The following is a 51,718-nucleotide window of genomic DNA, read 5'->3' on the forward strand; positions in this document are numbered from 1 at the left end:
ATAAGGGGAAGGGCGTGACATGGCTCGATCCTCCACAAGAGGTCGGGCCGCTACCAAACCCGGGGCGGTTCACCGCGACCGCTTCCACGACCCACGGAACCCCGGGGAAGAGACGCCCCAAAGACAAAAAAACCGATCTTCTTCCTCGCGCCGGTCATTGACAGGCGACTCCGGCGACGAAGGACCTCCCGGCGAAGGGCCGGACGCGACATCGCACATCCGGCCCCACGGGGGCCGAGGTCTACGGCCGCGCGATCAGCGGCTGCACGGCGGAGGAAGCGCGTAGGCGGTCTCCCAGGGAAAGCGGCCGCGCCGGTCAGGCCAGACAACCTGCTGCAGGCCGACGCGGTCGCGGCCGTAGCGGCCGATCGCGCCGCCCGGGTGCAGCTGCTCGGTCGAGTCGCCGTCGATGATGACCGCGTCGTATCCGGCGACGAGGTCGCCGATGCGCTGACCGTGACGGAAAAGCTCGCCCTTGTCGTAGACCCTGCTCGCGAGGTCGTTGAGCAGCGCTTGCGAGGTAGCCGGATCCAGTCCGGCGATGATCAGCACCGGGTAGTCGTGTGCGGTGAGCCCTACGGTGTAGGCGAAGGGCGCGGTGTCGTCGGGCTCGTCGTCGCTGGGGACGACGAGAGTTAGCACCCAGCCCACCCTGTCGATGATCTCGCGTTGGCGGTACAGGAAGTCGTCTATGCCGGTCACGAGGAACGCTTCTTCGGTTGGGATGCGGGCGGCGGTGGCCAGCCACGCGGCTCGTACCGCACCCGCTCCGGGCATTCGTTGGTGTTGTCGGCGTACGGGTTCCGGTGCAGAGTCGGGTACGCCAGACGTGCAGAGGTCGGGGCGCGAAGCATCGGGACGCTGCGGCGGCGGCCGGCCGGACGACCCGCGTCCGCTACCCGCGATGAGTAATCGGTGGACGTGAGTTGGCGCCCGGAGCGCGGCAGATCAGTGCAGGTGATCTTACTGACAACGATAGTGATGTAGCGGCTGCTGCCACTCGTTGAGGTCCAGACTGGAGCTGGTCAACGCCGCGGTGCTGCCGCACGTTGCCCAACGCCCACGAAGTGTGACCGGTGCTGACCACGTTGCCACCTCTCGTGACTCGGGATACGGACAGGTGTTGCCGCGCGCAGATCTGCGTGCCGGAGCTGATCTCATGGAGCGACTTCAGGTTCTCGATCTGGTCGCGTTCGTCCGCCGCCGTCAACCGGTGGGGAGGGTAGGTCCCAAGCCGCTCGACGCCTGGTCATACTTGAGCAGTCTGTTCAGGTGTTGGATGGAGGGCTTGGCAGGATGGGCCACCACTCATACATTTCGGTCGGTCGGCGCACGTTCCTGTATTCGCGCGACGGATACAACTCGGAATTGGCGGCGCTGTTCCAAGAGGACGAGAAGGTGTACCTGCAGGCGATTGCCGAGGATGACGTCGACCGCTACGGGTACTACGCCCTGGCTTGGCAGTTGCGTCAGCGACTGCACGTGCAGGGTTTCACCGATGCGCGGGCGTTGGCTGACCTCAAGAACGGCATCGAGCAGTGGCGCGTTGACGAAGCGGAACGGCAACAGCGAGAACGTTTTGCGAGTTCAGAACATAAGTCGCTACCTGATGCGGACGAACTCATTGCCGCCTTGCGCGACGTCATCGCAAATCAACCGGTGTTCGAGGATTTCGAGCTCGAATGGGAGGACCATTCTCGCGCAGGCAAAGTGGTCGAGGTCATCGACGGGCTCCGGTTCCACGTGGACGCACGGAGTCTCCTGCGCCTACTCCTCGAACCGGCTCCCGACGAAACCGAGGTGGGACTCGATCTGCACGAGTTGATGGGGTGCTGCGTTGAGATGGACGCCGACCAGCCCGTTGCCGAGTCGGCGCGGGTGACTCAGTTGGCTGCCGTCTCTACGAACGCACCGCTCATCGTGCTTACGGAAGGACGCACGGACTCTCGCCTTCTCCAGATGGCAATGGCCGTCACGCACCCGCATCTGATTGGATTCGTAAAGTTCATTGACTTTGACGGCGTTAGCGGAGCCGAGGGCAATGTGGGCGCGTTGGCCAAGACGGTGTACTCGTTCATTGCCGCCGGAGTGGCCAACCGCTTCGTTGCCATCGCAGACAACGACACGGAAGGCCATGCCGGGCTCGCCAAACTTAAACGCGAAAGCCTTCCGGATAATTGCCGGGTGACCCATTACCCTGACCTGGCCCTGCTGTCGAGCTACCCCACCGTTGGACCATACTCGGACGAGCCGGTCCTCGCCGACGTCAACGGCCATGCGGGCTCCCTGGAGATGTATCTCGGACATGACATTCTGACCATCGACGGCAGTCTGGTTCCGGTACAGTGGCGAAGTTACAATCCGGCGCTGAAGCGATACCACGGCACACTGATGGACCCAGACAAGAAGGCCGTCCAAGACGCGTTCAAGCGGAAGGTGGAGGATGCGCAGAGGAACGGCATCACGCCGGAATCGGACTGGACCGGCATTCAGGCAATTATTGAGCACATAGTCCACGTCTTCGCGTGACCCGCACCGGCGCGGGACTCGGGTACACATACGCATTCGATACCGCTCAATGGCGCACTCTCATTGGCGTGACGGGATGCTGCGGCGGCCGTCGTCTACTGAGGCGCGTGTCGGGACATTGCAGCGTGACGGCTGGCTTGCCGGTATTCAGCAGCGGCGGCTTCATCAGGGCAGACCGGCGCCTGTCGATGCGACGGATCAGGACGGCTCTGTGAGCGAGACGCGGAAGCGGCTGGTCTCTGCGGCCGGCCGGTCCTCGCGCGGGCGAGCGGGCAGCGTCCGCTGGACGAGGAGGTGACGTCGCAGCGGCCCGAACGCCTGGCGTAGCTCAGCGAGACCGGTGTCGCTCAGGACAACTTGCCAGCCCTCGGCGCAGTAGGCATGGCTGTAAGGCTGGTGGCTGAGCTGTCCACGCGCACGCCGGATCGAGCGGGCCCGCCAGGTTCCGTCGTCGCCGTTCCAGCAGAAGAGCTCGGTCGGGTTGGGTGTCCAGCCGAGGTGGCGGCCGACCGCGGGATGGAGCGCGAGCCAGCGGTACCACGGCGGGTCGGTGTGCATCTCCCATCCCTCGACAACTAGTTGCTCGTCTGTCCAGGCCAGGTCCCGGACCTGGGAGTAGCCGTTCGCGGGTTTAAAGCTCTTCTCCCATAGTTCCCGCGAGGGCAGCAGGACGCCGCCGGCGTCGGCCAGGCCGTGAGCGGTCTGGATGGTCCGGTATTCCTCGGGCTTTCCCCACTCCAACCGGACCCACTCGGTGGACTCCGCCAGCACGTATGTCGATGCCACCTCCGCCGCGGTCGCGTACGTCCGTGCGGCGTCCTCTGTCTGCTTGCACCAGCCCCGCACGTCGTAGCTCGAGTCTGTGGGCGCGCGCCACGGCGCAGGTGTCGTGTCGTCCAGCGGCTTCGGAACGACGTGCACTAGCACTTCGTCGATGAGCCCGATCGCGTAGGAGGGGGCGGCGATACCGCGATCGAGAGCCCCGGCGTCTAACAGTTCGGCGAGAACGATCCCGAGCGCGCGGCGCCCAGCCATGAATGCCCAGGGGCGGTAAGTGTGGCGCTGTCCTCGGGTCTCCAGGCGGGTTGCATGCGCTTGGTGCCCGCCGCGCAGCCACGGCATGTCGAGCGCTATCGCGATCGTGGCTGCGCGGTGCAGGGTGGCTTCCTCGGGCAGTCCTGCAAGGCGTGCCGCAAGGCGGAGGGGCTCGTCGAACGGCGCGAGGATCTGCTGCGGATCGTGCATGTCGATCATAGGAACCCCGCGGCTGTCCGTTTCGGGCGCGGTGCGCGCTCGCAGCGGGGGCAGCGCCAGCTCGTAGGTGCGTGCCAGCGGACGCAACGGGGGCACGGGGGCGGCGAGCCCGTGCCGCTCGCACAGCTGACGGGCAAGGTCGCGGCAGATCGCGTCATCCGACGCCGCTGCCGTTGCGATTGACTCCGAGAGCGCGGACGATAGCGCGGCCCGCGGCGGCCCGTACACGGCCAGGGTGTGCAGCGCCGCTTCAGCCTGCCACCCGCCGAGGCTGTTCGACTCGGCGAGCACGGTCTCCGCCTCCGGGAGCGCCATGTCGAGTCCTGCGTGCAGGACGTGCCTGGCGCCGAAGTCGCGTGGCCGAACGGGGTGGCCTAAGTAGCCTGCAACCCATCGCAGCAGCGCCTCTACTGGCGTGCTGGCAGCGGCGACCGGTTCGCTCGGGCCGGGCACCTGGTGGGCCGCGGGTGCATACACGTCGAGGTGTTCCGCCACCTGTTGCCAGGCGGATGCGACGGCGTGTTTGCCGGCGATCGTCTCGAGGATCCGGCGCAGGTCGGTGGGCTGGATCTGCCCCGATAAGGCACCGGTCGACAAGGCCCCGGCGAGGTCGGAGGCTGCCAGTCGTGCGATGGTCGGATCACGGTGGCGCAGTGCAGCACGCAGCAGGTTGAGGCGGCTGCCACCGTCGTAGTGGGGGAGCCAGCCGTAGGCCGGGGTGCGGGCGAGGGCGTCGGCGAGCGCTCCTGCAGCGGTCTGGGCTAGTCCGGCTCGTGCGGCCATCGCGGCGATCCCACCAAGGGCCTCGCCGTCTAGGCGCAGCCGGCTCGCTTCGTTCAGCAGCGCCCCGGCAACGGCACGCGTCACATCATCGCCAGCCACTGCCTCGACGGCGCGACCCCAGTCGCGGGGTTCGGCGCCCGCGTGTGGGGTGCGGCGCATCTCGTTCAACAACGCCGTAACGCTCGTTGGGGACGCGGCCAGCGCCGGGACGTCGTCAGGTTCCGTCGACGCGGCGGTTGGACTAGCGCTGTCTGAGCCGTCGGAGCTGGGGCTGTCGGGGTCGTCCGGCACCGACCACACCGCGATGGCATCGTCGATGATGGCGACCGCATGCGGCGTTTGCGGATCCAGCCGCTGCTCGATCGTCCGGCGTAGCTCGTGGGAGGGCTGCCTGCGGAGCGGGATGAGTAGCTCCGCGGCCGCGACGGCGGCGAGTTCGACCGGCACTCGCGGGTCGCGCGCACCTCCCAGCAGCACCGCCTCAATCGCTTCGTCCTCTTCGATGATGCCGGTCTCGCACAGTGACTCTGCCAGCGCGGTGCTCAACGCGGACTCGACCGGCCATACCATTTGGATGAGCTGTCCGGCGGCCTCGGCAGCGTCCTTGTCGGCGTCGGCGTCGTTCGCTGCGACGAGCCGGCCCGCGTAGCAGCGAGCAGCCTCGAGGAACTCCTCGCGCTCCAGAACGCCGTCGGCGGCAGCAGCCCTCAGCCAGTCGAGCCAGGCGGTCAGCTGCCGGTCGTCGTGGTGGAAGCCGGGGCCCCACGACGCGCGCAATGCTGACCGGACCGCCTCCTCAGCCCGCTGCAAGTTCCGGGCTTTGCTCCACCCTTTCGCCTGCTCGAGCCACACCTCAGCCAGCTCGTGCGGTCCGGAGGCCAACCCCTCGATGGCGGTGTCGAGTCGTTCGAGATGGTCGCGCACACGATCGACCACGTCGGCCTTGGCGAAGGACAGAACGGCGCGCAGGACATGCAACTGCCGCTGGGGCGACCAGTACTTGGCGCGATGCGGGTCGTTCCAAGCTGCAGCGAACCGGTCGAGCAGCGCGTGGAGAGTATCCGGTCCGCCAGCCGCGGCAAGACGGGCGAGCCGCCGGAACAGCCCGGGCGCTGCGGCCTGGACGTAGTACCAACCCGTCCAGTCCCATGTCTGGCGATTCGGCACCTCGAGCAGGCGGATGATCGGATCAGCCTCGGCAGCGACGTTTGGTGCGCTGCCGCGGCCGATATCGGCTGCGGCCTGGCGTCCCTCCAGTTGCGCGAGGGTGTTCAGGGCGCGCCGGAACCGTTCGTTTCCGGCGCCGCGTGGGTTGGGCACGGCTGTTGACAGGACGCCCGTTGGTGCGGCGCTGGTCGCAGGATGGAGGACGCGTAGCTTGGCCAGGTCGATGATCGTCCGGAACGGCGTCAACCCGTCCTGTCCCGACGGGACGGACGGCCAGGCGGCGACGGTGTCCGGCGGCACGAGCAGATCGAGTTCGGGCGCATCGATTAGGCCGCTGGCGACGAGCATGTGCGCGGCCCTGAGGCGAAGGCTGAGCGGGACCCCACCGGTCCGGCTCGTTGGTGAGCCGTCTTCTTCATCGTGTTCGTCGTCTCGCTCGACCGTGTGGAGCTCGATGACCTCGCGGCTCCAACGCAGGACAGAGCTCGCGTCGCCGTCCTCGCAGGCGGCGATAGCGTGCACCACCCGGGCGCGGGCGCGCCAGCCCGAGGACGGCTCCCGGTCGATCCTGTCCCGCAGGGTCGTAAGGCCGGTCTCATCACGGATCTCGTTGAGCAGATCGAAACACCGGGCCAGTATCACGTTGCGTGCCGACGTCATCTGGGCGATGCGTTCCTCGTGGTCACGTCGGCGACGCTCGGCAGCCCATTTCGCCTCGTCGTCGAGGGCAGCCGGCGGGTCATCGGGCACAGGGCCGGCGGTCGGCACCGTCAGCTGGTCGTCGAGTTGCGCGAGAACCTCGTCAAGGCCGGAGATATGAAATGTCACCTCGGCCCAGTCGGCAGCGCTCGCGGGCTTGTCGCTGACGATCTCGGCCAAGCTTCCGGCAGCGCGCAGAATCTGCGCCGCGGCCTCGAAGGATCCGGCGCGGGCGAAGCGGACGGCGACATCAAGCGCCGCCTCGACCGGCACCCGCAACAGACCAGCCGCGACGACGTGCTCGAGAGCTCGCTCGGGCGGTCCGAGGTAGACCATCACGCTGGCGAGTTTCTCGGGGCTGATGACGAGCTCTCGCTGCCAAACCTCGTTGTGGAACAGCAGCATCCGGACGAAATTGGCGTGATCGTCCGTCTCGGCAGCTGCCCGCAGCGCGAGCCGTGCCTGGTCTAGCACGACGGCGATCGGGCGCAGCGCCAAGATCTTGTCCCGTAGCAGGTTCGGCCTCGCCAGCTCGATGACCCGTGCGTAGTCCCCTGCCAGGTACCGGTGCGCCAGCTCCTCATCCCGGTACAGTGTCCAGCGCTGATCGGAGCGTCCGCAGATGTCGGCCAGCGCGACGTGCAAGGCCCGGTCTCGCCCGGCGTCGAACGTCCCGGCGACTCGCGACGTCTCCTCGATGAGGAACCGGCGGAAGCTGTTGTGGATGAACCGCCACACCGTTCCCTCGCGGCGAAAGAACGTCGCCGTCCTCTGTACGAACGCCTCGAGTACCGGCGTCGCTACCCATGTCTTGAGCCACTCGAGATCCACTGGTGTGCGCAGACGGGCGATCGCGGCCACGACGTCGAGCAGTTCACGATCATCACCGAGGGCGAGCAGATAGCCGCGATATCGGACCTCGACCTCGCGGCCGTACGCTGAGGCATCGCTCAGCAGCGCATCCACGGCCAGGCTCCGTAGCTGCGGATCGGACTCCGCGGACTCCAGCGCCGCGAGGTCCTGCAGGAGGTACGTCAACGCAAGCGGGTGACCCTCGCTGGCCGCGACTAGGCGCTCGCGCTGGCCGGCATGCAGCCACTCGCCTGGTCCAGCGGCATCGGCCAGCCGAAGCACTTCGCCCGGCGCCAGCGGCGGCAGCTCGACCGTCCGGTCGTCGGTGGCCAGGGCGTCACGGATCGGCCGCGGCAGGATGCCGGTCGTCTGTGTGCCGAGCACGACGAACACCCCCTCCGGTATGCCTGCCGGTGCGGGCAACTCCTCCAGAAGCGAGCGCGACGGGTTCTGCTCGCGCGGGATGTGGTCGAGCCCATCGACCACGATGACAGTCGCCTCCTCGCTGTCCCGCCACCGCTCGCCGGCGTCGGCAAGCTGCTCCTGCAGCACGGCGCGCTGGGTCCGCAGGTCGTTGCCGTAGCCGCGACGGCGGAAGCCGACACCTTCCAGCGCGAGACTGACGTCGTGCAGGAAGCTGTCGGCCTCACCGCGCCCACTCAGCGGATCGGAGGCATCGGGAACGAACGCGTAATACCGGACAACCCGCCGCTGTGGCCAGGTCAAGCTGGCCAGCAACGTCGACTTGCCCGCACCGGCCGGACCGACCAGCGCGACGTAGCCACCCCTCAGCTCGTCGAGCCGTACCTGCAGTTGCCGCCGGGCAGCCTCGTTTGCGGTGTAGGAGGCGGGTATCGGGAAGGCATGGGGGTTCCGAAAGCGCAGCCTGTCTGTCCAGCCGAGCCGTTCGAGCAGCTCCTCGCGGCTCAGCTGTATCGGCCGGGCCGGGTCAGCGACCAGCGCCTGCAGGGTTGCGGCGAGGTGCTCCAGGTCGCTGTCTCGGGGTGCCTCGTCTGGACGTAGCAGTTGATCTTCCACGGCAGGGCCGAAGTGCAAATCCAGGTCGCCGACGAATGCCGCGAACGCGTCGACGTCCAGACCGGCCGCCATGCGCAGCGCCTCCCACGCCGACTGCCAGGCGGTCACCTCGGGCAGCGTCGCGACCTGCGACCAGGTGCCGCTGCCAGCGCGCAGGCGCTCCCGAGCCGGTATCCACGACCTGGCCAAGAACGCGGCAAAATGCCGTGGCGGCTGCGCTGAGCAGGACGCCAGGACAGAGCCCTCACGTGGTGCGGACACCGACGGGTTCTCGTTGCTCCACAGGCGGACCTCGAGCGGTCCGGACCAATTCTCACGGATGCGCTGCCACGCCTGCGCAAGCCGCCCGATAAGCGGTGTCGCATCCCTCGATGCGTTGACCAGTTCGGCCCAGCCGAAAGCCCCGGGGTACTGCGCCCACTTGACCTGCAGGGCGTACCGGGTTCCCCCGGCCTGGAACTGGAAATCGTCCGCGACTCCCGCGTCGGGATCCGCGACCCGAATCCACTCCAGAGTAGTAATCTTCGCGCGCACAGTCCGCGCAGCCAGGCCGTACTGACCGCTGAACCCGACAACGGCGGCGCGCTCACCTTCGGCTGGACGCGCGGCGACATCGCTCACGACACTGGGCTGCTCTGGAGGCACGCGGCCATTGTCGCCTGCCCCCACACACACTGCAGGTGTGACACCCGGAACCGGCCGGCTGAAGGCGCGGCAGTATGTGGGGGTGCATCCTCGGCATCCGGATCCCCGCCGTGTCGGCGAGTGCTTGAGTCGGCGGGCGGCGTACGTCCTGCAGCCAGCGCACGTACCGCTCGATGTCCACCCGCACCGCCGTCAGCGGGTCAAGGCCGTGCTAGCTGCACCAGCGGAGGAAAACGTGCAGGTCGGACTCGGTATGGACGCGCGTCTGGCCACGGTAGCGGCCCAGGAAGGCCGACACCGCGGCTCGTAGAACGAGTTGACCGGCAGGTACTACACGGAAAGCCGAAGCAGGAGAGGTAGTCGTACATCACCGTGCGTCACCAGCAATGAAGAACGCCAGCACGCCGGAAGCGGCAGATGAGCGCGCCGTCGAACAGTTCCGACTTCCGCCGAAACGAGACGTCGCGAGGGCTCGTCCACACGGCGCAGCATCGTTGGCCCTGCCACCCGAGATGAGCAGAATCAGCACTAGCGGGGGTCCGAACCGTGGGACGCTTGGAACTTCGCCCGCACAGACGTCGGCGGGGTTCCTGGTCATCCGCCTAGTGCAGCTCAGCAGCGAGGGTGAAGGCATGCCCCTCCAGCTCGTGCGTGCCTAGGGCGAGCTGCAGCACGCAACGGCCTGGTACAACGAAGCACACGAGTACCGGCTAGTGAATAGCCCAGCGCAGTCGCAAGGTGCGGGCCAAGACCAGGTTGTCGAGACCCGGGACGAGCTGGACCGCGATGGTCTGCTGGCGACTAACGTCCTAAGGTGCTCAGGTCAGGTATGCCGCCGCGGAAGGACTGGGATCTCGCGCAATGAGCAGGCTCTCTATCGCAGACAAAACCTTCCTGGAAGCGGTGCTCGCCATGAGCGGTGGGTATGTCCTGGACTTTACCGACGGCTCTTTCGCAGACCTCTTCGCCGATATCAACATCGACATCTACGACAGCGAGAAATACAGCGGCTTTGGCCGATCCAAGGCCAACAGGCTCAGAGCACTTTGGAAGAACGGGTCGGACGCAGAGGTCTCTGCGGCGCTTGGTGCGCTCGCCGACTACATCGAGGCGAAGAAGTCTGTAAGCGGCTTGCGCGAAGACATCACTGACGAGCAGATCGCCAAGCTCCGTACGATCGCTAGCAGGCTCGGTGGCGGTTCGTCTTCCCCGGCAGTGGGTGCACCGGTCGCCATTACGACCGAGGCGACTGTCACCAACAACAGGATCTCCATTGAGATCCACGAGGACATCTACAGCCACATCCGGCAGTACCTTGCGATCGGTGACTACTTCCACGCGGTTGACGAGTCCTACAAGGTCGTGCGCGAAAAACTTCGAGAGTTGACTGGCAAGGAAAAGGCATCGGACGTCTTCAATAACAGCGCCCAGAACGAGGCGCACTACCAAGCGCTGTTCGGCAGAGCCAAGGCTGCCGACGCAGCGCAAGCTGACTTCTTCCGAGGCGTCGGTTACCTGCACTTGGGTGTCCAGCACTTGCGCAACGAGAAGGCTCACACACTGGCGTCGTCGGTAGAGCCCAACCTCGCCGTCCACTACATCTCGCTTGCGAGTCTCGCCTACGACCTGATCACGAGGTATGTGAGCGACGAGTCCATCAAAGAGTTGGAAGAACTTGTCTACGCCAAGCGGCACAGTTACCGCACAGTCTCGGCGTTCTACCGAGATTTTGCTGGCGGCAGATGGATTGAGAGCTTCGAACTACCCCCCAATTTCGCCTCGGCATCGGTGCGCAAGGCGCTCAAAGACAAGTGGCTACGGGAGGCTGACTTCACGCGAAACTGGGACCACAGCAATGTGGTTCTCATGCGGCTCGAACTCGTAGCAGACGAGCTCACGCAGGCGGACGTAGATAACCTTCTGGAACTACCTACGCACGACAGTTACGGGCATAACCAACTTGCCGGCATGGAGCAGTTCCTTGAGTACGTGGGGAAGAAGGACCCGGGCAAGCTCTCGACGACGGCGCGGGCATGGCTCGCAAAGGAGAAGCCGAATCAGCCCTGATCGGCGTTGGAGGTCGACGTACTTAGCGTGGTGCTGCCGTTACGCCCGGACATACGCCTACCTGGTGCCGGCTTCGAGGCAGCCGCGCGGCACGAGCATCCAGCCGTTCAGCCAGTGTCGACGATCAGCACAGACCAAGATCGCGTGCACCCTCATCGGCAGATCCGGACACCACCGGGGCTCGGCAAGTGTCACTGTGGGTAGTCGATGATTTCTGTGTGCTGGCGGCGACTCGGCCGGTCAGCCCGCCGCTGAGCTTGCGGATGTCCGATGGCCGTTGTGTACTCGGTGGCGTACGCGGTTCTGCGCTGCAGCCCGTACGCCGACAAGTGTGGTCGTTCAGGTAGAGGCGCTGAACTCGGATGGACCATGCTCGGGCGGGTCGACCTCGACGAAGCCAAAGAGCCGTGCGATGAGTTGCAGCGCCTGGGTGTCGTAGCGGTCGGCGAAGCCGCGGCAGATCGCCGGCTTGACCTCGGGATGCATGTAGTGCGGAAGCGTCGAGTGGCAGATGATGAAGGACTGCCTGGTTCGGGCTTCGGCGACAAGGTCGTGTAGCCGGCCCGGGGTGAGACGCATCTTGTTGCCTGGCGCGAACACGCAGGTGTCACACTGCCGCGATAGCAGCCGTGACTTGCCCAGCTGAGGGTCGCCGACGCTGAGGTCGCCGCCATCGGCGTCGTCCGGGTCGGTCGCGGGTGCCATGGGGTTTCTCCTTTCCTTGTGATGCACTGGGGCGCTGTTCGAGCGGCTCGGTCTGTGGGGCGAGGTTTGCTGGCGGCCCGTACCTGCACTGCAGGTGCGCGGGGGCGCGACCAGCGCGTTAGGCGCGGGCGAGTCGGACGGGGTTCTGGCAGCCTGCAGCCGACGCCGTTGCCCGTGGTTGCGGCATACGCGTCCCAAGACCCCGGTAGCCCGCGGTGGTAGGGCGCAGGGCATGAGGCGCCGAAGCGCGGACAGCGACGCGACTTGGCGAGGCGTCAGTCGCCGGTGGACAGAAGGACCGACTGCGGCGCCGGGTGGGGAGTCAGCGCGAGTTGTTAGGCGGCGCGCGGCGCCGGCATCGGCCGCTGCGGCGGTGGGGCCGGCCGGGTGGGCCGGAACCAGCCGGCGAACCGCGCCGCCGCGCCGGGTGGAGCAGCGACCTTCGCTCGCCCTCGGGCGAGCACTTCGCCTCGGGTGGCCGCGTGGCAGGCGCGGCGGGCGTCGCGCGCGGGCGGGCACGGGTAGGCCTCGCCGGTGCAGCGCAGGTTGGCGCAGCGGTCCGGCCGGTGGGGATCAGGGAGGTGGGCGACGTCGGCGGCGAGCAGCCACAGCAGGACGTCGGTGACGTCGCGGGGAATGCAGCGGCGGTGCGGCTGCGTCATCGGCGTTGCCTCTCGCGGATTGTCGGCTCGGGTGGCCGCCACCCCGGCCAGCGGTGTGGGCCGCTGCCGGGTCCGCCGGGGTGGCGGCAGCCACGAGTGACGCTCGACTTTCCCGATAGATCAAGTCGTCGGCGAGGAGGTGAGCCTGGGCTTCAGCGAGGAGGGAGCGGCCGCAGGGGGCAGGAAGCATTCCAGCGCTCAGTGCGCCGACGGCTCGTCAACGCCCTGTCCCGGGAGGCTGGGCGGCCTGCGGCCGCCCGACGAGCAGATCCACCGCAACATGCGTGGCCCGCAGCAGTCTCCAGGCCTGGGAGTCGGCCAGTAGCGGCGGAATCGCCAGGGACCTGCTGTGTGAGTGGGACTTCTATGCGGGAGCCGCACGGTGGTCGCCTCACACCGACGGTGATGAGCAGGGGAGGCATCGGCGGGTCAGAGGAGACCGCTTTTCCTGGGTAGCCCGGGATGCGCTGGTTACCGCGGGCAGCCGGGCCACGGGTCGGTGGGGTCAAGGTCGCCCGGGTCGGCGTTGTCGCGTTCGTTGCCGTTCCACTCGATGCGTGCCTCGATTTCGGCGCCGGCGAGGGCGGTTTCGATTGCGGCTTCGGCGGCGTCGAAGGCGTCATCGCTCGTGCCGGCCGTGAGCTCGGCGAGGACGGTCAGGGTGAGGCGGACCTGCCAGCGGCGGGGCAGCAGCGGCAGGTCGACGACCTCCATGACCCGGTTGGCCGCATCTATGTCGATGTCGTGCTCGCTGACCGCCTCGCGCAGCGCCTGCCACACCTGTCTGCGGAGCTGCGTCAACGATTCGGGGATTGCGGGCGGCGGCTGCGGGTCGCTGTGGTGGTTACGCAGGTAGGCCTGGATCTGGGTGGTGGTGTGAGTGAGCCATCCCAGCGGGGCTGGCTGGCCGGGGTGGAAGGCGTCCCAAGCATGGCGCAGGACGGATTCGAGGCTCGGGGGTGCGGCAGGGGCCGCCGTCGGTTCGGTCATCAGGTCCTCCGTTGCGTTGCTTACCGGCGCACCCGCCGCCCGTTCGGGGCGACGGGTGCGGGTGTCTGGCTCAGGGCGTCGAGTCGGTGGCGGCGCGCGGCGACTCGGCGGGGTTGACGCACTCGGGAATCGAGAGCACGGCGGGGTCGGTGCGGATCAGGGCGCCGCAGGTGTGTCGTAGGGCGGCGGTGGCCCTGTCGTGCTGGGCGAAAGCGGCGGTGAGGGCGTCAGCGACCCGGTCGAGCCGCTGTCGTAGCGACAGAACGGTGTCGGCGTCGCTGCTGGCATGGGCGTCGCCGAGCAGGTTGGCGGCGTCGGTCAGGACCGTGATCTGGGCGCTGGTGGCGGCGATGGTGCCAGCCGCGGCAAGCAGCGCGCACAGCTGCTCTGGGTGGTGTGCGCAGGCCTCGGCGAGCTGATCCGGGTCGAGGGCGTAGCCGTGGTCGTGCAGCAGCCGCTGGACGTCGAGGTGCGGTGCGGACATGGATGTCTCCAGACGGGACGGGCGCGGGTCAGGCGATGGTGGTCTGGCCGGGGTGGGGCCAGCCGTCGAGCACGGACGGGGTGAGCCCGGCCCGCAGCGCCTGGTCGAGCAGCTGCGCGAGGGTGTAGGCGGGGTTGGCGGCTAGCGCGCGGTCGACGGCGATGGAGGCGAGCGCGCCGTCGCCGCGGCGCCACGCGGCGAAGGCGAGCAGACTCGCCGGTGGGGCCACGAGCGGCGGGTGCGCGCGGCGCGTGATGTCGGTCCACATGGCGACGTGCCAGGGCTGGGCGTCGGTGGCCTGCCAGGCGACGTCGCGGATCGCGGGGACGGGCAGCAGGACAGTGAGCCAGGCCAACTCGTCATCGGTGAGGGTCTGCTCGTCGGCGTAGCGGGCGAGCATGTCCCGCACCGCCTGTTCGCCGGCGCGGATCAGGCCGTCGCGTCCGGCCTCGCTGATGAGGGCGCGGCGTCGAGCTCGGGCGCGGGCGGTGGCGCGGGTGACGGCGACGCGGGCGTCCCCGGTGGTGGGGGCGATGCTGGCCACGAGCGCGGCCCGGTCGGGAAGGGCGTGACAGCCGGCGACGATGGCGTGCATGGCGATGTCGCTGCGCTGGGGGTCGAAGGGCACGCCGTCGGTGGGGCAGCAGGCGGGGTCCTGGCAGAGGTAGGAGAAGTAGCGGCCGTCGGTGACCCGCAGCGCGTCGAAGACGTCGATGTCGGTGGCGGCCAGCCGCGGGATCACGGTGTCGATGGCCGGGGTGACGGTGGCGGCGGGGCCGTAGCCGACGGCGATGGCGCGGGTGGCCGCCGCGTTCCGCAGCATGCGGATCTGCGACAGGATGTAGTCGTCGGCCCAGGCGGCGACCTGGCTGGGCTGGGGGAGGTCGGCGCGGCTGGCGACGGCGATCCGGGTGCCGGTGAGACCGACGATCACGAGGCTGTCGGTGGGGTGGAAGCCGAGCAGGTAGGGCACGGCGGTGAGCAGGTCCGCGGGCGAGGTGATCGGTAGGCGCGGGTTGTTCGGGCTGTTCACGGTTTCTCCTGTTCTGTCGTGATGGGTCCGGGCATGGCTGAGCGGCCGTGCTCGGCGTTGGAAGTGCGCGGGGTGGCCGAGCAACGGCCAGTGGGAGCGCGATGGGTGATCTCGACCGGTGGTTGTCGGCGTGACGCCGGAGTCCGGTGGGCCGCGAGCCGACACCTCGGCCAGGGGGAGAGCCCGGTCGAGAGACGGGGTCAGGCGTGCTCGAGGGCGGTGACCGCGGCGTCGGCGATGTGGCCGATGGCCTGCACCGGGTCGGCCACCAGGATCGTGGTGGTGTCGGTGAAGGTGTGCCCGTCCAGGTCGGCGGGACGCAACCACAGCACGGCGCAGCCCGCCTGGTGCAGGGTGCTGATGAGGCGTTGCGCGGGCTCTCGGTCGGGCAGGTCGCCGTCGGAGACGACAGTGAGCATCCGTAGCCGTCCGGGTTGGCGCAGCTGCAGTAGTTGGTCGGCGAGTTTCACCGCGTCGGTGAAGGCGGTGCTGCCGCCCACCGCGGACAGTTCCAGCACGTGGGTCGGGTGCTGGCGCGCTCCGACGAGCAGGGTGACGTCGCTGCCGAAGGCGATGGTGGCGGTGACGGCCTGGGTGTTGTGGGCGGCGTGGGCGAGGATCCACCCGGCCGAGGACATGGGCGCCGCCCAGGGGTGCATGGAGAAGGAGGCGTCGACGATGACGCCTAGCTGCAGGGTCGGTTTCGGCGGGGGCAGCTGCGTGCGCTGCTGCCAGGGGGTGGCGGTGGGCATGGAGCCGGAGGCGATCTGCGCTTGGGCGGTGATCGCGTGCCGGGTTCGCAGCCTGCCTGGCGGCACCAGGCTGGGCCGGATGTCTGGTTCCTGGTGGCTGGTACGGGCGCGGCGCAGCCGTGCGGCGAGGTGGCGGGCGGCGGCGCGTTCGGCGTCGGTCGGTTCCCGGCGGGTCCATGTCGCCGGTGCGGAGAAACGCGCGTGGATCTGCTGATCTCGATACTGGGCGGGGGTGAGGCCAGTGGTGTGGGCGAGGTAGTCGGTGAGCGCCTGGGCGAGCAGCCCGGCGAACACGCCCGCGTCCGCTGCGGGCGCCTGAGGCTGCCGGTGTGGGTCGATGTCGAGGAGCCGGCACCACCGCCACGCCAGGTCAATCATCGTGTCGGCGTCGCTGTCGTCGACGCTGTGGGCTTGACGCCACAGCTGGCGGAGCTGCAGCAACCGCTTGCGGCCGAGGACGGTGGTGACGGCGGCCCGGATCCCTCGGGTGTCCTTAGCGGTGAGGATGCGGGCATCGACCCGCGCCAGGAGCAGTCCAGCGAGGCGCGCGGCGTGCCACGGGTCGTCGACGGCGGCGTCGTCGGGGCTGATCAGGGTGGTGACCGTGTGGCGTAGCCACCGCCGGTCGCCGCGCCGACGGGTGCGCTGCCGGTACTCGATGCGGGACTCCTCCAGTAGCTCGGCGACGGCGGCGACGACGGCAGGGGTGCCGGGCGGGGTGCGCCACAGGCTGTGGGCGGCGTGCGCGGCCTCGTGGACGAGCAGCCCGTAGGCGGTCGGGACGAGCCGTTTGTGCCCGGCGCGGCGAGGGTTGGCGATGTCGGGGGAGCCGATGTAGGTGGCGTCGACCTCGATGCGGCCGGCGTCGGGGTAGCAGCAGGCAGGGGCGCCGCCGCCGCCGCCGGCGCCGGGGGCGACGGTGACGGTCAGGTCGCTGCGGCCGGCCAGGGTCGGGATGTGCCGGGTCCAGGCGTCGCTCCACACCTGCCAGTCCGGGTCACCCGCCGGGGACGTGGCCGGGCCGGTCTGCAGGTGACTGTGCGGATGAGGCATCAGGGGTTCTCCTTTCGGGGTCAGCGCTGTTTGCCGAGGGTCAGGGCGGTGATGTCGGTGCCGAACTGTTGGCGCAGCGCGGCGAGGACCTGCTCGCGGTCGTCGGCGGGGGCGCGACCGGCCAGGTTGGAGATGGCGGCCGGCAGGCCGAGGGTTTTGCGGACGCGGGCGAAGCCGAGCAGCTCCCGCAGCTGCGGCGCCCAGCCGACGCGCCCGGCGGCGAGGTCGGCGTTAAGGGCGATGGCGACTTGGACGGCGGGGTTGGGAACGCCGAGGTGGCGGGCGAGGTCCCAGTCGGTCGTGACCTCGATGTGCACGTCGAACCGCGACGCGAGCGCCTCGGTGAGGATCGCCCCGTGCACGCCGGGGTTGTGGCCCGCGATGACGTAGAACCCGTCGCTCGCTTCGACGCGTTCGTTGCGGTAGCCGGGGATGGTGATGACCCGCCGTCCGTCCATGGCCGGGTAGAGCACGGCGAGGACTTTCGGTGGGATGAGGGTCGCGTCGTCGACGAGTAGCGCCCGCCCGTCGCGCATAGCGGTGACGAGGGGCCCGTAGACGAACTCGAACCCGCCGTCGGGCAGCGGGATGAAGTTGCCGAGGAAGTCCTCCACCACCGTGTCCCCGGTGCCGGCGACGGTGAGCAGGTCCGGGAAGGCGGCCTCGACCAGGGCGGTCTTGCCGGTGCCGGGCGGACCGTAGAGCAGCACGGGGATACGCTTCTCCCGCAGCCTGCGCAGCACGTCCACGTCGGTGGCACCCGCGAGCTTGCGGGCGAAGTACAGGTCACCGTTGGGGCGCTCGACGGGCTGCCGCCGACCCGCCCCGTGACGTCCTTGGCGGGGTGTACGCGGGGCGGGCGGTGGCATAGTCCCGGCGGCGTCGATCCCGGCCTGGGTGATCTGGAACCGGTGCGGGCCCGTCTGATGGCTGGCGTACCCGGCGGCAGCCATTTTCTTCAGGGCTTCGAACACCGCGCCGGTGGAGGGGGCGGCGATCGCCGTGGTCAGCTCCCCGACCTTGAACACCCGGTCGGGGTGCGCGGCGAGGTGAGCGGCGACCTGCCGGTAGAGGTAGCCGGGCCGGCGGCCATCACCCGGGTTGGGTGTGGGGGAGGCATCACCGGTTTGCGGGGCTGTGGTTGGGGTTGCAGGGTCCATGCAGGCCTCCTGTGATCTGGGTGGGGCCCGCGCACCCCCGTCTCTGGGGTGCGCGGGCCAAGGTGCGGTGTCCGCGCGGTGGAGACGGGGCGGTGAACGGGCCGGACCCCGGTTGGCAGAGGACGGCCGGCAAGCTCCGTGAGGTGCCCAGCAGGCAGCCCAACGGGCTGCGGATCGGTGGTGCCGCCGCCATCGGGTGGTGGGCGACGACAAGGAACGCACCCGCGCCGGAATTGATCAAGTCGATCCGGCAACGGGTGCCCCGGTAGGGGTTATCTGCGGCGGAGGGCGACCTCGCTGCGGGGGCGGCGGGAGATCTGCACGGTCAGCCCGAACACGCTTCCGTCGGACAGCTCCAGCCACACCCCGCGGTCCAGAGTCAGGACCCCCGCGTCCCGGTACGTGCGCGCCGAGGTGATCGTCACCGGCAGCCCGTCGTCGTGGGTGAGCTGCGGCAGGTCGGCGTCGTCGCACAGCTCGTCCAGGTCGGCGCTGGTCAGCAGGCTCAGGACGAGGGCTTGCAGGAGTTCCTCGCGGGCGTACTCGCCGAACTCGTCAGTCAGGTCGTCAGGCATCAGCTGCTCCCTTGGTCGGCGTTCCTGGAGTGCCGGCGGCGGCGGAGGGAGGGTCGGGGATGTCGCCTGCGATGCGGTCGCAGTCGTACGGGTGCACCGGCAGCCACGTCCAGGCGCGGCCCATCACGACGTACCGGCCGTCCGAGTCGGGGCTGATCCGTTCGACCGCGTCCGGGTCGTCGTGCACGCGGGTTTCGTCGGCGACGATGACGTCGCCGTCGAACCACAGCCGCGCCATGGACTCGTCGACCATCCGCTCCTGCTGCTGCCCGCTGATGCCCTCGGCGGCGAGCTGGTGCCGGTAGCGGTCGCGGGCGGCCTGCTGGTCGGCGACGATCGCCTCGGCCACCTGCCGGGTGCAGGTGAACACCGCCCACCCGTTCCACGTGTCCACCAGGACGCCGACGAACCCGACCGGGATCCGCATCTGTCCGTCGCCGTTCGGCGTCCACGCCCAGTCCCCGGCGAAGACGCCCGGCCGGCCGAGGCGCACCCGGTCGGGAGCCAGGTGGCTCATGTCCCGGTCATCGCTGTGCGGGTGCAGCACGATCCGGCACTGCCGTGCCACCTCGGCTTCGGCGGCGTCGTCGAACCCGTCGCACCACGCCCACCGCGTCTGGTCGCGCTGGCGGTCGGTCAGGTCCTCCCACGCCGGCGAACCCTGCAGGGCGTGCTCGGCATACCGGTCGCGGTCCTCGGCGAGGACGTACCGGTCGGCGGTGGGCAGCCCGTCCATGACGGGCGGGTCCACGTCGTCGATGCCGGCCAGGACCTGCCGCGCGACCTCGCGGACGTCGCCGGTGGCCCTCCCGCCGATGCGGTTCTGCGCCCACCACGCGGCTGCGTCGCGGCCAGCCGCCGCGCCCGCGACCCGCATCGCGTCGAGCACCTGCTCCCAGCCGGCGCCGCCGGTGGGGGCGGGGAGTCGGCGGACGCGGTCCCCGGCGTCGAGGAGCATCGACAGGCAGGAACCGCTGTCCCAGTTCACCTCGAGGACCTGCTGGTCCGGGTGGTGGTGGCGCACCGTGCCCTTGTCACCCGGACGCAGCAGCGTGTGCGGGTCGCCGGTGTGCTCAAGCGCCACCCGCTCGCCAGGCTGGTAGGTCATCGGGTCCTCGGGCCGGGTTTCCGGCTGTTTCCTGCTGCTGGTGTGGTCCGTGTCGGTCACGGTGATGTCCTCTCCGATGGGATGGGGGATCCGCAGCCGTCGGCGCCTAAGAGGCTGCCCCGGCTGACGGGATCCGTGAGTGGTGTTGGGGGTGCGGTGGTTCAGCCGATGACGCGGCGCGCGGCGGCGAGCTGCGCGGCCCACGCGGACAGGGGGCTGATCTTGACGACGTCGCCGCTGTGCGGGGCCTGCACGATCAGCCCCTGGCCGAGGTAGAGGCCCACGTGCCCGGGCTTGGCGGTGGTGCCGCGACTGCCGGGAATGAACAGCAGGTCCCCCGGACGCAGGTCCCGGTAGTCGGTGACCGGCCGGCCCGCGTGGATCTGCTCGCTGGTGGTGCGGGGCAGGGTGATGCCGGCGGCCCGGTACGCCTGTTGCATCAGCGACGAGCAGTCGCATTGGCGGGCGGGGATACCGGAGTGGGGTGCGGTGCAGTCCCCGCCGAAGGTGTACGGGCTGCCGAGCTGCGCCAGAGCCCAGCCGACCGCCGTCACGACCGGCGCCGGCGTGCCCGCCGGCAGCGCGAACCCAGCCGGCAGCGGCACCTGCTCGCCGCCGGGCTGGCCGTCACCTGCGTCGAACAGGCACAGCGGGTTGCTCATCGCCTGCTCCAGATTCGCTCCGACGGGCCCGGCGGGGGTGCCGCCGGCCAGGACGCGGATCAGGGCGATCGCGTCGTCCTCCCACTTCGCGTAGGCGCCGGGGTAGGCGGAGCGCTGCACCGCCTGGGCGGCGTCGGTCAACGCCATGGCCTGCCAACCGTCGACGGCCAGCAACGCCCGGTAGAACCGGCCGGCCGCGTAGCGCGGGTCCTGGAGTTGGGCGGGTGTGCCCCAGCCTTGGGACGGGCGCTGCTGGAACAGCCCCACCGAGTCGCGGTCCCCGCCGGGCAGGTTGCGCAGGGTGGACTCCTGCATGGCGGTGGCCAGGGCGATGACCCAGCCTCGGGGCGGGACCGTGAGCTCGACGCCGACGGACACGATCACCGCCGCGTTGGTGACCTGCTCACCGGTCCAGCCCCCGACGCCGGCGGCGGGCGGGGACACGGGGACGGCGGGCAGCAACGGCTGCCGGCCTGGGCCGACAGTGCCGTTGCACGCGGCCGAGGCGGTGCCACCGCCCGTGAACAGCATCCCCACTCCGCCCGCGCACAGCATCAGTACGGCGAGCACCCCGGCGGCGATTGCGGTGAGACCGCGCCCGCTCACCGCAAGGCTCCCGCAGCCGGCCGTGGGGCGTAGCGCGCTGCGGGGGAGTGGCTCGCGGGGATCCGGGTGGCAGCCGGTGACGGGGGCAGGCAGCCGGCGAGCCGGTAGCGGCCCAGGTGCTGCCCGTCGTCGGTGTGCACGGCGACCGTGGCGGTGAGCGGGTCGATCAGGTAGATCCATTCCGCGTCGAGGTGCCGGGCGTGGGACAGCGGGAACACGGTGACCGGTTCCGGCGCGTCGACGGCACCGTCGGTGGTGCTGGCGAGGGTCATGCCGACGCCGGGCACCGGGCGCTGCCCGGCGAACCCGGATTCGGTGACGGCGGTGACAGCCGGGTCGAGGTACTCCCAGTCGGAGGCGAGGATCGCGGTGCTCAGCGCTCGGGCGTCGCGGCGGGCGTGGCCGACCCAGATCGCGGCGAGGGCGGGCACGACGACGGTCGGGTAGCCGTCGAGGAGCACGAACCGGGCGTGCACGAGGTGCGGGTTCGCAGGACCAGTGGTGCCGACGAAGCAGTGGGTGCTCACGGTGCAGGTCTCCTTCTCAGCAGATGCGGGAATGGGAGGGCATGAGGTGCGCGGACCGGTGGCCGAGACGCGGGACGGGACGGTCACGGCTCCTGCTGTTGCGGGGGTGCCGGCCAAGGGGCGGGCTTGGCGCGCCAGCCGAAGATCGGGTCGCTGGTTTCGACGGATCCGCAGCGGCTGCAGCGGATATAGGTGTCCTCGCCGTAGCCGGCCATGGACGGCATCTCGTCCTGGACGAACTCGTCGACGGCCCCGCACACCTGGCAGCGCAGTGACGTCCCGTCGGGCCCCCACGTAATGAAGATCGGCTCCTCGTCGGTGCCGTCAGGTCGCCGCAACGGCCCGGTCCTCCCATGCGCCGCGCGGCCGGTGCTGCTGGCCTTCTGGGTGGTGGCGGTGAGGAGGGCGGTCAGCCCGGGATAGGTGGCAGGGACGTCGCCCGGGTCGGGGGTCTCGTCGATGAGCAGCAGCGGTTGGTCATCGCCACGCGGGTGGCTGAGCTGGTAGAGGCGGCCGTCGGTGTCGACGGCGTCGATCCGGCGGGCCTGCTGTGGCGCGTCGCCAATGGTGAGGATGTCGTCGTAGCAGGTGGCCCAGGCCAGTAGCCGCGCATCGGGTTCCGTCGCCCGGATCAGGCGGACGATCGTGTCGAGGGTGGCCTGGTAGGGCGTTGCCGCGTGGGGCTGGCGCAAGCCTGCGGCGAGGCGGTGCAACAGGTCGGGCAAGCCAGCGGGGTCGGTGAGCAGGTCGTCGCGGCGCAGCGGGAACTCCACGCTGCGCAAAGCGTGCGCGGGCGAGGCCGTGTGGAGGGGGCGGGTGTGGACGAGCAGCAGCGTCGGGGGCTGGCCCCAGCCCAGATGCTCGGCGTCGACGTCGGTCGCCAGGAGGCAACCGGCCAAGGCGTGGACAGCGGTGAAGGACAGCACAGCGATCTCCCTTGCCAGGGCGGAAAAGGGGAGGGCCCCGCAACCGGGTGGTCGCGGGGCCCTCAAGGCGTCAGACCTGTCAGTGGTGGTGGCGGTCGCGGCTGCGTCCCACTGGGGCGGCCAAGGGATGATGGCCGTGCACACCGGCACCGGAACGCTTCGCCTGGTACATCGCCGCGTCCGCCTCGGCCAGCAGCTGACGCGGGTTGGCGGACAGGTAGGCGGGGCTGTGGGTGTAGCCGACAGAGCCGCTGACACTGACCTCGCCGCTGGTCAGGCGGAACGGGGCGACGCCGATGGCCTGCCATGCGGCGCGGGCGGCAGCGGCCACGTCCTCGTGCTCGCCCCGCACCAGAAGGGCGAACTCGTCGCCGGACAACCTTGCGGCGATCTCCACCGGCGCGTCGAGGGCGGCGAGGAGCCGGCCGACGTGGGCGAGCAGCAGGTTGCCGGTGTCGTGGCCGAGGCTGTCGTTGACGGCCTTGAACCCGTCGAGATCGAGCAGCACCACCCCGACCGCAGCCCGGTCGGCGAGGGCGGCGCGTAGTCGGGTGAGAAACAGCCGCCGGTTGGGCAGGCCGGTGATCTCGTCGTGGCTGGCCTGGTAGCGGGCCGCGTCGAGGGCTTGCTGTTGACGCCACAGGAGGGCGCCGGCGAGGGCGAGGCCGGCGAGGATCCCGCCGACGGTGGTGACGATTCCTTGCAGAATGGGAGACACTCGGAACGCTCCTTGTTCTGGAAGGAGCACCGGGGGCGGGCGTGAGGCGCCAACTTCGACGCCCGCCCTCGGGCTGCCTGACGAGTGGGCTACTGGCCGCCGCTGGCGGGGGCGAGTTGGAAGGTGGCCGGGCGTTCGACGGTCTGCACGAGCGTGCCGGCGGCGACCAGCTTGATCGCCGCGTTGAACACCGCGCCCTGGCTGGCTTTCCTCGCGCCGCTACCGGCATTCGCGGCGTCGATGAGCTTGCACAACTCACTGGTCTTGTACTGCCGATCGGGGTGGGCCTCAAGGATGTCCAGTACCGCACCCCGCAGGGAGCCCTTCACCCGGCGGCCGTTCCCCGTCGCGGTTGCCTGCCCCTGCGGGTCGGCGTTCGACCCGCCCTCGCCCTCGGCGTCGTCGGGCGCGGCGTCGTCGGGCGCCGGGTCGGACTGCTGGCGGTCGTGGCCCGCCTCCTCCGAGGGTGGCTGCTCGTCGCCGCCGCTCGAAGGCGTGGCCGTGTCCAGCGGAGCAGGTGCGCCGCCGGTGGAAGCCAGCGCCGAGGACGCCTCGTCCGTGTCCTGGTCTGCCGGTAAAGGGGGTTCGCCGTCCCGTTCCGGTGCGCCAGGGGCGTCGAGGGGATCGGTCGTGGTGGCGGTGTCCGAGGTGGCGACCGCGCTCCCGTCGGGTGGTGTGTCAGCCGCCTCCCGCGTGGAGGGTGACGTGGCGGTGGTGGTGCGGCCGGTGTCGGTCAACCGCCACATGGCGCGGTTGTCGTCGCTGCGGAACCGCTCGGCCTGCCCGGTCTTCTCCCAGGCGCGCAGCTTCGCCGTCGCCGTGGAATAGCCGAGCCCGGCGTGCTCGGCCACGGCCGTGGCAGTCGCCTCGCCGAGCTCGCTGAGCGCGGCGAGGACCGTGAACATCGTGTGCGCCGGCACGGGCTCCGTCGCATCCGTCATGGGCACGTCCTTCCTGGTGTAAAGGTCAGCAGTGATCCACGCTTCGACCGCGCCGCTGATCAAGTGCGACGACCGGATCTCGGGACATCCCGAGATCCGCGCTGCGGTCGGTCGCCAGCCGGGGAGTGGCGGGCGCGCGTGGGAAGGAATGAGCGATCGGCCGGCGGGCGCCGGCTGGGTGCGGTTACAACGAGGACTCGACGTCGGCGGGAGATGCAGCCAGGGTCGGCTCGCTGCGCTCACCCGCGGCGACTTGCGCCCCGGTGTGGCGGTGGGCCGGGCAGGCCATGGCGTGCTCCGCGAGGGGCAGCACGTCTTCGATGCGGACGCCGTGGAAGAACCTCCTGCCGATGAGCAGGGCCGGAAGAGGAATACGGCGGCCTGTGTCAGGCCAGGCGGGAGCGGGTGCCCCTGGCCCGGGGCGCCCGGCCTGTAGAGCACTGACCGCCGCTGTGTGAGGCGGCGTGGCAGCTGGCCGTTGAGGCAGCTGCGGTGCGCCGACGGCAGCGGAAAATAGGCCCCGCAGGGTGACACAGCCTGGACCGACCGCTGGGGCATCCCAGATGGGGCTCGGCCCGCAGCGGGTTTCCGGTGCCCTCGACTGGGGGCTGGGGGCTTGGGGTGGGTTTAGAGGGCGACGGCGAGTAGCCGCTGATCGGGGTCGAGGGTGTCCAGGTGGGCCAGGGCCTGCTCGAGGTAGGTGATGCGGTGGGCGAGGGCATCGCTGGCGGGGGCGAGCTTGCGGCCGTCGGCGGTGAGCATCGCATCGCCGGCGACGGCGCTGGCGGCGCGGTAGTGCTGGTAGGCCATCTGCCCCGCCTGGTACATCTCCAGCTCGCCGACACTGGGCTGGCCAGGGCCGGGAGCGGCGGCGGCGTGCAGGCGCATGGCGTGGACGCGGGGTTGGGCGTGGAATTCCGCGATCGCCGTGTCGAGGGGGTAGCGGTCGGGGTCGGTGAGGTGGCGGGTTTCGAACACCGGCCACGGGGTGGCGGCTCGGGTGCCGTGCACGACCTGCTGCCAGACCTGGTAGCGGATCCCGGCGCCGACAGCGGCGGCGTGGCGCATCCCGTGCAGGTCGAGCAGCCGGACCGGTCCGCCCGCGCACGGCGCGGGTCGACCCTTGCGCAGCCCGATCACCTGCTGGCGCTGCCACAAACGCAGCTGCGCGACCGCCCAAAACAGGGGCGCGAGAGCGCCGGTGACACCGAAGTGGGTGTCGAGCTGGTGGCTGGTGAGCGCCTGCGCGGGCAGCGCGTCGGGCAGGCAGATGATCATCGTGGCGATGGTCGGGGCCGGCGTGACGGTCGGCCGCGCGTTGCTGGCGGCCCGGATAGGGCGCGGACGGGGTGCGGGCGCCGGGGCCGTCTTCGCCGGGGCCGGTGGTGCCGGGATGGCTGGCACACGGCTGCCGTGGCGGGTCAGCGGGGTGCCGTTGACAGTGGACATAAGACTGTCCTCCTTCCATGGGGTGCGTGCGGGGCGCGCAGGATGACCAGCCCACCGGGTCCGTGGGTCGGATCAAGGGAAGCGCTGGGGTGGGTGGCTGGTGCGACCTCGAGGGGCCGCCGCGCGGGCGCGTGCCGACCGGCCGAAGCGGGTGGGCGTCGCGTACCGCTGGGGTGCGGCGGGGGGATCCCTGAGGTGGGACCGAACCGGGGGTGGAGCGATATCTGGGGTGGTTGTTGCCGGAAAGGTAGCGGCTGCCACCCACAGCCAAACCCAACGGCAATGGCGGCAGGAAGGGCGGTCGACCTGCACCGTGAGAGATCAACAGCCGCTGCCGGGCGGGTGAGGCGGTTCGCGCTGTGAGTGGTCGATCCACTCACAGCCGATCTTGCGGTGTGACAGGCAGCAAGGAAGTGGGTGTGTGGCAGGGCCGCGACCTGCGCTGTGAGCGGGGACCTGGGAGTCAGATCTGAGTGACCGGTGAGCTGCTAGCAGCGAGGCCCGGATGTGAGGAAGCCCCGACCTTCGTAGGGTCGAGGCTTCGTCGTTTCCGTGGCGCATCGCCGAGGCATGACAGCGGCGTTCCTGGTTGTGGCGGGCCGGTTCGCCGGCGTCCCGGCCGGCGTACCGATGCTAAGTCGGGCGCCGCCAGGGGCCTCGGCATTGATAGCCATGTCACGCATTTCCCGGCTGACACGACGAGGCCCCCGGCACACGCCCGGGGGCCTCGCTCCTTGGTGGGGCTACTTGACGGCCCAGCGGGGTGCGATCGGCTCCCCGTCGGGGGCGTACTCGACGGCAACCGGACGCTTATTGCCCGGCACCGGGTAGGTGATCCAGCCGCGCACGCACCGGCCGGGGGCGACCGCCTTCTCCCCGAACGGGTACTCCGGCTCGGGGAACTGGTTGTAGCCGACGGAGGACGCATCGATCTGGGTGTCGTCGGCGTACACCAACGTCCAGGGCCCGTTGGAGATCGAGATGCCCTGGGGGGCGATGTCCACCCGCAGGGCGCACACCTTGACGTCGATCGCGGCCCACACGTAGCCGGGTTGTTCGTCAGGGCGGGGTGCGCTCCGGGCGACGTTGTGCTTGTAGGCGTAGACGGTGGCGCGGGCGGCGCCCTCGGTGGTGGTGAACGACTTGCCCATGGCGAGGGGCGCGGTCGGATCGAACGTCGGGGACGGGCTAGCCGTCGGGCTCGGGCTGGCGCTCGGGCTCGGCGACGGGCTGGCGGTGGTCGGGGTCGGGGCGGCCGAGCTGGCGTCCGCGGTGGACTTGTCCCCGTCGCCGCAGCCGGCGGCGGCGAGGGCGGCGAGGGCGAGGGCGGCGGCGCTGCCGGCGCGCAGGGTCCTGTGGTTCACGAGGTGTCTCCGAACTCGGCTGCCGATCACAGGGTGACGACGGCGTCTTCAGCGAAGGTGAACAGTCCGGCGTCGAACGTGATCGTCTTCAGCTTGGTGCCCTTCGGCACGTCGAAGTAGACGTTCGCAGTCACCGAGTTGCCCGGGTTGATCTCGTCGAGGAAACCCTGCCCGTCGCTGTTGCCGTAGATCCCGGCCTCCCCGTCGGCCTCGTACTCCCGGCCGCTGGCGTCCTGTGCGGTGAGAGTCCCGTCGGCGTGGAAGAGGTGCGCGCTCTTTGTGACGTTCTTGACGGTCACGCTGACCTTGCAGAAGGTGCCCTGCGCCTTGGTGTTCAGGAACTGGGTGCCGACCTGGGAGATCCCACACTTCATGCTCTTGACGGTGAACTCGAAGTCACCGCCGCGTACCTTGTCGCCGATGCCGAAGGTCTTCGGCTTGGCCGGGGCCGGGGCTGCGGTCGTCTTCACCGGGGCCGGCTTGGCTGGCGCCGGATCCGACGTGGTCGGCGCCACCGCGGCCGGGGCAGAGGTGCTGGTGGTGACGGCCGGGATGTCGCTGCTGGCGGACACGTCGGTCTTCTTGCCGTCGTCGCTGGCCAGGCCGATCACCATCGACCCGCCGCAGCACAGCACGACGAACGCCGCGACACCGATGAGTGTGGGGACCAGCCAGGCGGGGCGCTTGCGGGCGGGAGGCGCCGGCGGGAACTGACCGGCGGGTCCCGGCGGGAACTGCCCCGCAGGCGGCGGGTACTGGCCCGCGGGCGGCGGCAGGTACTGACTGGCAGGCACTTGCGGGAACTGAGCGGTAGGCGGCATCGGCTGCTGGCCGGCCGGCGGCTGGTTCTGCGCAGGGTCGTAGGGGGTGGTCATTGAGTGGTGTTCTCCCAGGTGTTGATTCGCGCTTCCCCGTTAGTTGAGCGCAATACTTTCCACCCTGACATATTTTGCCTCGGGCAACGGTCCTCCGGCTGGCCCGACCCACACGCCCGGTCAGCTCGAGAAACACCCGATCTTGGTGACGCAGCCGTCAGCCGTTGAGCCACCCACTTGTTCACGCCCCGGCCGCGGCGTCCCAGAACGGGTCGGCCTCGTCGCCGAGCAGCAGCGGCACGTCGTACACCGACACCTCCAGCCGCGGACGCACGTACCACACCCGGTGGCGCCATCGCCGGTGCTCGAAAGCGGTCTCCACTTCGATCTCAGCCACCACCATTGGCTCCATCCGGGCGAAGCTGGTCCGCCCCCGCTCCCACACGATCAGCTCCTTCGCCTATGCCACGCGGTGTCGCGGTGTTGTGTCCCTAACCGCAGATGCAGGTCAGAGGTCGCCGTCGGGGTCGGTGTAGCGGTGTGGGTTCGTGGCGGTGTTGCGCGGGCCGTGGTCGGAGGGCAGCTCGTGCAGCCAGCGGCGCGGACCCGGGTCGGCGGCGAGGGTCCAGGCGGGTCCGGCGGGGTGCTCGTCGTGCAGGCCGGTGGCCACAGGCATGACGGTGGGCACGCCGGCGAGGGCGTCGAGGAGGTGGACTTCCCGGCGGCGGGTCGGCACCCGTAGCAGGACGGGGTAGCGGGGGCCGAACTCGGCGAGGCGTTCGTAGCCGCGCAGCTTGCGCAGCACCCTGCCCAGCGGTTCGGTGCCGTTGTCGTGCTCGAGGAAGACTCCGACGGTGTGCCCGGCGGCCGACCAGATGCCGTGGCCGTCGGGGCGGATGCCGGCGAGGGTGTAGGCGGTGGTGGCGTGCTGCTCGGACCACCACCGCACTAGCTGCGTGGTGGGGTCGGTGCGGGTGTAGGCGTGCAGGTCGATGAAGAGCTGGTTGGCGCCGAGCAGGTGCCGCAGGCGCGGGCTGCCGATGATGCGTTCGGTGCGTTCAATGCTGGAGCGCGGCGGGCGGGCGTCAGGGTGTTCGGGGTCGGTGTAGGTGGTGGGGTGCACGAGCATGCCGAGGGGGCCGAGAGTGTGGAGGTGTTGGCCATGGCCGGTGGTGACGTCGACGAAGCGGTGCACGGCGTCGATGCGGTGCAGGGCGGCCAGGCGCAGCCGCGCGGAGCGCGGTGACGGGAACAGGGCCGCCGCGATCTGGGCGGTGGACAGCACATAGTGCTCGGCGAGCCAGGCCAGGAGTTGACGGTCGCGCAGGGTCAGCCGACGCAGGTGGGCCAGCCGCTGAAGCTTGCTGGAGGGGGAGCGGGACGGGCGGGACTCGGGGTTGGTGGATTCGCGGGACATGAGGGATCTCCTCAGGGAGTAGACGAAGGGTGACCCCTCCCATGGGGAGGGAGTCTGGGAATGTCACCGCCGTCCAGCGGAGGGCCTCACGGCGGCGTGCTGCGCTGACAGCCACACAGGGCTGCGGTGCGGGGCCGGAGGTGTGTGAGAGGTGGTGAAGGCGCGGTGAAGCCGCAGCGGAAGGCGTCACGGAAGGCCCACGGGGCCGCCGGATCAGCCCACGCCGCCGCTGACAGCGACGGTGCCGGCCATACGGTGGTTGGTGGTCAGGCGGGGCGGGAAGGGCGGCTGCTCCGACGGGCGTCGCGAGTGTCCGCTCCGGTGGGCCTGTCACTGTTGTCTGGGCGGGAGAACCGGTCGACGAGGGCGTCGATGGCGCTGGTGTCCTGGGGTGTGATGGCTTCGGCCGCGACGTGCCGGATCGCGGTCGCCTCCCCGACCACCGGTTTCGGCGGGCGCGTCTTCATGGTGAACGCCGGTGTCTGGCGGCCGTCGGCGACGAGACGCGTCGCGGTGGTGTAGGCGTCGAGGTGGGTCAGGTCGTGCTCGTCGAGCTCAGGCAGGGTGTGGCGGGCCAGCACACGGGCGTCCTCGGGCGCGCACGAGAAGTAGACCTTGTTGCGGGCGTTCGCCGACGCGGCGGCGAGAAGGTCCTTCGGGAACTGGGCGAGGTCCTGGTGCGACAGGACCAGCGACAGCCGGTACTTGCGGGCCTCGGCGAGCATCGTGTCGAGGCTGTTGGCGAGGGTGAGGAAGTTCTGGGCCTCGTCGATGATCAGGGTGGCGTCGCGGCGTTTGTCGGGGGCGATGCGCGCGCGGGCGGTGGCGGCCTGCCACACCTGCGCTAGGACCAGGGAGCCGAGCAGTTTGCTGGTGTCCTCCCCCAGTTGGCCTTTCGGGATGCGCACGAGTAGCGCGCCGCCGTCGAGGACCTTGCCCATGTCGAAGCTCGAGCGCGGGTAGCGCATGGTGCGCTTGACGAAGTCGCGCAGGAGGAACGCGCGGAGGCGGGCGAGGACGGGGCCGATGACCTGCGAGCGCAGGGCGGGGTTGAGCTCGTCGTACCACTGCCAGAACCCGGACAGGCCGGCCGGGTCGTCCAGGTCGACGGTCATCGCCGACCGGAACTGGGCGCTGTTGAGCAGGGGTGGGATGTGTTGCAGGGTGACGTTGGCGTGCCGCAACAACGTGAGACAGGCGACGCGCATGACGTCGTCCATCCGGGGGCCCCACGCTTTGGCGAAGATGTTCCCGAAGATCGACACCAGGTTGTCCACGACCAGGTCGGGGTCGTCCCCGGCGAGAGGGTTAATGGTCGGCGGATTCGGCTGGTCCGGGTCGAAGATGACGACGCGGTCGGCGACAGACGCGGGAAGCCGGTCGAGGATGTCGAGGACCAGGTCGCCGTGCGGGTCGATGACGACGGTGCCGCGGCCGGCGGTGATGTCGTCGACGGCCATGTTGACCAGCAGCGTCGTCTTCCCGCTGCCGGTGGAGCCGATCACGTGCAGGTGATACCGCGCATCCGACACGGCCAGGGCCACGCCGTGGCCGCCGACCTCGGCGGTACCGAGGACCTTGGTGCCGCGTCCGCCGGTCGCGACGGCGACCGGTGCGGGCATGGACTTCGCCCGCGCGCGGTCCAGGCCAGGGACGGCCAGATCTTGGGGCAGCGCGGCGAGCGCGGCCAGTTCGGGCGTGGAGGTGAGGAATCCGGCGCCGAGGCGCCGCCGCGCGAGGACCGCGGCGGGGGCGGGCATGCGGCTTCGGTGGGTGAGGCGGTTGCGGCCGGAGTACACGGCGAAGGAGGAGGCGATGGTGTCGGCGATGCCCCTCAACCGTGGCCGCTGGTCGGTGCCGGCGCGTCGACTGTCCTTGCCGACGGCGTATCGGATGGCGGTCTCCCACAGAGGGTGGGAAGCCTTGTCGAGGATGGCCCGGACATCGCGTTCCACTCCGGGGTCGCGGCGACCCGTCGGCCCGTGCCTGGCGGGGCTGGGGGTGTGGCCGGGTAGGAAGGCCTCGACGAGCCACAGCAGCGGCGTGGCCGGGTTGATGGCGGGGAGGGCAGTCTTGCCGTCGCGCAACCTGCCGGCGGTGTGTCGGGCGCGCAGGGCGCGGCGGGGTGTGGCGGGGCGGGCGAGGATCTGCACACAGGCGTGCTCGTCGGCCCGCAGTTGGGAGCCGGCGGAGATCAGCGCGCGCAGCGGGTCGGTGTCGTGGTCGATGCGCAGGGGCAGCCATTCGGCGGCGGTGGGCAGCAGATGTCCACCCACCACCGTGGGCACGTCCAGCGGGATGGGTGGGGCGGGGGTGTCGTCGGTGGTGCAGGCGGCGCCGGGCCAGGCGGCGCGGACGGCGGCTTCGACCGCGCCGGGCGGGACGGTGCCGGGTACCCAGATGGAGATGAGCAGCCGTCGTCCGGCCCAGGTGTACTGCCAGGCGACGTGAGGGCTGCCGTAGAGCCAGCGGCGGCGCCGGGACGGGGTGAGGGTGCCGGCGAGGTTGGCCCACAGCGCGGACGCGCAGTGCGCGTCGACCTCGGGTGGTGGGGCGATCGTCACGAGCCTTGCGCCATCACTGTGCCGGCGGTGCCGCCACTCTGCGAGGAGATTGCGGCCGGCGACGTGCGCCACGAGCAAGCCGGCGGCGACGGCGAGCAGCCACGGCCGCTGCCCCACCCACGCGGTGGCCTCGAGCATCCAGCGGGTGGCGCCGGTGGGCGGCACGGCGACGCCAGCACCCGGGCTGGGCGGCGGCGGGTCAGTCACGAGGGGGGTTGCAGGCGGGGTCACAGGTCGTCTCCCTCGTCGAGGTCGGCGAGTTCGCTCGGCCGTGTCGTACACAACTGGTGCTCCGCCTGCGAGGCGATGGCTTCGAAACTGGTCCGGTTGGTGCCGGAGATCAGCAGGCCGGTGCCGACCCGCGCGGCCAGCAGCAGCCGCCGTTCGCCGGCGGTGAGCCCGAACGCGTCGCCGATGGCGTCGATGGCTTGCGGGGCCTGCTTGAGCAGGATCTGGGTGGCGGCGTTGGCGACGACGGCCTGGCCGAGGTCGGTGCCGAGCAGGTCGGCGACGTCCTGGGTGATGACGGTCAGGCCGGCGTGGCGTTTGCGGGCGGCCTTGGACATGCGAAACAGGAACCGGGCGCCTTCACCATCGCGCAGGAGCAGCCACGCCTCGTCCACCACGACGAGCCGCCGCGCGGCCTGCCTGCTGGGTGCGTCGACCTGCCGCCATATCGCGTCCAAGGCGAGCAGGGTGCCGACGGTGCGCAGTTCGTCGGGCAGGTGCCGTAGCGACCACACCACGAGGTGGCCGTCGGGGCGGGTGGTGGTCGGCCCGTCGAACAGGTGCGAGAAGGAACCCTCAACCCAGGGGATGAGGCGGGCGGCGAGCTGGCCGGCGGCCGGGTCGGTGTCGGCGTGCAAGCAGTCGGCGAGGTCACGAAGCAGTGGGGCGGGCCGGTGGTGGGTGGCCGGGTCCGGGGTGATGCCCGCCTGCCGGTAGACGGCCAGGATCGCCCGGTCCAGGGCAGCCCGTTCCGCCGGTGGCGGCTGCTGGCCCAGCAGCACGCTGATGAGGGTGTGCAGGAACAGGCCACGTCGGGTGAGCACGTCAGGGCGGGAATCACCTCCCGGCAGGTCGAGAGGGTTGACCTTCACGCCGGCGACGCCGAGGCGGACCACGACTCCGCCGACCGCGTCGGCCAACCGGAGGTACTCGTCCTCAGGGTCGATGACGGCGACCTGCACCTGCTGGTAGAGGTTGCGCAGGATCTCCAGCTTCACGAAGTACGACTTGCCGGCGCCCGAGCGGGCGAGAACGACGCTGTTGTGGTTCTCCTGTGCCCAGCGGTCCCACCACACGATCCCGCTGGAGTCGGGGTTGACGCCGTAGAGCACCCCGCCGTCGGCGGGCGGGTCGCCGGGCAGCGGCGCGGGCAGGTCTGCGCTGGCGAGGGGGAACGCGGCGGCGAGAGCGGCGGTGTCCATGGTGCGGCGCATCTGCAGGCTGTCCGTGGCCAGGGGCAGGGTGGTGGTCCACCCGGCCAGGTGCCGCCACGTGGCGGGCTGCACCTCGATCAATGTGGACGCGGCGGCTGCCTTCACCTGCGCGCACGCCTCGCGGAGTTCGTCCTCGGTGCGGGCGTGCACGGTCAGGTAGAGGCCGACGCGGAACAGCTTCGCCGCACCGCGCGCCAACCGCTGGGCGAGGTCCGCGGCGTCGTCGGCCGCCGCTTCCACGGACGGGTCGGGCAGCTTGCCGCGATCCGCGTCCGCCCGCCGGGACGATTCGAAGCGGGCCCGCTGGTTACGCAGCCGGGCGGCGGCGACCGGGGCGGGCAGCGGGTCGATGTGCAGGGCAAGGTCGAGCCGGCCCGGCCACGACAACAGGGGTTCGAGCCAGGCCGGGCCAACCTCGGCCGGGTAGCCGGTCACCACGAGGGTGGCGGCGTAGCCGTCCCCGACGCGCAGGAACCGCGGGGTGACCTCGACGGCGGCGGGGGCGACGGCGCCCGCCAGCCCGTCCGGCTGGCAGCCACCGTCGGCAGGCTGGGATCTGTGGCGCAGCTTCATGTCCGTCGGCTCCTTCCGTGCCGGTGACGCTGATGGGGTGTGGGTGAGGTGATGACGGTGTCGGGGGCCGCGAGGCCGCCGGGACGGGGCGGCCGGTAGGGGTCGGCGGCCCCGGCGAGCGCCGCGGTGACCGCCGGCCCGTCGAGGGCGCGGGTGGTGACGCCGAGACCGGACAGGGCGCGGACCGTGTCGTCGGCGCGCCGTCGCGCCGTGTGCTCGCCACGCTCACCGGTGCTCGTGCCGGTGACGATGAGGACCTGCCGGCGCAGCGGATCCTTGCGCGCTGCGAGGTCGTCGAGGAAGCGGGCGTGGTCGCTGGCCGCGTCGGTCAGCGCCGGGTGCGGCAGCTGCATGGCCGCGTGGGCGAGGCTGCGGGCGGCCGAGTGCAGGTCCACCGGCTGCGCCGACACCACGATCTGCGTGGGGGCCGACAAGCTGTTGAGCCAGCGGCCGAAGGTGTCGACCAGGGCCGCCTGCTCATCGCCGGTGCGCAGCGCGAGGTTGACGTTCGTCGTGGCGACTATCGCCGCTCGCGCGGCGCCGAGTCGGATTTCCCCTCCGTCGTCGATGGCGTCGGCGGGCAGCTTCAGCGGCGCCGGCAGCATCACCCTCGTCGTCGGCGCCTGCACCCAGTCCGGTGTCTTCGACGTCGTGTCCGTTGTCGACAGCGCGCGCGGAGCCCGCGCGTGACGGACCGCGGCGAGCAGCCACACGTCCAGCGGCAGGCCGTCGCGACGGCCGACAGCGACACCGAAAACCAGGCCGCCGACGACAACGGCGGCGCCGACGAGCACCGGCGCGGGCACGACCTGATGCAGGGTGCGCCACGCCCCGTAGAAGGCGAGGGCGGCGACGGCGAGGATGGCCAGCTGCCGGAATGTCAGTCCGTACAGCACTTTGTCGGGAGCGTCGACGTCCGCGGGCATCCGCATCCGGCCCGGATCGGCGTGGTCGTCGTGGCGGCTCATCGGCCGACCGCCTTCAGCCCGCGGCCGAGGCCGGGAACGGCGCGGGTGGCCTGCTGCACGACGATGACCCGCACCGCCGCGCCGAGCATGTTCACTCCGCGGCCGCTGTTGCCCGTGGCCACGTAGCGGTGCATCAGGGACGGCACGCGCAGCGTCGTCCAGAGCATGACCATGACCACGAACAGGTTGATCGCGCCGCCCGGATCCACCGGCAGCCCGAGCACGGGCAGCAGATGGTCGGCGTCGGTGAGCATCCACTGGCCGGCGTAGAGGGTGAAGCCCTGCACGACGGGTACGGCGAGGATGCCGGTGTAGGACCGCCACCACATGCGGGCGACCGGTTCGGTCTGTGGCATCGCGTGACACGCGAGGGCCAGTGGCGCGAAGGCGGTCAGGACGATGACGACGGCGAAGCGGACGATCACGCTGAACGCGGTGCCGGCGAGGAGCACGGCGATGATCGCCACGCAGATCACGAACAGCAGCACCGCCGTGGTGTCCTGTCCGGCGAGGATGTGCGTCTTGATGGCGCGCAGCGCGCCGTCGCTGTCGCCCTGGGGTGTGGTGAGCGCGCCGGTCAGGGCGTTGGCCAGGTCGATGAGCATGCCGCACCACAGCTGCGAGAAGTGCGCGGCGACGAACCCGACGACCAGCCTCGGGACGAGGTCCTTGGCGGTGTAGCGGGTGGTTTCACTGCCGCCGGCGGTCATGGTGAGCACCCCGGCGGCGACGAAGGCGAGGACGAAGACGGTGTCGACGACGAGCACCGAACGGCCGGTCAGGGCCTGGACCTGCGGCAGGGTGGTGACCTTCGGGGTGATCAGCAGCGCGCTGCTGATCACCCCGAACAGCGCGTCCAGGCTCGCGAGGATCGCCGCGGCCAGCCAGTCCAGGATCTGGTCGAGTAGCCAGCTCATGGTCAGCCCCCGACGATGCCTTGGACGACCTGCAGCAGGACTGGGGCGAGGACGGCCAGGCCGTAGCCGATCAGGGCGTTTTTCAGTGCGCCCTTGGCCCGCTCGACCTGCGTCGGGTCGCCGCCGGCGGTGGCCCAGTAGACGCCGGCCAGGACGAGGAACAGGGTGGCCAGCGCGGCGAGGATGCCGATCAGCCAGGCACGCAGATTGGCGATGACCACCGGCAGCGAGTTCACCGCCACGATCCCCGGCGAACCCGGATCGGCGTGCGCGGCGGTGGGCGTCGACAACAACACCATCACCAACGCGGTGACGGCGAGATGGTAGGCGGTACGGGAGCGGGTGAGGGCACGAAGACGTGCCGAAATTCGGGGCATGACTCTTTCACCTCCGGCCCCGCCGACGTCCGGGGACGCGGCGGGGTGCTAGCGGATGGTCACGGGAGACCGCCGCCGGGCCCGCGGACGGCACGCGCGGCGAACCAGACCGTCCCCGGGAGGAGCCCTTCCTCCCTTGTCGGGTAGCGGGTGTTCGATGAGGTGTCAGCGCACCAAGCACTGCGCGGCACCCGAGGCGGCCGGCACGGCGGGCGGCCCGACTAGGTGCGGACCCGGCGGCGGGCGGGATCCTCGCCACGCCGTGGGCGATGAGAAGTCCCGCACCCCCAAACCGCCGGTTGTGTGCTCTGGCGAACGCCCCCGGTTATCACCGCCACTCACAGCGGCACACAGCAACTCCATCTCGCGCCGATTGGGCTCCGCCTCGATGTGATGGCGGAGGTCGGCCAGGGGCGACCGACGCGCGACACCTGGTCGAGCCGTGGCGATGTCAGGCACGGCTGTCAGACACGAAGCACCACAGAAGGCCGCCCAAGTTAGCGACAGGCGCCGATGACACGGCGCGGACCACACCTCCTGTGACCATCGCCGCCGATGTCACCGATGCTTTCCTGCCGCTGACATGACTTCAGGTCTCGGTGTCAGACCGGCCTTGTGACGTCCTGGTGGCACTGACGTCGGCGCCGCGTCGCGCCACACGCGGCACCGGTGACAGCGTCGTGGTCGCCCAATGTCACAGGTGTCGGGATGTGAGTCATTGTGAGCGGCCGTGGGCGGCGGTGAGTGTCACCTCCGGCCGGTCGCAACCCCGTCGCGCTCCATCCGGTTGTCGACGGCTCTGCCGTCGGCGGCCGGTGGCATCAGCGCCTGGCTTGTGTCACAGCCCAGCTCAACGGCACTGACAAATCCAATGCCAACGACATCGGCTCGATGTCACGGGTTCCCTGCCTGTGGCGATGTCACGAGTGCCGGCGCCGGCCCGCAGGGCCGTGGCCTGCGCTGTGAGCGGGCTGTGTGACGGCCGTGGCCCAATCGGTACCGCCGCACCGCCGTGACATCGCAGCCTTGCGAAACCGGCGGTCATCTTCGACAGGGGGAGTTGTGACATGAGCGTGCCCGCCGCCACCGACTGGCCAACCTCGCCTCTCGCAGCCGCAGACGCCGCCTTCACCGCCCTGACCGGCGAGCCAGCACCCTTGACACTCGACATGGGCGCCTTCGGCGTCCCCAACGCCGCCGGACCGGGCGCCATGACACTGCCGGCGCTGCGCGACTGGCTGCTGCGTCACCCTCAGGCATACGCGCTACGCGACGGCGTGTGGCGGGAGTTGATCCGCCGTGCCCGCCTCGACGGGCCGGCGTGGGTGATCGCCGCGGTCGGGATGGCCATGCCCGCCCTGCGCCGCTACGCCGGCCAGTTGTGCGCCGGCTACGACGGCGACCCCGACGACATCGACGCCGAGATCCTCACCGGATTCCTCACCGCCCTGCGCGACCGCGTCGACCTGACCCGCGACGCCCCGTACGCGGCGCTGTGCCGGGCGGCGTGGCGCGCCGGGCACCGGCTGCGCCTGCAGGCCGGCGAGTACACCTCGATCGCCGACGTCGACCACCTGCCCGGCCCCCGCACCCCCAAGGTGCCCTACGGACATCCCGACGTGCTCGTGCGCCGCGCCGTCGGCCTGGGCATCCTCGACCCGGACGACGAACAGCCCTACATCGACGTGCGGCTCGCACGGCGGGCGATCGAGCCGATCGCCGCCGGACTCGGCATCACCGTCGACGCCCTACGCATGCGTCTGGGTCGCATCGACACCCGCATCGCCGACGCACTGCACGCGGGCCTGCTCACCGGCATCGCCTCCCCGCACGCCGTCGCCACCTTCGCCGCGCAAGCCGAACACCGAGCAGCCACTCGCGCCGGCCGTGTCACCACTAGCCGACCGCACCTCGTGTCTGAAGGCGCGGCGGCCGCCTGAGGCGTCCACTGGCAGGGCCCTGCCTGCCCGATCCGAACTCGCAAAACCCCGCGGCGCCCTCACCCTCTTAGGCCCTGTTTCATAAGCCGGGTCGGAGCCATTCGTTGATCGTGGCGGCGTGCACGGTGGCGTGGTAGCGGACGGCGAGTTTGTCGTAGCGGGTGGCCAGTGCTCGGTTGCGTTTGAGCCGCCGCCGCATCATTCCGGCCGGAGCGACCGACCCTGGCCCGTACACGGGTGGCCTGCCCGCGATCGTCTGCACGCGCTGCCACACGCGGCGATGCTGGGCTGACTACCGCCGCAGCGACACGACCGGCCGCCGTCCGGTGTGCGCATGGTGCGACCGTGCCGCAGACGTTGCCCGCGGCGCTGCCAGGCTGGCCCGGCCGCTTGGCCCGGGCTGCGACCGGTGACCGCCTCGGCCGACCAGGAGTGCCTGGGTCGCTGAATCATGCTTCCGCCGGCCGCGTTCGGCCACGAGAAGCGCATGGCGGAAGGCTGGCACCGCTTGTGCCGTGCAACCGTTTCCGGTCAGAGCATTAGTCGGTAACAGCGGCCGCCTTCCTCGCCTGCTCGCGCCTGGACTCCCGCATCGCCAACAGGCGGGCTGTCCGGGTGGACTGAGCGGCCGTATTAGCTTCGGTAGCAGCGGCCGCCTTCCTCGCCTGCTCGCGCCTCAACGCCAACACCATGAGGAGCGGCGAGACCTGTCCGCTCCCGGTGGACCGAGCGGCCGTCTTGCCGCTAGCTTTGGCGGCGGCGAGTCGATTCGCCTCCCTGATCGCACGGTTCTCCCGGTTGACCCGGCTCCAATTCATCTTTGTCACTATTGGCCTTTCCTGCTGCGGTCAGGTCATCCGGCATGGCAGGTTATTTCATACCGGCTTCGCGGCGCCAACAAAGGGCCCGCCCTAGGTGAGGGCGCCGCTGCATGTCCCCACCGCACAGCAGCCGAACGCCACACGCCCCGCCCAGCCGGGTTGAGCGGGCGCACGCCACTGGAGCAAACGGCGGGGCGCTCGCGACCCCCTCACCAGCCCAGTACCGCTATACCGCCGCTGACCCGCGATGTGAGCGCAACGAACGCCTGACCGTGAGCGCTTGCGAGCCGCTGTGAGAACCGGGGGCGTTCGTCAGAGCACACAACCGCCGGTTTGAGGGTGTCAGCGCACTACCCGCGCGGCGCGGAGCCGACATCCAAATGCGCGAGCACACGCCGCAGCACCACCACGACCCCGCCCACCCCGTCGACCCGCATGTCGACCCGACCCTCATCGACCTGGTGGCCGGTGACCCGCCGGTCCCGATCACCGTGTGGCGCACCGCCCGCACCGACGCCGACACCGGCCGCGCGATCGGCGCCCGGCTGGCCTACCGGCTCGTGGCCGCCTACAGCCGCCCCGGCGATGCGGTCATCGACCTCACCACCGACCACGCCCTCACCAGCGCCTGCGCCACGGGCGGGCGCCGGCACCACCGCGGCTGGTTCACCGACGCGTCCAGCCTGATCATCGGCCCGCCGACCCGCACCGACCCGGCCGCCCAGCCCGACAACAGCGACCTGCCGGACACGGGCGCCTGGTTCGGTGACGACCTCACCGACGCCGACCTGCCCCCAGCCAGCAACCCGGCGGTCCCTGTACCCGACGGCGCGTCCCTGGCGGAGGTGACCAGCCTGGTCGTGGCCTGCTGGCCCCTCGACACCGCCGACGCGACCAACCGCATCCGACTGGCATGGCTGTTGACCGCCTGTACGCGGCTGCTGCGCCCCGGCGGCTGCCTGATCCTCGTCGTCACCGCCCCCGCCAGCCCGGCCGCCCCGCAGGACTTCACCCCCGTCGTGCAGGCGGCCGCCGCCGTCGGGCTCGGCTACCTGCAACACATCGTCGCCGTCACCGCCAACACGTGCGGCGACGCGTTCGTCTACCACGTCACCGACGAGGAACTGCTCGCCCTCGCCACGCAGGCCGAGCAGCCATGGACGGTGGCGCACCTGCAGGTGCACGCGGACCTGCTGGTGTTCACCCACCACCAGGCGCCCACCTCCCAGCGGAACCCACGCTCGGAAGGCGGTCGCCGTGGCTGAGCACCTGCCCTTCCCCGCCGACCCGAACCAGCCGGCAAACCCGGCCGAGGACACCCACCAAGGCCAGCACCGCCACTACGAGGGCCGCCACCGCGACACCGGCGGACGCCACCGCGCGCCGGGCGCACCAGAGGGCCTGTCGGTGTGGGCGACCGCCCAGCGGACAGGGCCGGTGCAGCGCCGCGGCCGCTACGTGCCCGAGTCGGTCAAACACCCCGCCCGGATGCTGCCCGCGATCGCCGCCCACGCCATCGCCGCCTACACCCAGCCCGGCGACCTGGTCCTCGACCCGATGTGCGGAATCGGCACCACCCTGGTCGAAGCGATCCACGCGGGCCGCGACGCGATCGGGGTGGAGTACGAGCCGCGATGGTCGAACATCGCCGACGCCAACATCACCCACGCACAGCAACAGGGCGCCGGCGGCCGGGCCTCCGTGGTCCGCGGCGACGCCACCCGCCTGCGATCGCTGCTGCCCGCCGCCCTCACCGGGCAGGTCGCCCTGGTCGTCACCTCACCGCCATACGGGCCCACCGTTCACGGCCTCGTCCGGCCCGGCGCCGACGGGGTGGCGAAGTTCGACAACGCCTACAACGACGGCACCGACCGCAGGAACCTCGCCTACCGGGACCTCACCGGTCTCACCGACGGGTTCGAGCAGATCCTGTCCGGGTGCGCGGTGCTGCTGCGCCCCGGCGGCACCGTGGTGGTCACCGCCCGTCCGTGGCGCAAGAACGGCCAGCTCGTCGACCTGCCCAGCGCGGTCATCGCCGCCGGTGTCCGCGCGGGCCTCATCCCGACCGAGCGGTGCGTCGCGCTCCTCGCCGCGGTCCGCGACGGGCGGCTCGTCGCCCGGCCGTCGTTCTTCCAACTTCAAGCCGTGCGCAAGGCCCGCACCGGCGGCACGCCGTTGCACCTGATCACCCACGAGGACGTGTTGATCTTCCGCCGGCCGGAACTACCCGCGGAGGTCGCCGATGACTGACGACCCCCCGCTGGGCACCAACGTCCGCACCCGTGCGCGGGAGGTGGCGTGAGTGACCCCGTTCCCGGGCCGCGGATCGGATCGCTGTGCACCGGCTACGGCGGTCTCGACATGGCCGTCGAACTGGTGCTCGGCGGCCACCTCATCTGGTACGCCGAAACCGACCGACACGCCCGCACCGTCTGCGCCCACCACTGGCCGCTCGTTCCCAACCTCGGCGACATCCGCACCGTCGACTGGACCCGCGTCCCACCCGCCGACGTCCTCACGGCGGGCTTCCCCTGCCAGGACATCTCCAACGCCGGCAAACGCGCCGGCATCACCGGCCCCCACTCCAGCCTCTGGCACCACATCACCAAAGCCCTTCGCATCCTTCGACCCCCACTCGTGTTCGTGGAAAACGTCGCCGCCCTCCGCCAACGCGGACTCGACGTCGTCCACGCCGACCTGGCCACGCTCGGGTACGACACGAGCTGGCTATGCCTACGCGCATCCGACATCGGCGCACCCCACCGACGCGACCGACTGTTCCTGCTCGCCACCGATGGGGGAGACGCTACGGACACTTCCCACACCCTGCGCCCGTGACGGCAAAGGGCCGGGCCACCAGTACGGACTGCCAGACGTCATCGAACCCCACGGCAACCGCCACGACCTTCTGCCAACCCCACGGGCGAGCGACACCGGCACGCCCGGCCGCCACGCCGGCAACGGATTCCGGCCACCACTGTCACAGGTGCTCCTGCCCACCCCGCGGGCCACCGATGGACAGAAAGGCTGCCCCGGACAACGGGGATCCCACGGAGACCTCACCCTCCCATCTGCCGCCGTGCGGCTCCCGACACCACGGGCCTCCGACGCCCATGGCCCTGGCCACCACGGCCACGGCGGCCCGGACCTGCGAACCACCCTCGCCGAGCTCACCACTGGCAACCTCGGAACGCTCGACGAGACCACATGGGGGATCTACGCCCCCGCTGTCGCTCGCTGGGAACTGCTGACCGGGCGGCCCGTTCCGGCGCCCACCCAACCCGGCCGCTACGGCAAGACGGTTCTGGCGCCCCCGTTCGTGGAGTGGCTCATGGGGCTACCCGCGCACTGGGTCACGGATCCCTCGTTCGGCCTTCCCCGTACCGCCGCGCTTCGCGTCCTCGGCAACGGTGTCGTCCCCGCCCAGGCAGCGGCAGCGCTTCGCCTCCTGCTGTGCCGCTACCACTGACCCCTGTCCACCGCCGGTGGCTCTTCGCGGGCAGGCCGGCACGGCTGCCTGCGAAGAGCCACCTCTCGTTCTTTTGGCCTGCTCCCTGCCACTGCAACAAACCGGAGAAGCTCTGATGCCGTCCATCCCCAGCCGATCTCGACATCGGCTACCAACACCGGCACCCCGCCCGCCCACCGAGCCGGTCACAGCGAGGACCAGGAACCCCGCCGCTACACCTGGCCGAGGCAGCGGCACTGCTACGCGTCGCGCTGGTCGCGCTGAACCCACGCGGAGATCAGGGAGGTGTAGCGGCCTTCCCGGCGCAGCAGCGCGCCCTTGCCGGCCATGTCCAGGCCCTCGTAATCGGTACGAATCCGTGCCTCGTACGCCGCAATGAGCGTGGCAGCATCAGCTCCCTCATCGTGATGCGGCGACCCGGCGGTTACCAAGGGACGTGGTTGGATTCGGCGTTGCCGCCGGTAACCCAGTGGTCGGGGCCGTCAGCCGAGTAGCACAGGGTGCTGTCGGCGGCCCGGCCGTCGCCGCCGATGGTGAACGTCTGGTTGAAGAATCCGCCCGGGTCCACCGAGTCTCGGCACGTCACCGTCACCGACGAACCCGGCGCGAACCCCGACAGCACCACGCTGTACCAGGAGCCGTGCGGCGCGGCCCCGCCACGGGACAGATCGATGCGGGCCGGCGCGGGTGGAGGCGGCGGTGGGGCACCGCCCCAGCTGACGCGGTTGGATGCCACGGACCCGCTGGTAACCCAGTGGTCGGGGCCGTCAGCCGAGTAGCACAGGGTGCTGTCGGCGGCCCGGCCGTCGCCGCCGATGGTGAACGTCTGGTTGAAGAATCCGCCCGGGTCCACCGAGTCTCGGCACGCCACCGTCACCGACGAACCCGGCGCGAACCCCGACAGCACCACGCTGTACCAGGAGCCGTGCGGCGCGGCCCCGCCACGGGACAGATCGATCCGCGGGTTCAGCGGCGGCATGCCCGGTCCTGAGTTGCTCGGCCGAGGGCCGGGCGTGGTGGGTCCTGGAACCGTCGGCGTGACCGGCTTGGCCGCAAGCTTAAGAGTGAACCGGCCCGGATAGTCCTTGCCCCAATCCGAGAAGAGGTCCGGCAGCTGCGGGAACGTTGCCGAGATGACGCCGGCCACGCCGAGGATGCGCATGAGCTTGCCGAAGATGCGCAGCCGCTCCATCGACTTCATGATCGTGGTCTCGGCCGACTTCGCGTACGCGCTTTCGCCGTAGAGGTCCATCGCCGCGGCGTAAGCCTTACCAGGGTCGACCAGGTTCGACAGTGTCTGCTGCACCAGGCATGCGATGAACTCCTTGCCACCCTCCCACGTCGGCATGGGCAGCAGCGAAGCTACGCACTTGCGCATGATCACGACGGCGCCGTAGACGCCTTCGCCGAACGAGACGCCGAGCAGATTCAGCGCGACGGTTAGGCCCGCGCTGTAGCCGTCGATGTAGGCGTTGAACTGCTTCTGCTCGGCCGCTGAGGGTTGCCGGTAGCCAGCGGTGAACCAGCCGTTGCCGGGCAGCAGCACCTGGTCCATGTCATGACGCAGTGCGCCGTTCAGCACGCGGCGCAGCGCGTCGGGCTGGCCGTCGACCCAGACGTAGTCGCGCCCGGCGGGCACCTGCACCCAGGTGAGGAAGCGCCGATTGGACTGCACCTGAACCTCGGCGCGGGGCACCCCGGCGCTGTCGCTGTTGGTGATGGAGCAGAGGTGGACCAGCGTGGTGCCCTTCACCACCGAGCTCCACGGCGGCGCCGCAGGCTTCGGGCAATGCCGGGGGTCAGTGCGCTGGGTGACGAAGTCGGCGAAGGAGTCCCCCACAGAGCGGAGCCAATCGGGGATCGGGACCCAGCCGAGCAGGTTCGGCGAGAAGTCCTGCGTCTCCAGGACCAGCGCCCCATCTGCCGCGCGGGACATGGGCCGGACCTCCCACACGCCCGAGTCCGGCCGGTGCAGCGCCACCGGCACGGCGCCACCCGGTACCAGCCCGGCGGCCCGCGGGTCGTCAAAGATCACCCGCAGCGGCCTGGCCAGCGACGTGCCGACGAAGCTGACGTCGAGACCGACGTCGCTGGTGACGACGAAGTCGTTGCGCGGCTGGTCGGAACGCAGACTGGAGATCCGGACGGTGCCGGCCTTGGTGAAGCTACCGGCCGCGCCCTGCAGCCGGCCGACACCCGGCACGGCAACGTCGAGGGCGTCCGCGGGCGCGACCGTCACGTCCATCGTATCGCCGCGTGCGCTGACCGCCGGTTGCGGTACCTCTTGCGCCGTCACCGGCGCTGCGGGCTCCTCAGTGGTGCAGGCGGCGGCCATGGCGCCGAGGATTAGAACTGCGGCGAGCCGAGCGGTCACCTTGCGCATACGGCCATCCGATCGTCGAAGAGCAGGCGACGTCACACCTGCCATGCTTTCAGGGCCACCGCAGTCTCCCCGCCGGGTAAGAGTCGATACTGAGGGGCGACAGGTCTGACTCTAGGAATACGGGGCGGGCTTCACCATCCGTCACGCAGTTTTCACGATCGATGTTCGATGCTGTAAATGAGACGACCGTCTTGACGGCCGCAGCGTCGGGCGCACGGGTGCGGGCCGATCGACGTGCCGGTCCGACCGGTCGTACCCGCCGAAAGGCATGTCCCGGCAGATGATGCTTGGGCGCAGACCGTGCCAGGTAGCGCGAGAGCTCGGCATCGTGTGAAGAAGTCCAACACGAAGTCTCCAACCCTCAACGAGGTTGAAATGGCGGCCCGCTTCGAAGCCGCGACCCGTAGATCCAAGTCTCCGGGTGGCGGTGGAGCCGCACAGCTCCGTTCGACTCTCAGGTCGCGTCTGAGGCGCGTCTGCGTCGCAGGGGAAGGACTCAGCATCCCGTGTTCGGCGCCCACGCAGGCGCGGGTCCTGGGGATGAAAGACCGTGCCAGCCGGCGCCAGCCCACCACGCGGTTCGAGAACAGTCCCGCACGGCGGCGAGCAAGAAGACGCCTTCGCCGCAGAGATGTGGGTGACGTCAAACGGTCACGGTGGAGATCGCCTTCTACAATGGTCGAATCCGTCGGCAGACGCAGCGGATCGGACGACGAATGATTCCGCGACCCCGCAAGCTCCGCGACCTCCGCAAGTCACTGGCCTGGTACGCCTTCGGGGCGGCCTGCCTCTCGGTGCTGCTGGTCGGTCTCCTGCTGACCTACCAGGATGGCCAGCTCACCCGCGACGCGGTCTTCTCTTCGGTCGGTCTTAACCTAATCGCGGCGGTGATCTTCGCCGTCGTCTTCTCGGTGGCCAGCAACCGGATCCAGGAGCGCAGCCTGGAGGAGAACCTCGCCGACGGCCTGGACGACCTGCGCCATGACCTGGTGGCGTCCCTGGCGGCGAACAACCGCAGCTTCCTGCCGTCGGCCAGCTATCCGGCATTGGATCCCGGTGCCAGCTTCGGCGACGCGTACAACCGCGACCTGACGCTCAGCCTGGAGCGGAGCAACACTTTCTTCTTTCAGGGCCCGAGTGCCCGGCTCGTCGCCGCCCGGCTGCGGAAGCTGCGGCACTACCCGCAGCAGATCAAAATCGTCATGCTGGATCCAGGGAACCGGCGCGCGATTGCCCGTCGGGCGGCTGATCGCGTCCTCTGGCCCGCGTCGCAGGGCCGGCCGGTCGCCGTCATCGAGGAGGAGTTGCGCGAAGAGTTGATCATCAACGTGGTCGCGCTCTTCGACTGCCGACAGATCTGTCCGATCGAGCTGCTCTACCACGGGGACACTGCGGTCTACCGGTACGTGCTGTGCGACGAGGCCGTGTATCTCTCCTGGTACCACGGCCCTCGGTCCAGCGGGATGGAGATGCCCGAGTCCTACCGGTTCGGGGTCCAGTCCTTCCCGTATCAGTCGCTGCGGCTCGACATGCTCCGCAAGTTCGAGATCTCGGACCGTAAGGTCCGGTTCGACCCCACCGACGACGACACCAGCCTCTGCACACACTTGACCCAACTCCTAGGCCAGCCGGTGGGGCCTGCCGACGTGGCCCGCTGGCGTGCCGCCCACGACGAGCAGAGTGAGTCGTTCAGCGGCTATCTCGACGAGCTCTACCGCCGGCTGCGCACCGGGCTTGAGGGCACCGACTGACGTCGCCCGTCAGCGGTTGCGGGCGCGTTCGCCGGCGAGCCGGTCCGGACAGCCGAAGGATGCCCGACCGGCGGTGAGCGCGGTGAACATCAGGCGGGGGCGGGCTGCTGTCAACGCCGGCGGTGTGCAGGTCAGCAAGGACGGGCGGAGCTGGCGGATCGGCGCCGCCGCCGACGTCGAGTGGATCGCCGGTCACACCACTGCCGGCATCTCGATCACCACCGCCATCCCGCCGATTTTCGACGCCTACGCCACCACCCACCAGGCTGACGGCGTCACTGTCGCCGCCTATGAGCACGCCCTGGTCGAGGATCTCATCACACAGACCCTTCTCCGCCCGGGGCATCGGACGGGCCGCGGTCTTGGCTGACGAGGCGACGGCTGCGGTCGCATCGGTAAGCCGGGTTGGCCGATGCCGGGGGAGCGGGCTGGGAGCTTAATCGGCTGGCACGGTCGTTCGTCGCGCAGGACCCGCGCCCGTCTGGGCGCCGGACACGGGATGCCGAGCCTCCCCCTGCGACGCGGACGCGCCTCGGCGTACCGCGTCCTAATCAGGTGTCCCCGGTCCCGGGGCCCGAGATTGGGGAGCAGGTTGGGAGCAACCAGGGTTCACTGAACGGCGCTGAACGGCACCCAACGCAGCGGAACAGTGCTCGTCTGCACCCACCACCACCTGCGGATCCTCGTTTGGGCAGGTCAGAGTGGGTGCGGCGTCCTGCTCATGCTGTTCGTGCCCGTCCGGCACGCCGACGAGGCCGTCCGGGCGGTGCGGGCGGCTGAGATGCATGGTGACACGCGCCTGCCGCACCGGCTCTGTTACGGGCAGCGCTACCCGGCGGAAGGTGTCAACCCAGGTCGGGCCTGTGATTTAGGGATTCGTTGACCGAGTCGTGCTCTCCTCGGGCTTGTTGATTTACGCGGCTTCGGGCAGGAAACTCCACGGGACCTACCACGAACGTCGGATCCCTCGACTCGCCCTGCCACGCCGCCTTGTCGGGTGCCTGCGGGGTGCCGTGGACGAAGCGTTCGGGGCTGCGGGTATGTCGGCATGCGGACATCGGGCTTCTCCTCGTCGAGGGCACGCGCCAACATGAATAGATACGCGATTCCGAACAAGGTGAATCATGAAAAGTCGTGGAGACGACGCGCGCATCTCGTACAGCCATGGATCTGATCGCAATCTCGCGAAGGCGCTGCAGGCGGAACTCCAGCCTTCGCGCGGCCCTGGTATCGACCACGGGCGCTACGAGTCTTACGAGACACCACAAACCTGTCGGCGTCGCCCGGCCTGTGGCTAACCATCAAGTAAGGCTTCCGGTGACTCACGCCAGCAAGTTCGCTTTCCTTCCTAACCTGCACGAGACGACCTCCGACGCAAATTTCCGCACTGCACTCGGTCCGGCCGGCTTTTTGCTCAGCCCCGCTTACGCGACCGGGCCGAAGCGGGCACTGGCGGGTCAGCTCGCCGCCTTCGGGCTCGAGGTGCTCGCAGACAATGGGAACTTCACCCTCATGGCTACTGCGTTCGACCGCCACAGCGCCCGCGTCCAGACGACCTTGGACGCGATCACCAACCGGATCGGTTTGCCGCTGACCGACCTAGACCCAGGCGCTCTCACGAGCGACGAGGCCGAGCAGTTGGAGAAGCTAGCCACCGACCTTAGGACTGAAGTCCTCGGTCTCTTGCCGACGCCCGAGGAGAGGCTCGCCAGCCAGTTGCGGATGTCCGCGACAGACGTCATCGGAGCAGAGGACCCGACGATGGCGCTGTGGATGCGTGCCGACCTCGAGCCAAACCTGCTGCCGTTCACGCGCACGTACTACCGGAGCCTGAATCATCGCGTATGCCAGGAGGCGATCAGGGAGATCGCAACTATCCCCAACGCGCTGCAGGGACGGTACTACACCGTGCTGTCAGCCAACTCGTACGACACCGCATGCGACGCCGGGCGCGAGGCGGCGAACGCCGGGGTCGAGAACATCGCGGTCGGTTTCGGTGCCTACATGGCCGACCGCAACTATGTGGGTCGGGTCCGGGTCAACGGACGGTGGCGCGCGCTGGAGGCTCGTTCCGCGGCGAAGTACTTGCGCACCCTGCTGGTGGCACATGGCATCCAGCGCGGCTACGCCGAGGTAGCCGGCCACGCGCCGGCCCGGCTGCACTGCCTGGGCCTAGGCGCGCCCGTCATGGTCGCGCTCGTGGCCGTCCTGTCGGCCGACTGCGAGCAAGTCACCTTCGACGCCACCAGCCCCATCCTCGATGCCGCGAATGGGACGCTGTACACGGAAAAGGATGCGTACCTGAAAATCCGTACCAAGGCAGTCGTCGACACCCTCCTCAGCGACGGCCGGCGTTCGTGGACCTGCCCTTGCCCGTTCTGCGCCGACTTCTTGGACCAGACCCCCCTTGCCTGTGGAGCGGACCGCGCGAGGCTTGGCCGCGGGCCTGCTACGACAGCCGATTTGCGACCAGGTGGGCGCCTCTACCACGCCATGCTGCTCTTCGCTGAGCCGACCAGGCAGCCAGATCGCGGACGCGTGAGCCGGGCAAGGTCAGGACACAATCACTGGGTGCTCGCCAAGGTGTGCAAGCAGGCGTCTGCTGCGTACCGCGCCCGTGCCTTGGATGCGTTCGCCGCAGATGTGATCCAGGATTACCTGCGCCACTCCAACGCCACTCCCGCAGCGCAGGCAGTCGACCTCGGGTGGCGTCTGCTGAGAAGGTTGTAAGGATGAAGGAGGGCTAACCTTCGTAGTTAGAGCTCCTAGCAAATAATCTAGGCACATTCGTCCCGTATGGATGATCGAGTAGAGTGTTCGGCCGTGAGGGGGGCGAGCAGCCGCCGTGGATCGTCTCGGACGAGATGGGTGTCGAGATCGAGCCGCTGCTTCCGCCCCGCCCACCGCGCAAGCATCGGTTCCCTCGCCGCAAGCTGCTTGATGACCGCAAAGTGTTGTGCGCGATCTTGTTCGTGCTCTACACCGATCCAGTGGGAGTAACTGCCCCAGGAGCTCGGCTTAGGGTCGGGGATTACCTGTTGGCGGCGGTTGCGGGACTGGAACGACGCCAGCGTGTGGCAGCGACTGCACGAAGTTCCGCTGGGCAAACTCCGGGCCGCCGGGCAGCTCGACATGTCCCGGGCGGTGATCGATGGCTCCCACGTCCGAGCGCTCAGGGGCGGGCCCAAAACCGGTCCGGGCCCGGTCGACCGCCGCAAGCGAGGCTCGAAACACCACGTCATCACCGACGCCGACAGCATTCCCCTCGCCGTCAGCCTGACCGGCGGCAAACGCCACGACGTCACCCAACTGATGCCCCTGGTCGACAAGATCCCGCCCCTGCGGGCCATCCGAGGACGGCTCCGACAATGACCGAAGCGGATCTACGCTGACCGCGGCTACGACTACGACTGCTACCGCCGCGAGCTGCGGGCCAAGGGCATCCCCCGGCCATCGCCCGCCGCGGCGCGTCCCCCACGGCTCAAGCCTCGGCACCGCCGCTGGTCATCGAGCAGACCATCGCCCTGCTGCACTGGTTCCGGCGCCTGCGCATCCGGTGGGAGATCCGCGACGACATTTACGAAGCCTTCCTCACGCTCAAAAAGTTAGGAGCTCTTATGGATGCAGTCCCACAGGTCGTTGACGGCGTCACTCCACGGGCCGTTTTCTAGCCGGTCGGCCTCCCAGTTCACCTGCGCCTGTTCCCACTGCTCCTCGTTGGCCTCCCACACATGCTCGGCGGCATCTGCGAAGTTGCCGTTGCCCATGTCCCTCGCGTACTGCTTCCACGCGTCCTCCCAGCCGTCCATGCCGTCGGCCTTCTCCCGCAGCTCGTCGAGCTTGTCGTTCAGCTCCTTCCAAGCCTCGTACTTGTCGGTGCAGTCGTCAGACATGGTCGTACCCCTTGGATGGAACGGGCTTGTTGAAGACCACGTCACCGACACCGACGCCTTGGTTTGCGGTTGTCGGCGACAACTTTGTGCCCCTCCCCGGCGACCAGCGCAGGTTCAGAGCTCCCGGGGACAGCTCGACCCACTCCTGTGCTAGGGCGTACCACGCCATGACCCAGCCGTCTCGCTTGGCGTCGCTGAGGCTCATGCGCCCGACCCGCAAGACCCGTTCCCCGGCCACGTCTGCCACGGTCCCAGTGGCGGAGAGGTATGCCCCGACCGTCAGGCCCTCGTGCCCGAGGTCGTGGTAGTCGGCCAGTACTCGGATGGGTGGACGGCTTCGTCCGACCCCCACGGAGACGGTTGTCGCTAGCTTGCGGCCGCCCTCGATCCGCGAGGCCTCCATGCGCTCGACGCGACCTTCGACGCGCAGCTGACGTTGGGGATCTACTGCGCCGTCAGGCAGGGCTGCCGCTGCGGCGAGCCGTTTGCTCGGCATGTAGGGCGGGGCGAACCGGGCTTCCCGAATCAGTTGGAGCGCCGGGTGCCGCCGGTCCTGTCGTTCGGCAGACGCGTGGGCCAAGTGGGCGGCCACGACACCGGCCCACGCTCGGCGCGCCAGGTGGAGGCCGTCAGCGCCGGTGCGGTGAAGCCGCAGCAATTGTGCGTTATATCGGCCGACCGCGGAGAGGGAGTCGACGGTCCGGGTGGCTTCCCCGAGCGCGATGGCGAGGGCTGTACTTGTCCTTACCGCCGAGGCGATGTGCTGGTCGGAGGCCGCTCGGAGCGCGGAAGGGTCTGCGGTTGTAGCCGCTGCGTGGATGGCCAGCTCTCCGCGCTCAAGCCGCATGGTCTCCTCCACCAGCACCGACTCCAGCGCGGCCGACACCCGCTCGAGGTTCGGTTGCGCCGCAGACGTCTGGCCGTAGGCGAGGTTGAAACTGGCCCAGAAGTGGCCGCGCATCCCGACCGACACCATGCCAAGTGCCGCCACACGCGCGACCGCGTGGGCGCCTTTCATCTTGGGCGGAGCCAAGCTGTCCACGTAGACCTGCTCCAGTGGCCCCGGTTCGCCGCTCTCGAGGAGTTCGAGCAGCGCCGGCAGCAGATCCCCCTTCGGCTTCTCATCCTTGATTCTGGCTGTAAGTAGGGCGATGAACTCGTGCCTCTTCGCGTCCGTCAGTCCGGCCACGGCACCAAGGACCGCATCGGCGGCCGCCGTCGCCTCCGCGCGAGGGTTACGGTTCCTCTGAGGGTCGGGCGCGAGACTCTCGGCGAGGGCCAAGGTTCCGGTTCCGTAGATCATGGCTGCCTGGGATTTAGCGGCCAGCCAGTCTGCGGCCCGTAGCTGTGCCAAGAGTTCGCCTACGCGCAGCGACTGGCCGATGGTTGATCGCGCGGACTCGGGTGCAGACCGCGGCGTGGGCACGGATTCCAACGGAGTCCTCCCCATGAGCTGATTCGGTTTCGGCTCTGCCTTTTCCGGATCGTGCTTCGCGAAAGCCCATATGTAGCGTACCGACGGCTTCACTGCATGTAAATATGATCGACTCGGCTCAACGGTTACGACACCGTTCGCTAACTTGATCTTTAACCTGTGCGGCGTGGCCTCGGGTTATTCGAAGTCTTCGTTTTCTTCGTG

Annotated in this window: 40 protein-coding genes and 1 pseudogene; 11 read left to right on the plus strand and 30 right to left on the minus strand. The window is 69.9% G+C overall.

Going from position 1 to position 51,718, the window contains the following annotated elements:
• Nucleotides 1-255: 255 nt before the first annotated feature.
• On the minus strand, nucleotides 256-702 hold the full coding sequence (locus IEY96_RS31545) for a DUF4262 domain-containing protein (RefSeq protein WP_189198445.1): 447 nt from the start codon (nucleotides 700-702) through the stop codon (nucleotides 256-258).
• A gap of 570 nt (nucleotides 703-1,272) precedes the next feature.
• Between IEY96_RS31545 and IEY96_RS31550 the strand changes: the two genes are divergently transcribed.
• Nucleotides 1,273-2,529 carry a HEPN/Toprim-associated domain-containing protein gene (locus IEY96_RS31550; RefSeq protein ID WP_189198446.1) on the plus strand — a complete coding sequence of 419 codons (1,257 nt, stop codon included), beginning with the start codon at nucleotides 1,273-1,275 and terminating at the stop codon, nucleotides 2,527-2,529.
• 198 nt (nucleotides 2,530-2,727) lie between these two features.
• Here IEY96_RS31550 and IEY96_RS31555 read toward each other — a convergent pair whose 3' ends face one another.
• Nucleotides 2,728-8,943, minus strand: a complete 6,216-nt coding sequence (locus IEY96_RS31555) for an ATP-binding protein (protein ID WP_189198447.1) — start codon at nucleotides 8,941-8,943, stop codon at nucleotides 2,728-2,730.
• A gap of 885 nt (nucleotides 8,944-9,828) precedes the next feature.
• On the opposite strand from IEY96_RS31555, the gene IEY96_RS31560 reads away from it, so the two are divergent.
• Complete coding sequence (locus tag IEY96_RS31560; protein WP_189198448.1) at nucleotides 9,829-11,034, plus strand: TIGR02391 family protein; 1,206 nt, start codon at nucleotides 9,829-9,831, stop codon at nucleotides 11,032-11,034.
• 339 nt (nucleotides 11,035-11,373) lie between these two features.
• Here IEY96_RS31560 and IEY96_RS31565 read toward each other — a convergent pair whose 3' ends face one another.
• From IEY96_RS31565 to IEY96_RS31685, 24 genes are all read right to left on the minus strand, one after another.
• Nucleotides 11,374-11,739 carry a hypothetical protein gene (locus IEY96_RS31565; protein WP_189198449.1) on the minus strand — a complete coding sequence of 122 codons (366 nt, stop codon included), beginning with the start codon at nucleotides 11,737-11,739 and terminating at the stop codon, nucleotides 11,374-11,376.
• Between the two features lie 335 nt (nucleotides 11,740-12,074).
• Complete coding sequence (locus tag IEY96_RS31570) at nucleotides 12,075-12,401, minus strand: hypothetical protein (protein ID WP_189198450.1); 327 nt, start codon at nucleotides 12,399-12,401, stop codon at nucleotides 12,075-12,077.
• A gap of 471 nt (nucleotides 12,402-12,872) precedes the next feature.
• On the minus strand, nucleotides 12,873-13,391 hold the full coding sequence (locus IEY96_RS31575; RefSeq protein ID WP_189198451.1) for a hypothetical protein: 519 nt from the start codon (nucleotides 13,389-13,391) through the stop codon (nucleotides 12,873-12,875).
• A 70-nt stretch (nucleotides 13,392-13,461) separates the two neighbouring features.
• The gene (locus IEY96_RS31580) at nucleotides 13,462-13,875 is read right to left on the minus strand and encodes a hypothetical protein (RefSeq protein ID WP_189198452.1); all 414 of its coding nucleotides are present in this window, start codon (nucleotides 13,873-13,875) and stop codon (nucleotides 13,462-13,464) included.
• A 28-nt stretch (nucleotides 13,876-13,903) separates the two neighbouring features.
• Entirely contained in the window at nucleotides 13,904-14,908 is a 1,005-nt protein-coding gene (locus tag IEY96_RS31585; RefSeq protein WP_189198453.1) for a DUF4192 domain-containing protein, read from the minus strand.
• 200 nt (nucleotides 14,909-15,108) lie between these two features.
• Nucleotides 15,109-16,713 (minus strand): VWA domain-containing protein, encoded by a 1,605-nt coding sequence (locus IEY96_RS31590; RefSeq protein WP_189198454.1) that lies wholly within the window; start codon nucleotides 16,711-16,713, stop codon nucleotides 15,109-15,111.
• A 20-nt stretch (nucleotides 16,714-16,733) separates the two neighbouring features.
• Nucleotides 16,734-17,873 carry an AAA family ATPase gene (locus IEY96_RS31595; protein ID WP_189198455.1) on the minus strand — a complete coding sequence of 380 codons (1,140 nt, stop codon included), beginning with the start codon at nucleotides 17,871-17,873 and terminating at the stop codon, nucleotides 16,734-16,736.
• 272 nt (nucleotides 17,874-18,145) lie between these two features.
• Nucleotides 18,146-18,448, minus strand: a complete 303-nt coding sequence (locus IEY96_RS31600; RefSeq protein ID WP_189198456.1) for a hypothetical protein — start codon at nucleotides 18,446-18,448, stop codon at nucleotides 18,146-18,148.
• Nucleotides 18,441-19,616, minus strand: coding sequence for a DUF4314 domain-containing protein (locus IEY96_RS31605; protein ID WP_229791997.1), 1,176 nt, complete (start codon nucleotides 19,614-19,616; stop codon nucleotides 18,441-18,443). Before IEY96_RS31605 ends, IEY96_RS31600 begins: the two co-directional genes overlap by 8 nt.
• Before the next feature lie 101 nt (nucleotides 19,617-19,717).
• The gene (locus IEY96_RS31610) at nucleotides 19,718-20,773 is read right to left on the minus strand and encodes a C40 family peptidase (RefSeq protein WP_189198479.1); all 1,056 of its coding nucleotides are present in this window, start codon (nucleotides 20,771-20,773) and stop codon (nucleotides 19,718-19,720) included.
• Nucleotides 20,774-20,820: 47 nt separating this feature from the next.
• On the minus strand, nucleotides 20,821-21,351 hold the full coding sequence (locus IEY96_RS31615) for a hypothetical protein (protein ID WP_189198457.1): 531 nt from the start codon (nucleotides 21,349-21,351) through the stop codon (nucleotides 20,821-20,823).
• An 83-nt stretch (nucleotides 21,352-21,434) separates the two neighbouring features.
• Nucleotides 21,435-22,277, minus strand: coding sequence for a hypothetical protein (locus IEY96_RS33010; RefSeq protein WP_229791999.1), 843 nt, complete (start codon nucleotides 22,275-22,277; stop codon nucleotides 21,435-21,437).
• 79 nt (nucleotides 22,278-22,356) lie between these two features.
• Nucleotides 22,357-22,995 carry a GGDEF domain-containing protein gene (locus tag IEY96_RS31630; protein ID WP_189198458.1) on the minus strand — a complete coding sequence of 213 codons (639 nt, stop codon included), beginning with the start codon at nucleotides 22,993-22,995 and terminating at the stop codon, nucleotides 22,357-22,359.
• 89 nt (nucleotides 22,996-23,084) lie between these two features.
• Entirely contained in the window at nucleotides 23,085-23,999 is a 915-nt protein-coding gene (locus tag IEY96_RS31635; RefSeq protein WP_189198459.1) for a MarR family winged helix-turn-helix transcriptional regulator, read from the minus strand.
• A 564-nt stretch (nucleotides 24,000-24,563) separates the two neighbouring features.
• Nucleotides 24,564-25,385: a hypothetical protein gene (locus IEY96_RS31640; RefSeq protein ID WP_229792000.1), complete on the minus strand. Its 822-nt coding sequence runs from the start codon at nucleotides 25,383-25,385 to the stop codon at nucleotides 24,564-24,566.
• Nucleotides 25,386-26,128: 743 nt separating this feature from the next.
• Nucleotides 26,129-26,749 (minus strand): DUF4352 domain-containing protein, encoded by a 621-nt coding sequence (locus tag IEY96_RS31645; RefSeq protein WP_189198460.1) that lies wholly within the window; start codon nucleotides 26,747-26,749, stop codon nucleotides 26,129-26,131.
• A gap of 26 nt (nucleotides 26,750-26,775) precedes the next feature.
• Complete coding sequence (locus IEY96_RS31650) at nucleotides 26,776-27,543, minus strand: DUF4352 domain-containing protein (protein ID WP_229792001.1); 768 nt, start codon at nucleotides 27,541-27,543, stop codon at nucleotides 26,776-26,778.
• A 262-nt stretch (nucleotides 27,544-27,805) separates the two neighbouring features.
• A complete protein-coding gene (locus IEY96_RS31655; protein WP_189198462.1) occupies nucleotides 27,806-27,961 on the minus strand; it encodes a hypothetical protein in 156 nt (51 codons plus the stop codon).
• A gap of 111 nt (nucleotides 27,962-28,072) precedes the next feature.
• The gene (locus IEY96_RS31660; protein WP_189198463.1) at nucleotides 28,073-28,981 is read right to left on the minus strand and encodes a replication-relaxation family protein; all 909 of its coding nucleotides are present in this window, start codon (nucleotides 28,979-28,981) and stop codon (nucleotides 28,073-28,075) included.
• 266 nt (nucleotides 28,982-29,247) lie between these two features.
• A complete protein-coding gene (locus IEY96_RS31665; RefSeq protein ID WP_189198482.1) occupies nucleotides 29,248-31,683 on the minus strand; it encodes a type IV secretory system conjugative DNA transfer family protein in 2,436 nt (811 codons plus the stop codon).
• Between the two features lie 89 nt (nucleotides 31,684-31,772).
• Complete coding sequence (locus tag IEY96_RS31670; RefSeq protein WP_189198464.1) at nucleotides 31,773-33,560, minus strand: VirB4 family type IV secretion system protein; 1,788 nt, start codon at nucleotides 33,558-33,560, stop codon at nucleotides 31,773-31,775.
• On the minus strand, nucleotides 33,557-34,528 hold the full coding sequence (locus IEY96_RS31675; RefSeq protein WP_189198465.1) for a PrgI family protein: 972 nt from the start codon (nucleotides 34,526-34,528) through the stop codon (nucleotides 33,557-33,559). Before IEY96_RS31675 ends, IEY96_RS31670 begins: the two co-directional genes overlap by 4 nt.
• Nucleotides 34,525-35,445, minus strand: coding sequence for a TrbL/VirB6 family protein (locus IEY96_RS31680; protein WP_189198466.1), 921 nt, complete (start codon nucleotides 35,443-35,445; stop codon nucleotides 34,525-34,527). Before IEY96_RS31680 ends, IEY96_RS31675 begins: the two co-directional genes overlap by 4 nt.
• Before the next feature lie 2 nt (nucleotides 35,446-35,447).
• Nucleotides 35,448-35,744: a pilin gene (locus tag IEY96_RS31685; RefSeq protein ID WP_229792004.1), complete on the minus strand. Its 297-nt coding sequence runs from the start codon at nucleotides 35,742-35,744 to the stop codon at nucleotides 35,448-35,450.
• A gap of 1,145 nt (nucleotides 35,745-36,889) precedes the next feature.
• Between IEY96_RS31685 and IEY96_RS31690 the strand changes: the two genes are divergently transcribed.
• Nucleotides 36,890-37,762, plus strand: coding sequence for a hypothetical protein (locus IEY96_RS31690; RefSeq protein WP_189198468.1), 873 nt, complete (start codon nucleotides 36,890-36,892; stop codon nucleotides 37,760-37,762).
• Nucleotides 37,763-37,841: 79 nt separating this feature from the next.
• Here IEY96_RS31690 and IEY96_RS31695 read toward each other — a convergent pair whose 3' ends face one another.
• Nucleotides 37,842-38,036, minus strand: coding sequence for a hypothetical protein (locus IEY96_RS31695; RefSeq protein ID WP_189198483.1), 195 nt, complete (start codon nucleotides 38,034-38,036; stop codon nucleotides 37,842-37,844).
• A 927-nt stretch (nucleotides 38,037-38,963) separates the two neighbouring features.
• On the opposite strand from IEY96_RS31695, the gene IEY96_RS31700 reads away from it, so the two are divergent.
• The 4 genes from IEY96_RS31700 to IEY96_RS33015 all read left to right on the plus strand — a co-directional run bounded on the left by IEY96_RS31700 (nucleotide 38,964) and on the right by IEY96_RS33015 (nucleotide 42,052).
• Complete coding sequence (locus IEY96_RS31700; RefSeq protein ID WP_189198469.1) at nucleotides 38,964-39,848, plus strand: hypothetical protein; 885 nt, start codon at nucleotides 38,964-38,966, stop codon at nucleotides 39,846-39,848.
• Nucleotides 39,841-40,833, plus strand: coding sequence for a TRM11 family SAM-dependent methyltransferase (locus IEY96_RS31705; RefSeq protein ID WP_189198470.1), 993 nt, complete (start codon nucleotides 39,841-39,843; stop codon nucleotides 40,831-40,833). Before IEY96_RS31700 ends, IEY96_RS31705 begins: the two co-directional genes overlap by 8 nt.
• Before the next feature lie 48 nt (nucleotides 40,834-40,881).
• Nucleotides 40,882-41,421 carry a DNA cytosine methyltransferase gene (locus tag IEY96_RS31710; RefSeq protein ID WP_268247182.1) on the plus strand — a complete coding sequence of 180 codons (540 nt, stop codon included), beginning with the start codon at nucleotides 40,882-40,884 and terminating at the stop codon, nucleotides 41,419-41,421.
• A 241-nt stretch (nucleotides 41,422-41,662) separates the two neighbouring features.
• Nucleotides 41,663-42,052 (plus strand): hypothetical protein, encoded by a 390-nt coding sequence (locus IEY96_RS33015; protein ID WP_229792002.1) that lies wholly within the window; start codon nucleotides 41,663-41,665, stop codon nucleotides 42,050-42,052.
• 424 nt (nucleotides 42,053-42,476) lie between these two features.
• Here IEY96_RS33015 and IEY96_RS31720 read toward each other — a convergent pair whose 3' ends face one another.
• Nucleotides 42,477-44,435: a hypothetical protein gene (locus tag IEY96_RS31720; protein WP_189198473.1), complete on the minus strand. Its 1,959-nt coding sequence runs from the start codon at nucleotides 44,433-44,435 to the stop codon at nucleotides 42,477-42,479.
• Nucleotides 44,436-45,091: 656 nt separating this feature from the next.
• Between IEY96_RS31720 and IEY96_RS31725 the strand changes: the two genes are divergently transcribed.
• From IEY96_RS31725 to IEY96_RS31740, 4 genes and pseudogenes are all read left to right on the plus strand, one after another.
• Nucleotides 45,092-46,186, plus strand: coding sequence for a hypothetical protein (locus IEY96_RS31725; protein WP_189198474.1), 1,095 nt, complete (start codon nucleotides 45,092-45,094; stop codon nucleotides 46,184-46,186).
• A gap of 73 nt (nucleotides 46,187-46,259) precedes the next feature.
• Nucleotides 46,260-46,556 carry a hypothetical protein gene (locus IEY96_RS33020; protein WP_229792003.1) on the plus strand — a complete coding sequence of 99 codons (297 nt, stop codon included), beginning with the start codon at nucleotides 46,260-46,262 and terminating at the stop codon, nucleotides 46,554-46,556.
• A 947-nt stretch (nucleotides 46,557-47,503) separates the two neighbouring features.
• Nucleotides 47,504-48,916: a hypothetical protein gene (locus tag IEY96_RS31735; protein ID WP_189198475.1), complete on the plus strand. Its 1,413-nt coding sequence runs from the start codon at nucleotides 47,504-47,506 to the stop codon at nucleotides 48,914-48,916.
• 134 nt (nucleotides 48,917-49,050) lie between these two features.
• Nucleotides 49,051-49,857 (plus strand): annotated as a pseudogene (locus IEY96_RS31740) (IS5 family transposase).
• Here IEY96_RS31740 and IEY96_RS31745 read toward each other — a convergent pair.
• Nucleotides 49,792-50,079: a hypothetical protein gene (locus IEY96_RS31745; RefSeq protein ID WP_189198476.1), complete on the minus strand. Its 288-nt coding sequence runs from the start codon at nucleotides 50,077-50,079 to the stop codon at nucleotides 49,792-49,794. The pseudogene IEY96_RS31740 and the gene IEY96_RS31745 overlap by 66 nt on opposite strands.
• Nucleotides 50,072-51,607: a hypothetical protein gene (locus tag IEY96_RS31750; protein WP_189198477.1), complete on the minus strand. Its 1,536-nt coding sequence runs from the start codon at nucleotides 51,605-51,607 to the stop codon at nucleotides 50,072-50,074. The genes IEY96_RS31745 and IEY96_RS31750 overlap by 8 nt, the downstream gene beginning before the upstream one ends.
• Nucleotides 51,608-51,718: the final 111 nt, after the last annotated feature.

The sequence above is a fragment of the Micromonospora fulviviridis genome, from assembly GCF_014648395.1.
GTDB classification, from domain to species: domain Bacteria; phylum Actinomycetota; class Actinomycetes; order Mycobacteriales; family Micromonosporaceae; genus Micromonospora; species Micromonospora fulviviridis.

Excerpts from the sequence above, each read along its gene's own strand:
- IEY96_RS31745 (WP_189198476.1), bottom strand. The coding sequence starts at position 50,079 with ATGTCTGACGACTGCACCGACAAGTACGAGGCTTGGAAGGAGCTGAAC.
- IEY96_RS31570 (WP_189198450.1), bottom strand. The coding sequence starts at position 12,401 with ATGACGCAGCCGCACCGCCGCTGCATTCCCCGCGACGTCACCGACGTC.
- IEY96_RS31580 (WP_189198452.1), bottom strand. The coding sequence starts at position 13,875 with ATGTCCGCACCGCACCTCGACGTCCAGCGGCTGCTGCACGACCACGGC.
- IEY96_RS31675 (WP_189198465.1), bottom strand. The coding sequence starts at position 34,528 with ATGAGCCGCCACGACGACCACGCCGATCCGGGCCGGATGCGGATGCCC.
- IEY96_RS31575 (WP_189198451.1), bottom strand. The coding sequence starts at position 13,391 with ATGACCGAACCGACGGCGGCCCCTGCCGCACCCCCGAGCCTCGAATCC.
- IEY96_RS31660 (WP_189198463.1), bottom strand. The coding sequence starts at position 28,981 with ATGTCCCGCGAATCCACCAACCCCGAGTCCCGCCCGTCCCGCTCCCCC.
- IEY96_RS31700 (WP_189198469.1), top strand. The coding sequence starts at position 38,964 with ATGCGCGAGCACACGCCGCAGCACCACCACGACCCCGCCCACCCCGTC.
- IEY96_RS31600 (WP_189198456.1), bottom strand. The coding sequence starts at position 18,448 with ATGCCTGACGACCTGACTGACGAGTTCGGCGAGTACGCCCGCGAGGAA.
- IEY96_RS31610 (WP_189198479.1), bottom strand. The coding sequence starts at position 20,773 with ATGCTGTGCGCGGGCGGAGTGGGGATGCTGTTCACGGGCGGTGGCACC.
- IEY96_RS31680 (WP_189198466.1), bottom strand. The coding sequence starts at position 35,445 with ATGAGCTGGCTACTCGACCAGATCCTGGACTGGCTGGCCGCGGCGATC.
- IEY96_RS31670 (WP_189198464.1), bottom strand. The coding sequence starts at position 33,560 with ATGAAGCTGCGCCACAGATCCCAGCCTGCCGACGGTGGCTGCCAGCCG.
- IEY96_RS31685 (WP_229792004.1), bottom strand. The coding sequence starts at position 35,744 with ATGGTGTTGTTGTCGACGCCCACCGCCGCGCACGCCGATCCGGGTTCG.
- IEY96_RS31590 (WP_189198454.1), bottom strand. The coding sequence starts at position 16,713 with ATGCCTCATCCGCACAGTCACCTGCAGACCGGCCCGGCCACGTCCCCG.
- IEY96_RS31565 (WP_189198449.1), bottom strand. The coding sequence starts at position 11,739 with ATGGCACCCGCGACCGACCCGGACGACGCCGATGGCGGCGACCTCAGC.
- IEY96_RS31690 (WP_189198468.1), top strand. The coding sequence starts at position 36,890 with ATGAGCGTGCCCGCCGCCACCGACTGGCCAACCTCGCCTCTCGCAGCC.
- IEY96_RS31595 (WP_189198455.1), bottom strand. The coding sequence starts at position 17,873 with ATGGACCCTGCAACCCCAACCACAGCCCCGCAAACCGGTGATGCCTCC.
- IEY96_RS31720 (WP_189198473.1), bottom strand. The coding sequence starts at position 44,435 with ATGCGCAAGGTGACCGCTCGGCTCGCCGCAGTTCTAATCCTCGGCGCC.
- IEY96_RS31665 (WP_189198482.1), bottom strand. The coding sequence starts at position 31,683 with ATGCTCGAGGCCACCGCGTGGGTGGGGCAGCGGCCGTGGCTGCTCGCC.
- IEY96_RS31640 (WP_229792000.1), bottom strand. The coding sequence starts at position 25,385 with ATGTCCACTGTCAACGGCACCCCGCTGACCCGCCACGGCAGCCGTGTG.
- IEY96_RS31560 (WP_189198448.1), top strand. The coding sequence starts at position 9,829 with ATGAGCAGGCTCTCTATCGCAGACAAAACCTTCCTGGAAGCGGTGCTC.